Here is a 57,671-nt window from a genome sequence, read left to right on the forward strand (position 1 = left end):
TCGCTGTCGACTTCGACATCGACCGGCCTCTCGTCGGCAACCAGCTCGATCAGCTCGCTGTCGACCTCGACCTCGACGGGCCTGTCGTCCGCAACCAGCTCGATCGGCTCGCTGTCCACCAGCCTCAGCTCGACCAACAGCTCGCTGACGTCGTTGTCCACGTCGACCGCAAGCAGTGTCACGTCGCTGTCCACGGGCCTGAGCTCGACCGACAGCTCGGTGGCGTCGCTGTCCACCTCGACGTCGACCGGCCTCTCGTCGGCGACCAGCTCGATCAGCTCGCTGTCCACGTCGACCTCGACCGGCCTGTCGTCGGCAACCAGCTCGATCAACTCGTTGTCCACGTCGACCTCGACCGGTCTCTCGACGGCCACCAGCACGATCCTGTCGCTGTCCACTTCGACCTCGACGGGTCTCTCGACGGCAACCAGCTCGATCACGTCGCTGTCCACCTCGACCTCGACCGCGATCGAAGCCGCGAAGACGCACTACTACAGCGTCAACGACAACGGCACGCAGCAAGGCAACTACGCCAACGACGGCGCGACGGGCGTCAACTCGCTGGCAGCCGGCGTGAACGCCAGCGCGGCAGGCGCCAGCAGCGTGGCAGTCGGCGACGGCTCGAACGCGCAGACGGCGGGCGCGGTCGCCATCGGCCAGAACGCATCGGCCACCGGCGGCAAGGCGGTGTCGATCGGCTCCGGCAACACCGCGAGCGGCGACGGCGCGGTCGCGATCGGCGACCCGAGCATCGCGACGGGCACCGGCGCAGTCGCGCTGGGCGCGAACGACACGGCGACCGGCACCGGCGCAGTGGCACTCGGCAACGCGAACACGGCAACCGGCAACAGCGCGCTCGCCCTCGGCAGCGCAAACCAGGCCACCGCGGACAACACGATCGCGCTCGGCAATCAGGCGACGGCCAGCGCGATCGGCGCCCAGGCCTACGGCTCGAATGCGAAGGCCACGGCAACCGACGCCCTCGCCTTCGGCACGAACGCGCAGGCCAATGTCGCCAACTCGATCGCCATGGGCGCGAACTCGACCACGGGCAACGCCGTCGGCGTGTCGAGCGTCACGGTCGGCGGCATCACGTACCCGGTCTACGGCACCTCGCCAGTGGGCGTCTTCAGCGTCGGCGCACCGGGTGCGGAACGCCAGATCACGAACGTCGCGGCAGGCCGGGTATCGGCCACCAGCACGGACGCGATCAACGGCAGCCAGCTCAACGCGACGAACCAGGCGGTCAACAGCCTGTCCACGTCGACCGCGTCGAATATCGCGTCGCTGTCGACCGGCATCGGTTCGCTGTCCACGGGCCTCAGCTCGACCAACAGCAACCTCACGTCGTTGTCCACGTCGACCTCGACGGCGATCAACTCGCTGTCGACGGGCCTCAGCTCGACGAACAGCAACCTCACGTCGTTGTCGACGTCGACCTCGACCGGCATCGGCTCGCTGTCGACCGGCCTGAGCACGACGAACAGCACGGTGGCTTCGCTGTCGACCGGCGTGACGAACCTTGGCGATCAGGTGAACCAGTTGTCGACCACGATCAACAACAACACGACACGTGCGGCGAACAACACCGGCATCGCGGCCGACATGAACGGCACCGGCAACGACCGGCCGACCGTCACCGCCGGCTCGAACTCGGTGGCGATCGGCGCGAATTCGAACGACGGCGGTCGCTCGAACGTGGTGTCGGTCGGCAGCGACACGCAGCAGCGCCAGATCACGAACGTCGCGCCGGGTACGCAAGGCACCGACGCGGTGAACGTGAACCAGCTGACGGCGGTGCAGACGACGCTGTCGACCGCCTTGTCCGGCCAGCAAGGGCAGATCAACGCGCTGGGTTCGCAACTGCAGCAGACCGACCAGATGGCGAAGCAGGGTATCGCGGCCGTCGGCGCGATGGCGTCGATCCCGCAGCTCGATCGCGACGCCAACTTCGGGATGGGTATCGGCACGTCGACCTTCCTCGGCCAGAAGGCGATGGCGGTCAACATGCAGGCGCGCATCACGGAGAACCTGAAGGCGTCGATCAACGGCGGCTTCAGCGGCGGTCAGAAGGTGATCGGCGCCGGCATGCTGTACCAGTGGAAGTAACCCGTCGCGCCGCCACGCCGCCGGCTCGCGAGCCGGCGGCGCCAGGGGGCCCCGACGGCAGGACGAGCCCGCCGCGCAACGCGCGGCGGGCTTCAGTCAACCCAAGTATTGAGGACGTAACCGTGAACAAACTCGCTCTTGCGCTCGCGCTTTCCGCGCTGGCCCTCGCCGCGTGCTCGACCGCATCCGGCCCGACCTTCAGTGCCTCCGAACTGCAGCCGCGCGACGGCGTGCGCACCTTCCAGGTGGACTGCCACGGCCTGCTGTCGGGCCCGCAGACCTGCATGAAGGCCGCCCGCAAGATCTGCGGCGACCAGCCGGTGCGCACCGTCGATTCCGCCCGCGCGCTGCGCGACAATTCCGATCCCGCGACGCTGGTGTTCCAGTGCGGCGCCGCGCCGGCCCAAGCTGCGTCGGCGGCCGAGCCGGCCCCCGCGCCGGCCGCGGTCGAACACGTCAACCTCGCGGGCGACGCGCTGTTCGCGACGGGCCTGGCCACGCTCACGCCGGCCGCGCGCGCGTCGCTCGACAAGCTGCTGAACGAACGCGAAGACCGCACGTACACGCAGGTGACGGTCACCGGCCATACGGATTCGGTCGGCAACGACGCCGCCAATCTCGCGCTGTCGAAGCGCCGCGCGGAAACCGTCGCAAGCTACCTGAAGGCACACGGACTGAAAGCGCAGGCCGTGTCGGTCACGGGCCGCGGCAGTGCCGATCCGGTCGCGTCCAACGCGACGGCCGAAGGCCGCGCGAGCAACCGCCGCGTCGAGATCTCGCTGCAGCGCTGAGCAGCCGGCCGTCGCGGCCCCGGCGCACCCCGCGCCCGCACGCGACGGCCTCGACCGGCAACGCGCAGCCGCCCCGCCGGCCACCCCGCCCGACCGCACCGTCCCCGCTTCGCCGGGGCCCCGGCTCCCGCGCGGGCGGCTATGTCAAAGTTCGTCAGGCCCCCTCCACAAGACGGCGCCTTCCGTGCCACAATCGCCGCAGACAGCTGCCGAGGCGTTCCGCCCGCGTCGCGCGCCGTGACCCGCCCGACGACACACCGGAATCCGGCGGCCGCCCCGCGATCCGCGCCGCTCGACTCATATTCCGGCGCGCGCCGGCGCGAACACAACCACGACAATCCACGGCGCGCCGTTTCGCGGCCACGGCCGAACGCACGACGCCGCAGAGGAAACCAACCGGTGACGGACATCAATCAAGCCGCCTCGGGCGGCACCCGCAAGCAACGGCCGGCCGTCGGCATCTCGCTGTTTGCGCGGGACGGCCAGGCGATCTGGGAAAACGGCATTCACCAGAACATCGCGTTCCTCGCGATGATGCTCAAGCGCTCCGATCGCGTCGGCCCCGTCTATTTCCTGAACGGCGGCGACGCCAATGCGTTTCCGGCCGGGCTCGATCTCGACGGCCTCGACGTGCCGCTCGTGAAGCCTTCCGACGTCACGCACGACCTCGACGTCGTGATCGAGATGGGCGCGCAATTGCCGCTCGAATGGCGCAGGCACATGAAGGCGCTCGGCAAGAAACTCGTCGCCTTCTTCTGCGGACACGTCTACGCCGGCCTGGGTGAAACACCGATCTTCGGCAAGCCGTCGGGACACATCTTCAACGACACGCCGTTCGACGAAGTATGGCTGCTGCCGCAGTACGAGAAGACCGGCGCACCGATGCTGCAAACCCTGTTGCGCGCGCCGGTGCACCTGATGCCGCATATCTGGTCGCCGTACTTCCTCGATCGCCGCATCGCCGCGCTGGCGAGCGAAGGCCTGACGTTCGGCTATCGGCCCGGCCGTCGCCCGTGGAATCTCGCCACGCTCGAGCCGAACATCTCGGTCGTGAAGTCCTGCCACTACCCGATGCTCGCGTGCGACGAACTCTACCGCGCGCATCCGGACGCCGTGCAGCATCTGTTCGTCGTCAACTCGATGCACATGAAGGCCCATCCGACCTTCGTGCACTTCGCGAACAGCCTCGACCTCGTGCGCCATCACAAGGCGACGTTCGAGCCGCGCATCGACCTGCCGGGCTTCATGGCGCGCCACGCGGACGCCGTCGTGTCCCATCACTGGGAAAACGCGCAGAACTATCTGTACTACGACGTGCTGTATGGCGGTTATCCGCTGATCCACAACTCGACGCTGATCGGCGACGCCGGCTACTACTACCCGGACTTCGATTCCGCCGCGGGCGGCCGCGTGCTGCTCGATGCCTGGCTGCATCACGACGAGCAGCTCGACGACTACCGCGCGAAAGCCGACCGGCTGCTGCGGTCGGTCTCGATCGACAACCCCGCGAACCTCGACGCGTTCGTCTCGCGTCTGGTCGCCTGAACCGGAGAATACGCATGTCGGACTCCAATGCCCGTCAAGCGCCCGGCGAGGGCAAGCGTCTCGTCGTCGGCGTGTCGCTGTTCGTGCGCGGCGCCGGCCAGTCGCTGTGGGAAAACGGCATCTTCCAGAACTGCCTGCTGCTGATTCTGTTGCTGCGCCAGTCGCCGCTCGTCGCTGAAGCCGTGATGGTGAACGGCGGCGAACAGCTCGCCGATCCGCAGATGATGCTCGGCGAATGGGACGTGCCGCTGCTGTCGATGGACGAAGCGCTCGAGCGCTGCGACGTGCTGATCGAAATGAGCGCGCAGTTCGGCGCCGACTACCTGCGCGCGTTCCGCGACCGCGGCGGCAAGGTCGTCACGATGCGGGTCGGCAACGACTACGTGATCGACATCGAGCGGGCGATGTTCGACAAGCCGTCGGGCTTCCTGTTCTCGGGCGCGCCGTACGACGCGGTCTGGACGATTCCGGAATTCGAGCGCTCGTGCCTGCACTATTACCAGACGGGCCTGCGCGCGCCGGTGACGATCGTCCCGCACATCTGGCATCCGATGCTGTTCGACAAGGCACGCGCGACGCTCGGCGCCGGTTTGTCGTTCGGCTATCAGCCCGGCAAGCCGCGCTGGCGCGTGACGATGTTCGAGCCGAACATCTGCATGGTGAAGACGAGCATCATCCCGATGCTGGTGACCGAGGAAGCGTATCGCGCGAAGCCCGATTTCGTCGAATTCGTGCGCGTGTGCAATACGTTGCACCTGAAGGAACATACGACGTTCGTTCATTTCGCGAAGAGTCTCGACATCGTGAACCACGGGATCACGACGTTCGAAAGCCGCTACGCGGTGTACGAGTTCATGGCCGCCTACGGCGACGCGGTGGTGTCGCACACGTGGGAAAACGCGCAGAACTACCTGTACTACGAACTGCTGTACGGCGACTATCCGCTGATCCACAACTCGCCGTTCCTCGGCAAGGCCGGGTATTTCTATCCGGACTTCGACTGCCAGGCCGGCGGCCGCGCGCTGCTGCAGGCATTTGCCGAACACGACGCGAATCTGGATGCATACCGCGAGCAATCGAAGCACGTGCTCGACTCGGTCAGCATCTACAACCCCGACAACGTCGCCGCGTATTCCGACGCGATCGCGTCGCTCTATCGCGACGCTTGACGCGCACCGTCCGCCCGGAGCCGCCGATGAAAATCAATGTCGCGATTACGATGAACGTGCAGCGCGACGCGACGCAGTCGATCTGGTACAACGGCGCGAACCAGCATTGCGTGTACCTGTACATGCTGCTGAAACGCTCGCCGCTGATCGGCGAAGTGTGGCTCGCGCACGACGACGGCATCACCGACTACCCGCAGGCGCTGATGATGGACGCGTTCGGCGACGCGCTGCGGCCGTTGTCGGCGATCGTCCACCAGACCGACCTGCTGATCGAGATGAACGCGTTCGTCGACCCGTCGCACACGGACGCGGTGCGCCGGCGCGGCGGCAAGTGCGTGTCGTACCGCTTCGGCAACGACTACGTGATCGCGGTCGAGACGATCAATTTCGAGAAGAACAACTGGCGGCCGAACCCGAACCGCGTGCAGTTCGACGAGATCTGGACCAACCCGCAGCACATGCACACGTGCGCGGCCTACTTCCAGGCCGTATATCGCGCGCCGGTGATCGAACTGCCGCACATCTGGTCGCCGTACTTCATCGAACGCAGCCTCGACGCCGACCCCGAGCTGAAGGCGCGCTTCGGCTACCGCAACCACGGTCCGGCCAAGCGCATCGCGTTCTTCGAGCCGAACCTGAACGTCGTGAAGAGTTCGATCGTGCCGATGCTGGCCGCGAACGCGTGCTACGTCGAGCATCCTGAGCTCGTCGAACACGTGTACATGACCAACACGTTCGACAAGAAGGAAAACGTCGCCTTCAAGCATCTCGCGCTCGGGCTCGAGATGGTGCGCGACGGCAGGGCGACGGCCGACGTGCGCGCGCCGTTCGTCGCGTGGGCCGCGCATCACACCGACATCGTCGTGTCGCACCATTGGGAAAACGGCCTGAACTACCTGCTGTACGACGCGCTGTACGGCAACTATCCGCTCGTGCACAACTCGCCGTTCCTGCGCGACGTCGGCTATTACTACCCGGACTTCGAGATCTTCGACGCGGCACGCGCGATCGCGACCGCCGCGCAGACGCACGACGCGCGGCTCGACGACTACGCGGCAGCGGCCCGCCGCTGCCTGCAGCAGGTCGACACGCTCGCCGAACACAACGTCCGCGCGTATTCCGGGCAGATCCAGCGCCTGTTCGCCGGGCGCGCGCTCGGCTGACCTCCTTCGCACGCGCTCCCGCCCATGAATCAGACCGTCCGCAATTTCGTCGTGATCGATTCGATCCACGGCCCGTTCGTTATCAACCGGCACTGCGCGCTGCAGGCCGAGGCGCTGATCAAGACAGGCCGGCCGCATATCCAGGCCGAGCTCGACACGATCCTGCAGGTGATCGACCAGTTGCCCGACGGCGCGATCGCGGTGGACGGCGGCGCGAATGCAGGGCTCGTGTGCGTGCCGATCGCGCACCGGCTGCGCGCGCGCGGCGGCCGCGTGTATGCGTTCGAGCCGCAGCGCACGCTGTTCCATGCGCTCGGCGGCACCGTCGCGCTCAACGAGCTCGACAACCTCCATCTGCTGAACATGGGACTCGCCAGCGCCAACGGCACGATGAAGGTGCCCGACATCGACTATGGGCAGGATGCCGATTTCGGCACGGTGTCGCTCGTCGACGAGCAAGCGGCGGGCGGCACGCCGACGCCGGTCGTCAGGCTCGATTCGCTCGGCCTGCCGCGGCTGGATTTCCTGAAGCTCGACATCGAAGGGATGGAGATCGACGCGCTGCGCGGCGCACGCCGGCTGATCGAAACGCATCTGCCGTGGTGCTGGATCGAATACTGGAAAGTCGGCGAGGCGCCGATCATCGATACGTTCGCCAGCCTCGACTACACGTTCTACCGGATCGACGGGCTGAACATGCTCTGCGTGCCGAACCCGCACTGGGACCGGCAACGCCTGTTCATCTCGGGCGAGCCCGTCGGCCGCGTATCCGCCCGCGCAAACGATGACGCGAATGCCGCCGTGTCAGCCGAGGCCGACGACGCGCCCGAAACGCACTGGAACCGCGCGCTCGACCACGAATCCCGCTGCGAATGGGGCCACGCGATCGCCCGCTGGCTGCGCGCGCGCGGCCGGGGCCTCGACGACGATGCGATCGCGTTCCAGCTCGCGTCGTGCTACGGCTTCGCCGGCGCGCCCGACGCCGGGCTCGCGGCACTCGAACGCATCGGCGAACCGGCCGCGCTGCCCGACGCGCTGCGCGGGCGCGTCGAACTCGCGCGCTCGGCGCTGCTGCTGCGTGCCGGCCGACGCGACGAAGCCGCGCGCGCGACCATCGCCAGCGAGAACGTGCTGACGGCCGCACGGTTCGGGCTGCCGACGGAACGGCTCTACGACGGCCAGCCGCTGCACGGCAAGCGGCTGCTCGTGATCAGCTACGGCGGGGTCGGCGACCAGCTCCAGTACGCGCGCTACCTGCATGCGCTCGACGCGCTCGACGGCGTGGCGGTGACGGTCATCGTCCCCGCCGCGCTGGCCGACCTGATGCGCCATACGTTCCCGCGCATCGAAGTCGTCGCCGCACACGGCGCGTGGGTCGACACGTCGCAGATCGCTCACGACTACTGGTGTTCGTTCCTGGTGCTGGCCGCGCAGTTCGGCTACGCGCCGGCACCGGCCGGCGCGCCGGCCGCCTACCTGTCGTGCCCGCCCGAACGGGCGGCGGCATGGCGCGAACGCGTCGCGCGCGACGGCAACGCGCCGGGCACGCGCCGCATCGGCCTCAACTGGCGCGGCCGCGACGAAAGCGATGCGCGCTTCCTGCGCGCGGCCAGCCTGCGCGACCTCGCGCCGCTCGCGCGGCTGCGCGGCCATGCCGCGTACTGCATCAACCGCGACATCGCCGCGCAGTCCGAGCCGTCGGATCTGCCGGTCACGTTCCCGCATCACGCGATCGGCGATTTCAGCGATCTGGCCGCACTGATGCTCGCGATGGACGCCGTGGTCACCACCTGCACCGCGCACATCCACCTGGCCGGCGCGCTGGGCGTGCCGGCCGTCCTGCTGCTGAGCCCGAAAGCCGATGCGCGCTGGGAAACCGGCTCGCGTACCGCGCTGTACCCGGGCATCCGGATCGTGCGCGCCGCGCATCCGGGCCGCTGGGACGATGCGGTCGACCGTGCGCTGGCGCTCGTGCTGGGTGGACTCGGGAAGGATTGACGAGTGACCTTGCCGCGCGACGCAAGCGGCAGTACTCCTGAAGAGTGTGACGAGAACCTGACGAGGACTTGATGCGCGAACCGGCGTCAAGCCGGAACACGCTGGCCCCGTCGCTCGGCGAACGCACGGCCATGCCGCCGGCCGATGCGCGCAAGCCTCGCGAAACAACGTGCCGCCGCGGGGCCGACAGCGCCGGCCTGTTGCGCCAGGCTGCCCGATACGCCGCATGCGATCGCCGAATCGTCGCCGCAAGCGCCCGCGAACACACCGGCGAAATAGTGTCGCGCCGCGCGTTCGCGACCGTCGGCATCGAGCGGTTTCAGCCGGTGAATGTGTTGCGAGACGTCCTTCAGGCCGTGGAGAAACGGCATGACGTCGACCGGTGAAGCGGTCGCGTCAATCGCGTCGGCGCCGAGTTGCTCCAGCATCTCGGCCAGTTCGGCGATCGCGACGAGCTCGCGCGCATCGGCCGCCTGCGTGCCCGTTCCGTGCCCGGCCTTCTTCGTCGCCGCCATGCCCACGCCCCTATTCAATTCTTCGTTGTCCGATGCCGGCGCGCCGCAGCGTCATGCGGCGGCCGGTGACCGCCATGTAAAGCGGATGCCCTGCGCCCATGAGACGCCGGAATCCAGGATGATCTGCCGGTCGATCTCGTTCTCCACGCCTTCGACGACGACGTGCCGCGCGCTTTCGTGCGCGAACGCGATCAGCCGGCGAAACTGGTAACGCCCGATCGCGTTGCGCTTGATCAGCGACAGGACCGACCTGTCGAGCTTCACGATGTCGGGATTGCCGACCACCAGGTTGTTCAGCGCGCTGAAGCCGACGCCGAAATCGTCGATCGCGACGCGGCACCCGGCCTGGCGGAACCGGTTCACGAACGACCGGCCCGCGACGGGGTTCAGTGGCCCCGTCTCGGTGATTTCGACGACCAGCCGCGCCGCGACCGACGGCTCGCGCTCGAGCCGCCTGAACAGCGCGAGCCATGCGTCGTCCACGACCGCGCTCGTCGCCGTGACGTTGCAGCCGTACACGGCCTTCGGATCGGCGCGCAGCGCGTCGATCGTCCGGCCCACCACGAGCCGGTCGAACCAGCGCATCAGCCCGAGCGATTCGAGGCGCGGCAGGAACGCGAGCGGCGGCAAGACATCGCGCGCGCCCCAGCGCAGCCGCGCGAGGCATTCGTGATACAGCACGCCGCCCGACAAATCGGCGCGGCAAACCGGCTCTCGCGCGAATCCGAGCCGGCTTTCGACGAAACTGCGTACCGACGCAAGGTCGGGGTGATCGTCAGGCGCGCCGAATACGAGATCGATCTCGTCCCGATTCGCTACGCTGTTCGCCTCCAGGCGAGGTTCGACCGCATTCATCCGGCGCTCCGGCAATTGTCGGACCGCCGATGACGGCCCGCGCTCTCGATACATGTGGCGCGAGCCGACCACGACGCGCACCACCGCCTACCCGGCCCAACCTCTTTTTCGATCTTTTTCGGGAGCGTACTTTTTATTCCGGCGTGCCGTCAAATCAGATATTGTCAATGATATTCAAACACCGAAAATACACCACACGCGCACGTCGACAACAGTGCGACAGGTTACACAAAAACGTCGACGATACTCCGATCGATACTGGTTATTTGCCCCATCCGAACATCTTCGGGTGAATCGATTTATCGCAAGACCCGTTTCAAAAATCGGATGTTTGAAATATCATATGACAAATGCGCGCCAGCGAAACGCGACCCGGACCCGACGGCCGGATTCCCCGCAACTGCTGGCAAACCGTGCAGCCATTGCATTGCGACGACGCATTCGGTCTCCACAGAATTCAATTTTGCCGTTTCAAACGATATTGAAAATATTTGAATGATAATCCGACTGATTTGAACGACAATAATTAAATCGAATTATACGACAACCATCCGTCGAAAGATATTTAACAATCTTTCCGACTAGTTAACCTATAAAATTATTTTTGACGGACTTCCCTCGGAGCCGTCAAATTCGTGCCTTCAAAAACCGTCGAATCTCCCCGGTTCGGCGGTTTCTTTTTTAACGGCTCATTTCTTCAGACATTAACCCGGGTCAATCCGGTTGACGGCAGGCGGCGAAATCGAGCCGACCGCCTCGATCGCGCAAATCGCGATCGAATGCGCCCGCAGGCGGCGGCGCGTGCCGCGTCGTGCTGCCTTATGCCGCCGTCGCGCCGATCAGGTTCGCGAGCAGCGCATCGTAGTCGGCGACGAGCGCGGGGTTCGCCGACGTATAGCGGCGCAGGATCTCGCGCTGCCGCCGCGCATACCCTTGCCAGTCGTCGTCGTGCGTATGCAGCACGTGCAGCAGCGCCTCGGTGCCCTTCTGCACGTCGTTGCCAGGATAGTAGTAGCCGAGGTCCGGCACGAGGCTCGCGTTGTGCACGAGCGGATAACCCTGCCAGCACACGTCGAAATAGAAATAGTTGAGCGGGTTCGCCCATTGATGCGACACGACGATGTCGGTCATGTCGGCCAGGAACAACGGCGTGTCGAAACGCCCGACGAAGCTCGCCTTGCCCGCGCGCACGATGTCCAGGTAGTTCATCAGCGTCACGAACTCGGGGCTGTTGTGCGCGAGGCGATCGGCGTTCGTCACGTGCGTGAAGCAGATCGCGTCGGGGTCGCGGCGATACGCCTCGTCGATGATCAGCATCGGATACATGCAGAACTTCACGACGTTGTGGTTCGGCTCCATCACCGTCAGCCGCTTGCCCGGTTCGCTGCGCGGCCGGTATTCGCCACGCTCCGGCAGCGATTGCGCACGCGCCTCCAGACACATCGGGTCCCACACGAACGGCACGACGCGCCCCAGGCAACGGCGCAGCGACTGCAGGAACGGCAGCGACGACTCCGCGATCTGCGGAATGGCCCACAATTCGTCGTAGCCGCGGTTGATGAACAGCGAATCCCACATGCGGCGGCCGAACAGTATCGATTCCATCGAGGTGATGTACTCGAAGCCGCAGCAGTAGCTGACGATCTTCGCGCCGCGCGCCTTCAGGTAGGCCGTCTGCTCGCCGTCGATCTGACCGCCCAGCTCGATCACCACGTCGAGCGCATCCTTCATGTCAGCGAACGCGCGCGTGTCGTATACGCGGCGATCCCAAGGCAGCGCGTCGGTAAGCGCCACGTCGGTCGTGTTGACCAGCGTCACGCGATACCCATGCGGCGACGCCATCAACAACTTCGCGAGAAACAACGCGTTCTGCTTGATGCCGTTGATCCACAGGCTTTCGTCGGGGGCGCGCAGGCCGATCGTGATACCGATGCGCAGGCCGTTCAGGGCAGGAGACTTCATCTCGTCGGCGGGGGGCGTGATTGAATGGATGCAGTGTAGCTCACGGCAATGGCCACGTGAGCAATCCGCCAGTCTAGCGGAGCGCCGGCCGCCAGACTGTCAGGCATGGTCATACGCGATGCGGCCGAGGGTCGTCGTCCGCACCGTGCGGGCCTGGCCATGCGCGCCATCGCCGACGGCCGGTTGCGAAATGCGAATGCGACACGGCCGGCGCCGCGCCGCGAGGCGCCACGCCGGCCCGTGCGCTGCACACGCCGCGATCAGCCTTCCGCCATCATCAGCAACTGCGCGCCATCCGCGACCTGGTCGCCGACGCCGTACAGCACTTCCGCGACGACACCCGCGCCGGGCGCGCCGATCGTGTGCTCCATCTTCATCGCCTCCATCACGATCAGCGGCGTGCCGGCCTCGACCTTCTGGCCCGGCTCGACCAGCACCGCGATCACCTTGCCGGGCATCGGCGCAGTGAGGCGGCCGCCGCCATGCTCGGCATCGCCCGCGTGCGCGAGCACGTTGCGCCATTCGAAGGTCTCGGCGACACCCTGCGTGAACACGTGGAAACTGTCGTCGTCCGCATACACCCGGCCGCTGCTGCGCACGCCGTCGAGCGTCACGTCGAAGTCGAGCGGCGTCGCGCCGCGCGTCCACGCGAACGGCTGCGCGGCCGCGTCGCCGGTGGCGAGGCGCGTGCTGCCGCCGTCGTCCTCGTAGGTGACCGTCACGTCCGCTTCGCGATCGGGCGCATGCCATTCGAGCGTGCGGCGATAGCCGCCGTTCAGCCGCCAGTCCGGCAGCGCGCCCCACGGCGACGCGCCTTCCCGTGCGGCCGCGCCGCGTTCGCGCGCGAGCAGTGCCGCGCAGGCCAGCGCGAGCGTCGCGCGCGGCGGCTGTTGCGGTGCGAACAGCGCATCGTGGTTACGCTCGATCAGGCCCGTGTCGAGATCGGCGCTCGCAAACGGCCCGCAGGTGACGATCCGCTGCAGGAACGCGGCATTCGTGTGCAGGCCCACCACCTCGCAGGCCCGCAGCGCACGCAGCATCCGGCCGAGCGCTTCCGCGCGGTCCGCGCCGTGCACGATCAGCTTCGCGATCATCGGATCGTAGAACGGCGTGATCGCGTCGCCCTCGCGCACGCCGCTGTCGACGCGCACCGGCGCGCCGATCGCGAACTCGACGCCTTCCGGCAGCCGCAGGTGCTTCAGCGTGCCGGTGGACGGCAGGAAGCCGCGCGCCGGATTCTCCGCGTAAAGACGCGCCTCGATCGCATGACCCTGCACGCGCAGTTCGTCCTGCTTCAGCGGCAGCGGCTCGCCCGCTGCAACGCGCAGCTGCCACTCGACGAGATCGAGCCCCGTGACCATCTCGGTGACCGGATGCTCGACCTGCAGGCGCGTGTTCATTTCCATGAAGTAGAACGCTTCGCCCGTCATGATGAACTCGACGGTGCCCGCACCGACGTAATTCACCGCGCGCGCGGCCGCGACGGCCGCCTCGCCCATCGCCTGGCGCACGTCTTCATGCAGCCCCGGCGCCGGCGCTTCCTCGAGCACCTTCTGGTGACGGCGCTGCACCGAGCAGTCGCGATCGAACAGGTAGACGGTGTTGCCGTGCGTGTCGCCGAACACCTGCACTTCGACGTGACGCGGGCGCGTCAGGTATTTCTCGATCAGCACGCGGTCGTTGCCGAAGCTGCTCGCGGCCTCGCGCTGGCACGACGCGAGCGCCGCCGGGAAGTCCTCGGAGCGCTCGACCACGCGCATGCCCTTGCCGCCGCCGCCCGCGCTCGCCTTCAGCAGCACCGGGTAGCCGATCTCGTCGGCTTCGAGATGCAGGTTCGCCGCGTCCTGGTCGTCGCCGTGATAGCCGGGCACGAGCGGTACGGCGGCCGCGTGCATCAGCGCCTTGGCGGCAGCCTTCGAGCCCATCGCCGCGATCGCGTCGACCGGCGGCCCGATGAACGCGATGCCGGCCGCCTCGCAGGCATGCGCGAAATCCTCGTTCTCCGACAGGAAGCCGTAGCCCGGATGGATGGCCTGCGCACCGGTCGCGCGCGCGGCCTCGATGATGCGCTCGATGCGCAGGTAGCTGTCCGCGGCCGCCGCGCCGCCGATGTGCACGGCTTCGTCGCATGCGGCGACGTGCTTCGCGTTCGCGTCCGCGTCGGAATAGACGGCGACGCTCGCGATCCCGAGACGTTTGCACGTCGCGGCGACGCGGCAGGCGATTTCACCGCGGTTGGCGATCAGAATCTTGTCGAACATGGCTTCGATGTCGTCCGGAAAGTTAGGGGCACGCCGTCATTCACGCCACGAAGGCGTGCGTTTCTCGAGGAAGGACGCGATCCCTTCGCGCGCTTCCGCGCCGGCGCGGGTGCGCGCGATCCAGTCGGCCGTCTGCTCGATCAGCGTCGCGTCGAGCGGCCGGCCGGCCACGTCGGCGACGAGCCGCTTGCACGCCTGCACGGCGTCGGGGCCGTTCGCGACGAGCGTCGCGGCCAGCTTCGCGACCGTTTCGTCGAGCGCATCGGCCGGCACCGCGTCGTGAATGAAGCCGAGCGACGCGGCGCGCGCGCTGTCGAACACCTCGGCCGTCGTGAAGTAGCGGCGCGCCGCGCGCTCGCCCATCGCCCGCACGACGTACGGCGCGATCGTCGCGGGTATCAGCCCGAGCCGCGCTTCGGACAGGCAGAACTTCACGCCGTCGGCGGCGATCGCGATGTCGGCCGCCGCGACGAGACCCACGCCGCCCGCATAAGCATCGCCGTGCACGCGCGCGATCACCGGCTTGCCGCAGCGATGGATCGCCTCGAGCATGCGCGCGAGCTTGCGCGCGTCGGCGCGGTTCTCGTCGTCCGAGTAACCGGCCATCTTCTTCATCCAGTTCAGGTCCGCGCCCGCGCAGAACGCCGCGCCTTCCGCGGCGAGCACGATCGCACGCACGCCGGCGTGCGCGTCGAGCCATTCGAACGCGGTGGTCAGCTCGGCGATCGTCGTCTCGTTGAACGCGTTGCGCACGTCGGGCCGCGCGAGCGTGACGGTCGCCACGCGGCCGGCTTCGCTTACCTTGATCGTTTCGTATCGCATCGGTCAGCCCTCCCGGCCGTTACATGCGGAACACGCCGAAGCGCGTGTCGTCGATCGGCGCGTTCATCGACGCGGCGAGGCCGAGGCCCAGCACGTCGCGCGTCTGCGCGGGGTCGATCACGCCGTCGTCCCACAAGCGCGCACTCGCGTAGTACGGATGCCCCTGGCGCTCGTACTGGTCGCGGATCGGCTGCTTGAATGCCTCTTCGTCCTCGGCCGACCACGCGCCGCCCTTTGCCTCGATGCCGTCGCGGCGCACGGTCGCGAGCACCGACGCCGCCTGCTCGCCGCCCATCACCGAGATCCGCGCGTTCGGCCACATCCACAGGAAACGCGGGCCGAACGCACGGCCGCACATCCCGTAGTTGCCGGCGCCGAACGAGCCGCCGATGATCACGGTGAACTTCGGCACCTTCGCGTTCGACACGGCCGTCACCATCTTCGCGCCATGGCGCGCGATGCCTTCGTTCTCGTACTTGCGGCCGACCATGAAGCCCGTGATGTTCTGCAGGAACACGAGCGGAATCTTGCGCTGGCAGCACAGCTCGATGAAATGCGCGCCCTTCACGGCCGATTCGGAGAACAGGATGCCGTTGTTCGCGACGATCCCGACCGGATGGCCCCAGATGTGCGCGAAGCCCGTGACGAGCGTCGTGCCGAAGCGCGCCTTGAATTCATCGAACTCCGAATCATCGACGATGCGCGCGATCACCTCGCGCACGTCGAACGGCTTGCGCGTGTCGACCGGAATCACGCCGTACAGGCTCTTCGCGTCGTAGCGCGGCGGCTTCGGTTCGCGCAGCGCCACCGGCGACGCGATCTTCGGCGCGAGGTGACCGACGATGTTGCGCGCGATCGACAGCGCATGCGCGTCGTTCTGCGCGAGGTGGTCGGCCACGCCCGACAGGCGCGTGTGCACGTCGCCGCCGCCGAGGTCCTCGGCGCTCACTTCCTCGCCGGTCGCGGCCTTCACGAGCGGCGGGCCGCCGAGGAAAATCGTGCCCTGGTTCTTCACGATGATCGACTCGTCGCTCATCGCCGGCACATACGCGCCGCCCGCCGTGCACGAGCCCATCACGACCGCGATCTGCGCGATCCCCGCGGCGGACATCGTCGCCTGGTTGAAGAAGATGCGGCCGAAGTGGTCGCGATCGGGAAACACGTCGTCCTGGTTCGGCAGGTTCGCGCCGCCCGAATCGACGAGATACACGCACGGCAGCCGGTTTTCCGCGGCGATTTCCTGCGCGCGCACGTGCTTCTTCACGGTCATCGGGTAGTAGGTGCCGCCCTTGACCGTCGCGTCGTTGCACACGATCACGCACTCGCGGCCCGCGATCCGGCCGATGCCGGTGATCACGCCCGCGCCCGGCGCGTCGTCGTTGTACATGCCGTTCGCCGCGAGCTGCGACAGCTCGAGGAACGGCGCACCCGGATCGAGCAGTTGCGCGATGCGGTCGCGCGGCAGCAGCTTGCCGCGCGACAGGTGCTTGTCGCGCGCGGCCGGGCCGCCGCCTTGCGCGAGCTGTTCGATCTTCGCGCGCAGGTCGGCGACGACCGCCTCCAGCGCCGCGGCGTTCGCGCGGAATTCTTCCGAACGCGGGTTCAGTTTCGATTCGATGATCGGCATCGACGGGGCTCCGTTCGCGTGACGTGGGGCGTTACATCGTTTCCGCGAACAGCTCGCGGCCGATCAGCATCCGGCGGATCTCGCTCGTGCCGGCGCCGATCTCGTAGAGCTTCGCGTCGCGCCACAGGCGCCCGACCGGGTATTCGTTGATGTAGCCGTTGCCGCCGAGGATCTGGATCGCCTCGCCGGCCATCCACGTGGCCTTCTCGGCCGTGTAAAGGATCACGCCCGCGCAGTCCTTGCGCACCTGGCGGATGTGGTCGCTGCCCGCCGAGTCGAGATGGCGGCCGACCGCGTACAGGTACGCGCGGCACGCCTGGAACGTGGTGTACATGTCGGCGACCTTGCCCTGGATCAGCTGGAATTCGCCGATCGACTGGCCGAACTGCTTGCGGTCGTGGATATACGGCACCACCGCGTCGAGACACGCGGCCATGATGCCCGTCGGGCCGCCCGACAGCACCGCGCGTTCGTAGTCGAGGCCGCTCATCAGCACCTTCACGCCGCCGTTGAGCTGGCCGAGGATGTTCTCCTCCGGCACCTCGACGTCCTGGAACACGAGTTCGCCCGTGTGCGACCCGCGCATGCCGAGCTTGTCGAGCTTCTGCGCGACCGAGAAGCCCTTCATCCCCTTCTCGACGATGAATGCGGTGATGCCGCGCGGGCCGGCGTCGATGTCCGTCTTCGCGTAGACGACGAGCGTGTCGCAGTCGGGGCCGTTGGTGATCCACATCTTCGTGCCGTTGAGCACGTAACGGTCGCCGCGCTTGTCCGCGCGCAGCTTCATGCTGACGACGTCGGAGCCCGCGTTCGGCTCGCTCATCGCGAGCGCGCCGATGTGTTCGCCCGACACGAGCTTCGGCAGGTACTTCTGCTTTTGCGCGTCGGTGCCGTTGCGGTGGATCTGGTTCACGCACAGGTTCGAGTGCGCGCCGTACGACAGGCCGATCGATGCCGATGCGCGCGAGATCTCCTCCATCGCGACCATGTGCGCGGTGTAGCCCATGTTCGCGCCGCCGTATTCCTCGGCGACCGTCATGCCGAGCACGCCGAGATCGCCGAACTTCTTCCACAGATCCATCGGAAACTGGTCGGTGCGGTCGACCTCCGCCGCGCGCGGCGTGATTTCCTTCGCCGCGAACGTCGCGACGGCGTCGCGCAGCATCTCGATGTCCTCACCGAGCATGAATTGCACACCGGGCAGGTTGATCATGTCTCCTCCGTCTCCAGAAAGTGGGTCGCACGCGCCGATTTCTGAGTTTCGCTCAAATCGGATCAATGCGTCGATTCATTAAGCCAATACAGCGGAAATTTTGCACAGTTTCGCGCCTCGCCTGGCTTGCCGTCAATAGTTTTTTGAGTGACACTCAGATATCATTGCGAGATGACAGCCGCTACCGCCAACACCATGACCGCCACCGCCAAAGCCGATCGCGCCGAGCCGTCGCGCGCACCCGCCGGGCGCAAGTCCCAGCAGCGCGTGCAGGACATCCTGCGCGCCGGCCGCGAAGTGTTCGCCGAAAAAGGCTACGAGCATGCGACGGCCGCCGAGATCGCGCAGCGCGTCGGCGTGTCGGAGGCGACGGTGTTCAGCTACTTCCGCGGCAAGCGCGAGCTGTGCGCGCGCGTGATCGCCGACTGGTATGACGAAATCATTGCCGCGTTCGAACTCGGGATGCCGCAGGACGCGCCGGTGCAACAGCAGTTCGCGTTCATCGTGCGCACGCACCTGCGGCTGATGCTCGTGAATGGGACGGGGTTGTGCGCGCTGGTGCTCTCGGAGGGGCGTGCGAAGCAGCATGCGCTGAGCGACGAGCTCACCGCGCTGCAACGCCGCTACACGGCGCCGCTGATGGACGTGCTCGCGCGCGGCCAGGCGGCCGGGCAGGTGCGCCGCGACATGCCGCTGAGCCTGCTGCGCTCGATGGTGTTCGGGCCGATCGAGCACGTGCTGTGGGATGCGATCCTCGGGCACCGCAAGCTCGATACGGAAACGACGGCCACGCAGCTGATCGACATGCTGTGGGCGGCCGTGCAGCCGCCCGCGCCGGAGCAGGCGGCGCTGGTGCGCTTCAGGAACGAAGTCGCGGAAGCGGTGCGGCGGCTGGAAGGCGAAGCGTCACGCGCGTGACGCCGGCAGGCGGTGCGGCGCGCCTGGCGCCTTGCCGCATCACCTGCTCCATCGAGCCGAGTCCAACCGCTACGACTCCTCGCTCACCCGCAGCGGCGCGCGGCTCTGCTCGTTGTTCAGATGGACGAACTTGCGCAACAGGCGCATCAGTTCCTGCGAATCGTCCTCGCCCATGCCGTCGAACAGGCCGGCACGCAGTTCCTTCACCGACGGAATCAGGTGCGTGAGCAGCTCGACGCCCGCAGGCGTCAGCAGCAGGCGCCGCTGACGCCGCGGCAGCACTTCGCGGACGATCAATCCTTTCGCCTCGAGCCGGACCGCGAGATCGGCAGTGGTCGACGTGTCGAGCGCCACCCGCTGCGCGAGCGTCACCTGATCGAGCCCCGGGCACTCGTAGAGCATCCGCAGGACCGCGTACTGCACCGGCGTCACGTCCCGGCCCAGCTTCTCGTAGAACATCGCGACCGCGATCTGGTGCGCGCGCCGGATCAGGTGCCCGGGCTCGTCGTACAGGTCGAGCGGGAAAACCGGCGTGTCGGCGGGATTCGTTTTTTCCATGAATGAGTCGATGACATAGGCGGCGCACGCCGTTGCGTGCGCCGACGGCATGGCGCTGCCTCGCGCCATTTCCCGGGAAAACCAGTATACCGCTCGCCTTGCTCCAGCCAACCTCAATGAGTACACTGAATCACATTCAGTACACGGAATGACGAGTTGCCGCGTACCGGCGGCACCGCCCTGAAGGAGACGAACAACGTGTTTCTCAAGAACGCTTGGTATGTGGCCTGCACGCCCGACGAGATCGACGGCAAGCCGCTGGGACGCAAGATTTGCAACGAATCGATGGTGTTCTACCGCGCGGCGGACGGCCGGGTCGCCGCGCTCGAGGATTTCTGCCCGCACCGCGGTGCGCCGCTGTCGCTGGGCTTCGTGCGTGACGGCGTGCTCGTGTGCGGCTATCACGGGCTGGAAATGGGCTGCAACGGCAAGACGGCCGGCATGCCGGGCCAGCGCGTCGGCGGCTTCCCGCCGATCCGCAGCTTTCCGGTGGTCGAACGGTACGGATTCGTGTGGGTCTGGCCGGGCGACGCGTCCGAAGCCGATCCCGCGAGTCTGCCCGCGCTGCAATGGGCCGAAGATCCGGCCTGGGCGCACGGCGGCGGCCTGTATCACATTCGTTGCGACTACCGGCTGATGATCGACAACCTGATGGACCTCACGCACGAGACCTACGTGCATGCGACGAGCATCGGCCAGAAGGAGATCGACGAAGCCGCGCCGAAGACCACCAGCAATGGCGACGAAGTCGTCACCAGCCGCTTCATGGAGAACGTGATGCCGCCGCCGTTCTGGCGGATGGCGCTGCGCGGCAACGGCCTCGCCGACGACGTGCCGGTCGACCGCTGGCAGATCTGCCGCTTCACGCCGCCGAGCCACGTGATGATCGAAGTGGGCGTCGCGCATGCGGGCCACGGCGGCTACGACGCGCCGGCGGAGCTGAAGGCGTCGTCGATCGTGGTCGACTTCATCACACCGGAGACGGACACCTCGATCTGGTACTTCTGGGGGATGGCGCGCAACTTCCGGCCCGACGATCACGCGCTGACCGCCGAGATCCGCGAAGGCCAGGGCAAGATCTTCGCCGAGGACCTCGAGATGCTCGAGCGCCAGCAGCTCAATCTCGAGCAGTGGCCGGAGCGCAAGCTGCTCAAGCTCAACATCGACGCCGGCGGCGTGCTGTCGCGCAAGGTGATCGAGCGGCTGCTCGCCGAGGAAAATGCGGCGAGCCCGCAGCGGCCCGTGATTCCGGTCGCGCAGATCAAGGAGGCGTCATGAGCGCCGCGACGCTGACGGTCCGCGTGGCCCGCAAGTGGCAGGAAGCGCGCGACATCTGCGGCTTCGAATTCGTCAGCGACGACGGTTCGCCCCTGCCGCGCTTCGACGCCGGCGCCCATATCGACGTGCATCTGCCGGGCGGGCTCGTGCGCCAGTACTCGCTGTGCAACCACCCGGAGCACGGCGATCGCTACCAGATCGCGGTGCTGCGCGATGCCGAGGGCCGCGGCGGGTCGCGCGCGATTCACGACGAAGTCCGGCAAGGCGATACCGTGCGGATCGGCATGCCGCGCAATCAGTTCCCGCTCGCGCCCGACGCCCCGCACCACCTGTTGCTCGCCGGCGGAATCGGCGTCACGCCGATCCTCAGCATGGCGGAACGGCTGTTCTCGTCCGGCCTGCCGTTCGACATGCACTACTGCGCGCGTTCGACCGATCGCATGGCCTTCGTCGAGCGGATCAACGCCGCCGGGTTCCATGACCGCGTCCGCTTCCACGTCGACGACGGCGACCCCGCGCAACGCTTCGACCTCGCCGCGGTGCTCGCCGCCGCGCCGGAAGGCACGCACCTGTACGTATGCGGCCCGCGCGGCTTCATGGATGCGGTGCTGAACGCCGCGCGCGAGCGCAACTGGGCCGAAGCGCGGCTGCACTACGAGTTCTTCGGCGGCGCGGTCGAGTCGTCCGGCGCGGATCGCGCGTTCCAGGTCCGGATCGCGAGCAGCGGCAAGGTGATCGACGTGCCGGCCGAATGCACGGTCATCGCGGCGCTGGCGGCCAACGGCATCGACGTGCTGACGTCGTGCGAACAAGGCGTATGCGGCACCTGCATGACGCGCGTGCTCGAAGGCGAGCCCGATCATCGCGATTCGTATCTGACGGAAGCGGAACAAGCGGCCGGCGACCAGTTCATGCCGTGCTGCTCCCGATCGCGAAGCGACCTGCTGGTCCTCGATCTGTAGACGGACCGCCCGATACGCGGCGGCCAACCACAATACTGGAGACGATCAATGGAACGACCTGCCCAGGCCCCCATCAGTACTGCTCAATTCCCGGTCGATCGATGGTGGGTCGCCGCGCTGTCATCCGAACTGACGGACCGCCCCGTCGCCCGCACGTTGCTCGGCCGTCCGGTCGTGCTGTTCCGGTTGCCGTCCGGGGAAGTCGGCGCGCTGGAGGATCGCTGCTGCCACAAGTCGCTACCGCTGTCGTGCGGCTCGCTCGAGGCGCGCGGCCTGCGCTGCGGCTATCACGGGCTGCTGTTCGACCGCGGCGGCACCTGCGTGGAGATTCCCGGCCAGGAACGCATTCCGGCGAAGGCATGCGTGGCGTCGTATCCGGTGCGGGAGCAGGACGCGATCGTATGGATCTGGATCGGCGCCGACGCGCACGCCCAACCGACCTGCGCGCCGCCGCGCTATGCGTTCCACACGGATCCGCAATACCGGTTCGGCGGCGGCCACTACCATTACGACGCGCCGTATCAGCTGATTCACGACAACCTGATGGACCTGAGCCACCTCGGCTACGTTCATCTGAAAACGATCGGCGGTAACGCGCCGCTGCATATGGGCGCGGAAACCCGCGTCAGCAGCGACGGCGACACGGTGACGCTGGTCCGCCGGATGCCGGCGTCCGACCCGCCGCCGACCTACACGGCCGCGTGGCCGTTCGCGGGCCGCGTCGACCGCTGGCAGGAAATCGAATTCCACGTGTCGCATATCCGGATCTGGACCGGCGCGATGGACGCAGGCACCGGCGACCTTCACGACCCGGCGCGCGGCGGTTTTCACATGCGCGGCTTCCACGGCATCACGCCCGAGACGGAAACGACGACGCACTACTTCTGGACCGTCGCGACCAATCCGCAACACGACGTCGAACGCATCGCGCAAACCGTCATCGAGCAATCCGCGGCGACGTTCGACGAAGACAAGACCGTGATCGAAGCGCAATACCGGAATCAGTTGCGGTTTCCGGACGGCCGCCAGATCGACATTCATGTCGACGCGGGCCCCAATCGCGCGCGGCGCGTGATCGAGCGGCTGCTGCTGCAGCCCGACCCCGCGTAACCCTCGCCCCGGCGCGCGAACGACGCGAGCCGGCCGCGACGGGCGTTCCCCGGATTGCCCGTCAATCCACGCATTCGCTTTCGTCCCATTCGCCGCTGCCGGCTTCGATTTCATCCCATTCGATTAGTCATACTATTTTTATCAAGGATCTTTGACGTGAGCGAAAATATCCGCAATACGATCGACGCGTCCCCGATGAGCGCGTTCCAGACGATGGCGGTCACGGCCTGCGTCGTGCTGAACATGCTCGACGGCTTCGACGTGCTGGCCATCGCGTTTGCCGCGCCGCACCTGGCGGCCGAGTGGAAACTGAGCGGCAAGGAAATCGGCCTGCTGCTGAGCGCCGGGCTGGCCGGCATGGGGATCGGCTCGGTGCTGATCGCCCCGCTGGCCGACCGCGTCGGCCGCCGCCGCATCATCCTGCTCTGCCTCGCGGTGATCTCGACCGGCATGCTGGCCTGTGCGGCCACGCACAGCACGTTGCAACTCGCCGTCGCGCGTGCCTATACGGGGCTCGGCATCGGCGGGATGCTCGCAAGCCTGACCGTCATCAGCGGCGAATACGCATCGAACAAATGGCGCAGCGCCGCGATCGGCATGCAGTCGACCGGCTACGCGATCGGCGCCACCGCCGGCGGCGTTCTCGCCGGTTACCTGCTGTCGGTATGGGGATGGCGCAGCGTGTTCGCGTTCGGCGGCATCCTGACCTTGATGGCGATCCCGATGGTGCTCGCACTGCTGCCGGAATCGCTCGACTTCCTGCTGGCGCGACGTCCGGACGACGCGCTGCAGAAGATCAACCGCATCCTCGCCAGAATGAAGCGCGCGCCGATCGATGCGCTGCCGGCCGCGAGCGCATCCATCGACACGGCGAGCCCCGCGTCAAGTTGGACAGCCGTGCTGCGCGCGCCGCTCACGCGTCGCACGATCGCGCTTTGGATCGCATTCTTCCTCGTGATGGGCAGCTTCTATTTCGTCGTCAGCTGGACGCCGAAGCTGCTGGTCCAGGCCGGACTGTCGGCCTCGCAGGGCGTGACCGGCGGCGTGCTGCTCAACCTCGGCGGCATCGCGGGCGCGTCGCTGTTCAGCCTGCTGTCGACCCGGTTCGGCCTGCGCAGCCTGCTGGGCGCGACGCTGTTGCTGGGCGGCGCACTGATGGTCGCGTTCGGCGCGAACACCGGCTCGCTCGGCACCGGGATGATCGTCGCGGTGTTCCTCGGCGCCGTGATCAACGCGTGCGTGGCCGGCATGTACGCGCTGTCGCCAACGCCCTATCCCGCCGAGATCCGCACGACCGGCATCGGTCTCGCGGTCGGCATCGGCCGCCTCGGCGCGATCCTGTCGCCAATGACGGTCGGCGCGCTGCTGGACGACGGCTGGTCCGTGCCCCATCTCTATTTCGCGTTCCTCGTGCCGATGGCCGGCGCGGCGATCGCCGTCGCCGTGGCGGGCGCGCGTGTCGCGGCGCCGCACCGGCAACGCGATCCGGCGATCTCGTAACACGCGACACCCGCAGTCCTGCCGATACCCGTCGGCATCCCGGGCAGGTCCGGGGCAATAAAAAAATCGATAAGTACATCTACATACTGTTTGGAGACACCATGAAAACGAAACTGGGCGTCGCACTCGCGACGGCGATGGCGCTGGCCGGACCGGCCTGTGCGCAAAGCAGCGTCACGCTGTACGGGATCATCGATACCGGCGTGTCCTACTACAACAACGCCGCGCGCGGCGGGTCGTTCACCGGGATGCCGACACTGACCGGCGAAGTGCCGTCACGCTGGGGCCTGAGAGGCACGGAGGATCTCGGCGGCGGCTACCAGACCTTCTTCGTGCTCGAAAACGGCTTCCAGCCGGGCACCGGCGCGCTGAACTACGGCGGGCGCCTGTTCGGGCGGCAGGCCAACGTGGGCGTAAACAGCCCGTTCGGCGCGCTGACCCTCGGCCGTCAGATGAACATGTCGATGATCGTGCTGACCAATGCCGACGTGATCGGCCCGTCGATTCATTCGATGGCGGATTTCGACTCGTATCTGCCGAACGCGCGCAGCGACAATGCGATCGGCTACAAGGGCACGTTCCACGGCGTGACGCTCGGCGCGACCTACAGCTTCGGCCGCGACGCGGCCGGGCCGGCGGGGCCGTCGGCGACGGGCTGCGCCGGACAGGTGCCCGGCGACATCGTCGCGTGCCGCCAATACACGGCGATGCTCGCGTATGACGCGAGCAATTTCGGGCTGGCCGCGTCGCACGACGTGATGCGCGGCGGCGGCGGCGCGCTCGCGCCGCTGAACAATCCGGCCTACACCGACACGCGCGACATCGTCGCCGGCTACGTGAAGATCGGCCCCGCGAAACTCGGCGCCGGGTGGATCCGCCGCAACCTCGCGGCGGCCGAGCACCTGCAGGCCGACATCGTGTTCGCGGGCGGCACGTACTACGCGACGCCCTACCTCGCGCTCGACCTGCAGGGCGTGCGCTACCTGCAACGCCGCGAAAACAAGGAAGGCACGAACGCCACGCTGGTCGTCGGGCGCGCAAACTATTTCCTGTCGAAGCGGACGACCGTGTATACGTCGGTGGGCTACATGTTCAACAGCGCGCTGGCCGCGAACGCGGTCGCGGCCGGCGGGACGGTCGGCACCGGGATGAATCAGCTCGGCGTGATGGCCGGCATCCAGCAGAAGTTCTGAACGCCGGACACCGCACCTCGATCAATCGGCGAGCCGGCAATGTGACAGCTTCAGCCCGGGCAGCACCGGCGCGTCGATATAACCTTCGTTCACGCAGCTGAAGCGGAAATTCGCGGACGCCGTGAACGGCTTGATCTCGCCGCCCGGGAATTTCGGTTTCAACGCGGCCTGGTCGGCCGCGTCGAAATGCGTGTCGAACTGCTCGCCGTCGGCCGTCAACGCACCGAAGTACGTACCGCCCGGGTCGCTGCCAATCCGCATCACCGCGCCGACGAACGCGAGGCGCCTGCCGTCGTATTTCGTCTTCGCGGCGGCCATGTCCTGCGTGTAGGCCTCGATCACGGTGGCGTAGTGCGCGTCGATCGCGGGCTCGGCGGCCGGCGCGGCGTAGCCGCTCTGGTGAACGCCCGCCAGCATCGCGCAGGCAGCCAGCGCGGCCGTCATGAACGGCGCGGAACTCTTTTTCATTGGGTGGTCTCCCGTCAAGCGTGGTGGTTGAAGTAATCGATCGCGGCGCTTCGCCGGCTGCCCGGCGAAACACCAGGGAATGACGTGCGGCCGTTGCGTCAATCGTTCGAATCGTGGAACACGGCTGCGATCACTTCAGCACCCGCATGGTCGGCTGCGGTGCGCGACGTCGCGCGGCACGCGACGTGACAGGAAGATGACATGGTGCGGCCCCCGGCTCTCATTGAATTTCACTGCGTCTATTTTTGGGCGCTACGGTAGCAGACGGCCGGCGGCCCGGCAATCGCGATGCCCGGTCCGAATCGGCCTCTTTACAATTGCAAACGATTCTCATTACGTATATCATGCACATCCTCCGCGCGACGCAGTAAAGGCGCTGCGGCCCGCGTCATCGTCCTTAGCACTCCGTCCATTCATCGATTCATGCCATCCCGCCGAACGCCCCACCGCGCCCGGACGCTTCGTCCGTGGCGCGCGAGCCTGCCTGCCCTGATCACGCTTTGCGTCGCAAGCGGCGCGCATGCGGATGCCGAACCGGCCGCCACGGCTTCGGCGGCCACGTCCTCGCCCTCGTCGACACCCGCGCGCCCCGAACGCGAACTGCCGACGATCAGCGTCAGCGCATCGTCAGCAGTCGATCCGACCGTCGGCTACCAGCCGCGCACGAGCAGCGTCGCCGGCGGCGACGATCGCCCGCTCAGGGAGATTCCGCAATCGGTCGCCGTGGTCAGCAGCAGCGTGATGCAGGACCAGCAGGCGCGCTCGCTCGACGACGTGCTCGGCAACATCAGCGGCGTCACGCAGACCAACACGCTCGGCGGCACGCGCGACGCGTTCATCAAGCGCGGCTTCGGCTCGAACAACGACGGCTCCGTGCTCGTCGACGGCGTGCGCACGCCGGTGCTGCACAGCTACCTCGCGACGATCGACCGCGTCGAAGTGCTGAAGGGCCCGGCTTCGCTGCTGTACGGGATGCAGGACCCGGGCGGCGTGATCAACCTCGTCACGCGCAAGCCGGAGGACACGTTCGGCGGCTCGATCTCGGCCTCGCGCACGAGCCACGGCGGCAGCAGCGCGCAGTTCGACCTGACCGGCCCGCTCGGCAAGCCGGGCCAGGTCGCGGGCGGCACGCTCGCATTCCGGCTCACCGGCGAATACGACACGAGCCGCTACTGGCGCAGCTTCGGCCGCGAGCGCAATGCGCTGATCGCGCCCGCGCTGTCGTGGCACGACGCGAACACGTCGATCGACGTCAGCTACCAGTACGTCGACTACACGATGCCGTTCGATCGCGGCACGGTGCTCGTGAACGGCCGCCCCGACGATGCGCTGCGCTATCGCCGCTACGAGGAAGCGTGGGCGCAAAGCAGCGGCATCCAGGAAACGCTGCGCGCGCGCGTCGAGCACCGCTTCTCCGACGCATGGCGCATGCGCGCGACCTACGGCTGGGGCCGCGACCGCTACGATCAATACATCGCCCGCGCGACCGCCTTCAACAGCACGACCGGCGCGCTGTCGCGCTCGTCCGACGCGAACCTCGGGCGCAACGACTCCGACCAGATCGCGACGCTCGGCCTGCTCGGCAACCTGACGCTCGCGGGGATGAGCCACGCGCTCTATGTCGGCGGCGAATACGAGCGGCAGCGCAGCTTCCGCGGCGACACGATCCGCGGCACCGCGACGAAGGGCTTCGATCTCTACGATCCCGTCTACGGCCTGCTCGCGCCCGGCGGCACGGTGAGCGCGAAGCAGAGCGATTCGCTCTCGAAGGTCCACACGTACTCGATGATCGTGCAGGACTCGGTGAAGATCACCGACCGGCTCACCGCGGTCGGCGGGCTGCGCTGGGAGGACTGGCAGCAGGAATCGGGAATGGGGCGGCCGTTCGTGTTCGCCGACCGCTCGCACGGCAACGTGTGGCTGCCGCAGTTCGGGCTCGCGTATGCGCTCACGCCGTCGCTGACCGCGTATGCGAACGTGAGCCGTTCGTTCAAGCCGAACGTCGCGTCGAACGTGGCCGCGCCGCTCGCGCCGGAATTCGGCCGCGTGCTGGAAGCCGGCCTGAAGTTCAGCCTGAAGCCGGGCATCACCGGCACGCTCGCGGCCTATCAGATCGACAAGCGCAACGTCGCGGTCACGGTCAACGACATCACGTCGACGATCGGCACCGCGCGCTCGCGCGGCATCGAACTCGACGTCGCGGGGCAGCTCACGCGGCACCTGAGCCTGATCGGCAGCTATGCGTACACGAACGCGAACGACCGCGACAGCAACACGCCGCTCGTCAACGTCGCGCGCCACACCGGCAGCCTGTTCGCGGTGTACGACACCGCGATCGCGAACCTCCCGGGGCGCTGGCGCTTCGGCGGCGGCGCGCGGCTCGTCGGCGCACGGTCCGGCGACACCGCGAACAGCTTCACGCTGCCCGGCTACGTGACCGTCGATGCGTTCGCGGCCTATGAAACGACGATCGGCAAGTTCCCGACGCGCATCCAGCTCAACGTGAAGAACCTGCTCGACAAGACCTACTATCCGTCGAGCAACAGCAACCTGATCGTCGCGGTCGGCGAGCCGCGGCTCGTCACGCTGACGACGACGGTGTCGTTCTGACGCATCTTCGCGCTGGGTGGCCGGGGCCGCGCAACGCGCTCCGGCCGTCGACACGAACCGGTATCAGCCGCCCCGCAAAATCGAGCAGGATCCTGCTGCTTTGCTCGGGATTGTGCTCGGCCATCTCGAGGTGAACGGCCGCGTGCTCGGCGCGCCATGAGACCGGGCCGGCCCGGGCGGCGCCGCTTGCACCATCACGGACGCCAGCGATACACGACGAGGCTCGACCCGTTGTAGTTGTCCTTCGTGATCACGTATTCGCCGGTCGAGCGCAGGTACGCACGGATGCCGTACATCGAGTCGACGTCGTTGCCGACGTCCATCGCCGACGTGTTCGAGTTCGTCAGCGTGGTGACGAGGCTGCCGGTGTTCAGGTCGAACACGTCGACGTTCGGCACCGTGTGCACGTAGCCGACGAACAGATAGTGGCCGGCCGCCGCCATCGATTTCGGATTCGCGCTCGTCAGGTTGATCGCCACGTTCGGCGTGCTCGTGTTGCCGACCATCCAGCCGCGATAGACCTCGATGTGCCCGTTCATCGCGGTCCAGTCCCAGCTGCCCGAGATGCCCTGCGCGAGGATCATCGTGTCGCTGTCGGCCTGGTAGATGATCCGCGTGAGCGGCAGCACGGTGCGCGGAATCGGAATCTGCACCGGCTTGCCCCATGTCGGCTTCCCGGCCGCGTCGAAACCCGTCATCGGATAGTGCGAGATGTTGTTGGTGCGATCGAGCCCGGCCCACACGTCGCCGTTGTCGTCGAGCGAGAAACCTGCCGTTACCTGCAGCGTCGTGTTGAACGGCTTGCCGGGAATCGAGCCGTCCGGAATCGCGATGTAGCCGCTCGCGCCGTTGAAGTGATAGAGGTTGTAGTTGCCCGGGTTCTGCCCGGTCGCGACGAGCATCCGGGTGCCCTTTACCAGCGCCAGCTGGCCGAAATGCTGGCCGCGCTGGTAGTCGTTCATGTCGAGGCGCGGGTCCTTCGGATAGCTGAACGGATCGATCGTGTTCGCGACGAACGTGCCGCCCGCGGTGCCGGTGTACACGTTGTTGCCGCTGTAGAAGAACGCGCCGTCGGTCGCCGGATCGGGCGCGGCGGCACCCTCGAAGTTCAGCGCCTGCAGCTTCCATTGCAGCGCGCCCGTCGGGTTGTACGAATGCAGGTCGGTGCTGCCGTTGCGCCCGAGATCCCAGCCGCCGCCCCACGCGTTGTTCAGCACGTACAGGTTGCCGGCCGCGTCCTTGCCGATGCCTGCGACGCGCGTGAAGCGCTTGTCGCCGACCTGCCCCTTGATGCCCGACGTCGTGTCGAGATAGCCGCCCTGCACGCCGAACGTGCCGAGCTGCACGGGCTGGCCCACGAGCGCGTAGATCTTGATGTTCATGTCGGGGCCTTCGTCGCCCACCAGCAACTGCCCGCGCGGCGCATCGAAATACAGCGATGCCGGCCGCGCGCGGGCCGCCATCTGGATCGTGCTCATCGCCGTGCCCGTCGGGCTGAACTGCGCGACGACGCCCGCGCTCTTGCGTGCGACCCACAGGTTGCCGGCCGCGTCGAGCGCCAGCGCGCCGGGCCCCGATACGCCGATGTCGCGCTGCCACACGCCGTCCGTCGTGTAGACGCGCACGCGGTTGCCGTAGAAGTCGCTCACGTACAGCAGGTTGCCGGTCGTCGCGAGGCCCGTGATCACGTCCGCGTACTGGATGCCCGTCCACGTGCTGACCGGAATGCGCAGGTCGCGCTGGTTCGTGCTGCGGTTGTAACGGCCGACCGAGCCGCTGCCGAACGTGCGGTTGTAGCCGAGCGCGACGAACAGCGCGTTCGCGTTGCCGGTGATCGCGCCGCCCTGGAATTCGTCATGAATGCCGATCGTGCCGAGCGTCTGCCCGTTCTGGTAGATCGCGACGCCGCCCGCGTTCTCGTCCCAGCGCGAAGCCGTATAAATCACGCCCTCGGGGGCGACCCACAGCGAGCGCGCGCCGTTGCCGACGTGCGCGGCGAGCGTGCCGAACGTGTTCGCGAGCCAGTCCGTCGTGTATTGCGCTTGTGCGTGACTGACCGGCGCCAGCATTGCCATGCACAATCCAAGCAATGCCGCGCGAATTTGTTTCGATAACATGAATGATGCTCCCGGACGATCGTTGTTCGACACTCTAATTCGCCGCGTATGAAATATCGGTGATTTTTTCAAGAACCGGTTCAATTACCGTGCAAACGATTCATTACGTTCCCTTACCGCACGACGCGAATTGACCAGCGATGGGGCATGCCGGGGTCACCACCGTGAAACCCGTCAACCAACGCCGTTGCGATCCGTCATTACCGGCACTTTGTTCCGAATTTCCTAATGCTCGCACGTCATTTTTTCTGACATGCGCGCATTGATTTTCATTTCCATGAAATCGATTCGATTATTACAAATCGAAATAGAAATGAAAGAGAAAAAATATTATCCGGCGCACGCAGCATTGCCGGGTAAATCGTGAATATATGAAATAAGGCAGTGTGCGGCGGAATGTCGTTGCCGATGAAGATGCGGACGAGGTCCGGGATGTACCGCGCGTGCGGCGAAGGGAAGTGGGCAGCGGTGAATGAGCAAGGCCGCACGCCGGCGGGGGCGGCCGGTTACGGTCAGCTCGCGCTGTCGAGCGTCGGGCCGTCCCGGCCGTCGAGGTACTTGGGCAGCGCATCGACGACGTCGATCACGCGCTACCGATGGAACAGAGGCATCCACGCAACCGGCGGCCCGCATCGAACGCGAGCCCCCGGTCATGCACATGACATTAGAACTTCTGACGCAGCCCGAGGCTGACGATCGCCTGCGATCGCGAGTCGGACGAGTGGCCGTTCGCCTTGTCCGACACCGATGCAGTCGCCGCCACCGGCCGGCCGAGCGCGTCGAGCGTCGTGCCCGACGCATGCTGGTACGCGCCGAGCAGGTACACGCTGGTGCGCTTCGACAGGTCGTAGACCGCACCGAGCGTGACGTTGTGATACTGCGCGCGGTTGTCTATGCCGTCGACATCGCTGCCGCGCGTGTAGCTGTAGCCCGCGAACAGTTGCGTCTGCGGCTGCACGTTCCAGCGCGTGAACACGCCCGCGACGTTGAACGTCGCATGACCGTTGAACAGCGACTGGGCCCCGCTGCGGTACTGCACGTTGCTGTAGTTCACCCCGACCACGGCCGGGCCGAAGTCGTACGTCGCGCCGGTCGCGATGATCTGCTGCGACTGCGCGCTCGCATAGCCTTCGTTGATCGACGAGTTGAACAGGCCGTCGTCGGTGCTTCGCCACTTGCCGGCGGTCGGGTCGGTCGCGCCCGTCTTGCTGTTGTCCGAACGCTCGTAGCCGACGCCCACGCGCAGCGGCCCTGCCGCGTACGCCGCGCCGACGCTCCACGTGTTGCGCTGCTTCATGCTGCCCGGCTGGCTGCCGAAGCCGTACAGCGCGCCGAACGTGAAGCCCGCGTAGTTCGCGCTCGTGTACTTGATCGAGTTGTCGACGCGCGCGGTCTGGTCGAGGTCGTCGATGTCGCCCGGGTGCGCGCCGAAGCCGCCGATGAACGACGACGGGCCGACCGGGCTCACGAAGTCGTCGAGCGACGTGTACTGGCGGCCGAGCGTGACCGTGCCGTAGCGATCGCTGCCGACGCCGACGAACGCCTGCCGGCCGAACTGGCGACCGCCCTGGCCCGACGTGCCGTTGGTGATGTCGAAGCCGTTCTCGAGCACGAACAGCGCGCGCATCCCGCCGCCGAGATCCTCGGCGCCCTTGATGCCCCAGCGGCTGCCGGACAGGTTGCCGGTAGTCAGGGCGACGTCCGAGTGCCCCGTATAGGCGCCCGGCGAGCCGACCCGTTCGTTGCTGCGATAGGTCACGCCCGCATCGACGATGCCGTACAGCGTGACGGAGCTTTGCGCGGAGGCGATGCCCGCGAGCGAGAGCAGCAGCGGTGCTGCGATCAGTTGCTTGTTCATGATTTTTTAGCGTCTCCGGGCGGTGAGCCCGTTGTTCTATGCGAGTAGCGCGTGCGGTCGGCGAGATCCGCCGGCATGGCGAGGCCGGCAGCGTCCGCACACGGGAACGCGCGCATGCGAAACGCGCGCGCGACGTCGCGGCCAGCATGCCCGCCGCGGCCGCCATGGTAGTTGGAACCGGTTCCGGTCGATAGCGCAATAATGAAAACAGCTTCTTGCCAAAATCGAGATAATCAGCCGCGCGGCGGACGTCCCTGTACAGCGCGAGGCCGCGCGCCCGATAATCGGGCACCCGCCTTCCACCGGGAGTCTTCGGCATGCATCAATCGACCCTGTTGATCTTCGCCGCCGTCGCGTTCGTCGGGATCGCGACGCCCGGCCCGACCGTGCTGCTCGCACTGACCAACGGCTCGCGCTACGGCGTGCGCCGCGCGGCCTACGGCTTCGCCGGCGCGATGCTGTCCGACTTCGTGCTGATCGTCGCGGTCGCGCTCGGCCTCGGCGCGCTGCTGATGGCCTCGGCGCTCTGGTTCTCGGTGGTGAAATGGCTCGGCGCCGCCTATCTCGCGTACGTCGGCATCCGGCTGCTCACGTCGAAGGGCTCGCTCGACGTCGCCGTCGCGCATGGCGGCGCGGCGTACGAACGCAACGCGTCGATCTTCGCGAAGAGCTTCCTGACCGCGGTGACGAATCCGAAGGGCTATCTGTTCTTCTCCGCGTTCTTGCCGCAGTTCCTCGATCCGGCCGCCCCGCTAGCACCGCAATACGTCGCGCTCGCGGTCACGTTCGCGCTGCTCGACGGCGCCGTGATGTTCGGCTACGCGCTGCTCGGCGCGCGCGCTATGCGGCTGCTGAAGCGCTCGGGCGCGCTGTGGCTCGAACGCACGTGCGGCGCGATGCTGCTCGCGCTGGCGGGATCGCTCGCGCTGTATCGGCGGCATGCTGCGTAGGAGCATCGGCATGCGCGGTGCTTCGGGCGCTTCGAGCGCTTCAGGCGCGCCGATCGCGCGGGTCGCATTACCCGCAACGTTCTCAACGGGCTCGCGATGAGAATCGACGTCCCGCCCCGCTCCGGTTTCCCCGGCCTGTCGCTGCGCCAGCTCGACCGCGCGGATCTCGACACGTGGTACGCATACCTGTCGAATCCCGACGTCGTCCGCCACACGAGCTGGAACCTGCATGCGCGCGACGATCTGCTGCCGCTGTTCGACGGCATCGAATCGGCTCATCCGGATTCGATCCGCCGCCTCGCGATCGTCGACGACGCGTCGGGCGCGCTCGCCGGGACCATCGGGCTGCATACGGTATCCACCGCGAACCGCTCGGCCGAGATCGCGTACGACCTCGCGCCGTCGCACTGGGGGCGCGGCATCGCGAGCGCGCTGTGCGCGAGCGTCACCGCATGGGCGTTCGCCGGAGGCGGCTTCATGCGGATCCAGGGCGTCGTGCTGACCAGCAATGCCGGCTCCGCGCGCGTGCTGCAGAAATGCGGCTACCGGTACGAAGGATTGCTGCGCGCATACCGGATGGTGCGCGGCGCGCCGGGCGATTTCGCGCTGTACGCGCGCCTCGCGACCGACTGACGGGCCGACGCGACGCGCCGATCCGCACGCCGTCGACGCGAATGGACGACCCGCGGCGAATTCGCGACAATCGCCGTTCCCCGCCTCGACTCCTTCGCCATGAAAATCGCCGCGCTGTCCGACATCCACGGCAACCTCGCCGCGCTCGACGCGGTGCTCGACGACGTGCGCCGCCGCGGCGCCGACGTGATCGTCAACCTCGGCGACATCGTGTCGGGCGCGCTCCATCCTGCCGCAACGGCCGACCGCCTGATCGCGCTCGACCTGCCGACCATCAAGGGCAATCACGAACGGCAACTGCTGACCGGCGATCGCGACACGATGCGGCTGTCCGACCGCTGGGCGCACGACACGCTGCGCGACGACCATCGCGCATGGATCGCCGCGCTGCCCGAGCGCCTGACGCTCGGCGACGATGTACTGATGGTGCACGGCACGCCCGCCAGCGACCTCGTCTACTTCCTCGAAACGGTCACGCCCGACGGCTGCCGTGCGGCGACGCCCGATGAAATCGCGCAGCGCGCGGGCGACGAGACGGCATCGCTGATTCTGTGCGGCCATACGCATGTGCCGCGCCTCGCGAAACTCGACGACGGCCGGCTGATCGTCAACCCCGGCAGTGTCGGGCTGCAAGCGTACGCGGACGATCTACCGCACCCGCACCGGATCGAAACGGGTTCGCCGCATGCGCGCTACGCGATGGTGTCGCGCACGCCGGCCGGCTGGCACGCCGAATTTCATGCGGTCGAATACGACTGGCATACGGCCGCCGCCACCGCGGCATCGCGCGGCCGCGACGACTGGACCGTCGCGCTGCGCACCGGCCGGTGCTGACGCATCGCCGCCTTCCATTCACCCGCTTCGTTCACCAGAAAGCCGATCCGTCATGCCCGTTCCGTCACAACTGCTGTTCCTGCCCGGCGCATCGGGCAGCACCGCCTTCTGGCAACCGCTCGCGAGCCGCCTCGCGCATCCGGCCGAGCGTCGGATCGTCGGCTATCCGGGCTTCGGCGACACGCCGCGCGATCCGGCCGTCGACGACTTCGACGGTCTCGTGCGCCATGTGCTGAGCGCGATCGACCGGCCGACCGCCGTGATCGCGCAATCGATGGGCGGCGTGATCGCGATGCGCGCGGCACTCGAACGTGCACCGCTCGTCACGCACCTGGTGCTGACGGTCACGTCGGGCGGCCTCGACATGCAGGGGCTCGGCGCGCAGGACTGGCGCGCCGGCTTCGCGCAAGCGAACCCGCAATTGCCCGACTGGTTCCTGACGTTGCGCGCCGACCTGTCGCGGGACATCGGCCGCATCGCGCAGCCGACGCTGCTGCTGTGGGGCGACGACGATCCGATCAGCCCGGTCGCGGCCGGCAAACGCCTGCTCGAACGGCTGCCCGATGCACGGCTGCACGTGGTGCCGGGCGGCCGGCACGATCTCGCGGCCGTGCATGCCGAAACGCTCGCGCCGCTCGTCGACGCGCATCTGCAGCGCGTGTGACGCAGCCCGCTTCGACCCAGAAGCCCGCGACGCGCTCGACGCCGCATTACACGGCGTAGCGTCAGGTCGCGTTCACCAGCGTCAACCGCGCTTCGAGCCCGCCGCCGTCCGGCCGGTTGCGCAACGTGAGCGTGCCGCCCATCGCGAGCGCAAGCTGCCGCGCGATCGCGAGGCCGAGCCCCGTGCCGCCCGTCTCGCGATTGCGCGACGTCTCCACGCGCCGGAACGGTTCGAACACCGCGTCGAGCTGATCGTCCGGAATGCCCGGCCCGCGATCGAGCACCGCGATGACCGCGCCGCCGCCCGGCGCCGCCTGTACGTCGATCTCGGCCGCGCCCGCGAACTTCAGCGCGTTGTCGACGAGGTTGCCGACGATCCGGCGCAGCGCCTTCGGCCGCGTGACGAGCGCGAGCGGGCCGCCGCCATGCAGCGCGACGTCCTGCCCCGCATCCATGTAGTCGCACACGATGCTGTCGAGCAGCGCATCGAGATCGATGCGGCGCGCGGCCTCTTCCGTGCCGTGCAGCGTGCGCGCATACGCGACGCCTTCCTTCACCAGATGCTCCATCTCGAGCAGGTCCTGGCGCAGCTTCGCGCCCTGCGCGTCGTCGTCCATCACGTCGACGCGCAGCCGCATCCGCGTGATCGGCGTCTGCAGGTCGTGCGAGATCGACGCGAGGATCTGCATGCGCTCGGCCATGTACTGCGCGATGCGGTCCTGCATCGCGTTGAACGCCCGCGCGGCACGCGCGACTTCGGACGGCCCGTCCTCGTTCAGGCGTTCGCCCTTCAGATCGGGACCGAGCGCGTCGGCCGCCTGCGCGAGCTGCTTCAGCGGCCGCGTCGCGAGCCGCACCGCGAGCCAGCAGCACCCGGCCAGCACCGCGAGCTGCAGCGCGAGCACGACGGGCAGCCAGCCCGACAGCGGCACCGTGGACATCGGGTGGATGTCGATCGTCAGCGGCGAGCCGTCGGTCAGGCGCAGATGCACCTGCAGATGTTCGCGATCGCCGGGGATCGCGTTCGCCGTCAGCGGATAGTCGCCGCCGATGCCGTCCGAGATCGAGCGCTCGACGCGCGCCGAGAGCCGCGCCTCCGGCGGCGTGCCCGTCTCGCCGGGCCCGAGGATGAACGCGTAGCTGCGCCGTGCGAGACGCGGCAGCCACGCGGCACGCTGGTCGGGCGGCAGGTGATCGAGCAGCGCGACCGAACTCGCGACCTCGCGTTCGATGTAGCCCATCATCAGGTTGGTGGTCGCCTGGTCGCGCTCGGTGACGGTGAGCCAGAACGACAGCGTCTGCGCGAGCGCGAGGCCCACGCACAGGATCAGCGCGAGCCGCGCGAACAGCGAGCGCGGCCAGTGCCACGGGGTGCGCGCGCTCATGCGTCGCCTTCGACCGCGGTCACCGCCGACGAGAACACGTAGCCCTCGTTGCGCAGCGTCTTGATGTAGCGCGGCTCGCGCGCGCCGTCGCGCAGGCGCTGGCGCAGCCGGCTCACGAGCAGGTCGATCGACCGGTCGAACGGATCGGACTGCCGGCCCTGCGTGAGGTTGAGCAACTGGTCGCGCGTCAGCACGCGCTGCGGATTGTCGAGGAACACGCGCAACAGCCGGTATTCGGCGCCGCTCAACGCGACCAGCGTGCCTTCGGCGTCGAGCAGGTGACGCCCCGTCGTGTCGAGCCGCCATTCGCCGAACGCGAGCATCGCGGCCGACTCCGTCACCTGCATGCCGGGCGGCAGCATGCGCGCGCGGCGCAGCACCGAGCGGATCCGCGCGAGTAGCTCGCGCACCGCGAACGGCTTTGCGAGATAGTCGTCGGCGCCCATCTCCAGACCGATGATGCGGTCGGTTTCCTCGCCACGCGCGGTCAGCATCAGCACCGGCACCGTCCGGAACTTGCCCGCGCGCAGATCGCGGCACAGCGTGAGGCCGTCCTCGCCGGGCATCATCAGGTCGAGCACGATCAGGTCGGGCGCGCCGTCGTCGAGCGCGTTGCGCATCTCGCGGCCGTTCGCGGCGAGCGACACGCGCATGCCGTTCTTCTCCAGGTAGTCCGCGATCAGTTCGCGGATCGCGCGATCGTCGTCGACGATCAGTACGTGGTCGATCTTGTCCATGGGCGGTGTCGTTGGCGTGATGTTCCGGCTGGCGATGTCCGCTTTTATACCCCACTGCGGGCACGCGTTTGTATCCCAATGTATCGCGCCGCCGTGGCGACACACAACATTGCACACGCGCGGCCTGCCGGACACATCGCAGATACGTCGGCGCGGCCCAATGAGGGCTGTCGAAACCTGTCCGGCCGCCGCCCCCGCGCGGCGGCCGGCCGAACCGGAGAACCGCCATGCCGACCAGACTCAAGACCGCCGCCCTCGTGATCGCCCTCGCCGCCACGGCCGGGCTCGCCGCGTTCGCCGGCACCCGCGACGAGGCGGGCATGCCCGCCTCGCTGGCCGGCACGCCGGCGCCCGACTTCACCGGCATCGAGCAATGGCACAACAGCGCGCCGCTCAAGCTCGACCAGCTGCGCGGCAAGGTCGTGCTGGTCGATTTCTGGACGTACTCGTGCATCAACTGCATTCATACGATTCCGTACGTGAACGACTGGTACCGGAAGTATCGCGACCAGGGGTTCGTCGTGGTCGGCGTCCATACGCCCGAGTATCCGTTCGAACGCGATGCGAAGAACGTCGCCGATGCGGTCAAGCGCTTCGGCATCCAGTATCCGGTCGCGCAGGACAACCGTTACGACACGTGGCGCGCGTACGGCAACCAGTACTGGCCCGCGCTGTACCTGATCGACGCGAACGGGAAGGTCGTCTATACGCGGTATGGCGAGGGCGGGTATGACAAGACGGAAGCGGCGATTCGGGGGGCGCTGGCGCAGGCGGGGGAAGTGGCGAAGGGCGCGACGCGTACGCAGTAGCGTGCGCCGGCGGGGGCGCGACATGCGCCCCCGTGCGATTCACCGTGACTCACCCGCGCTTCGCGTCGGCTTCCGCCAGCATCGCCTCCCCGATCGCGAGATTCCCGTCCGCGATCAGCGCGTCGCCCGCGCCGCGAATGTCGTCGACCGCCTTGTTCTGCCCGAGCTTGCGCTTGCCGACGAGCCGCGTGATCTCGATCTGCAGCCCGACGATCGACTGCAGCATCGTGTCGAGATAGTCCTTCGGCGCGTCGGCCATCTTCCACGGCGCCGGCTGCGACGCCTCGTGCGTGCGCGTCAGCCGCGCGACCACGCCGCGCACGAACTTCTCGTCGTCGCGCACGGTGATCCGGCCGTGCGCATGCACGACCACGTAGTTCCACGTCGGCACCTGCCGATGCGCGACGTGCTTGCTCGGGTACCAGTTCGGCGAGATGTACGCGTCGCCGGCGCGGAAGATCACGAGCACCTCGTCGCCGTCCGCGACGTCCTGCCAGACCGGATTCGCGCGCGCGACGTGCGCATGCAGTTCGCCGAGGCCGCCGTCGCCCGGCAGCAGTTCGAACGGAAGGTGGTTCGCGTCGAGCCCGCTGTTCCCGCGCGTGACCAGGGTGCCGAACGGATGCTGGACGATCAGTTCGCGCAGCACGTCGGGACGGGATTCGGCGAAATCGGCGGGGACATACATGGCGGCTCCACGGTCGGACAGGGTTGGGAGGGAACGGGTCGGAACCGGCCCGTCATGCCCCGATTGTGATCGCTAACTGGTTTATGCTGTAGAGCCGGTTTAGAACATTTTCAGCAGACCAGAATCATGGCCAGGACCGCCCGGATCGTCGAAATCCCGTCGCTCGGCGCGCTCGACCGCGCGGCCGGCGACCTGAGCCGCCAGCTCGCGCAGGCGTTGCGGGACGCGGTGCGCCGCGGCGACGTGCGGCCCGGCGACACGCTGCCGTCCACGCGGCTGCTCGCGGCATCGCTGCAGGTCGCGCGCGGCACCGTCGTCGACGCGTATGCGCAACTCGTCGCCGAAGGCTTCCTGGAGTCGCGCGGCGGCGCCGGCACGCGGGTCGCGAACGCGCTGGCCGAGCCGTCGCCGCCGGCTGGCGCACCGCCCGCCGCCCGCCAGCGCGCCGCCCATGCCGGCCTGCCCGAACCGGCCGCGACGTTTGCACGGATCGCCCGCGAATTCCGTCCGCTGCCGGCCGCGCCGTTCGCGATCTCGGTGCCGGTCGGGCTCACCGCGCCCGACGACATCTGGCGCCGGCTCGGCAACCGCCTGCGCGCCCGCGGCGCCGGCGCGCCGTCCGGTTATGCGGATCCGCAAGGCGCGCTGCCGCTGCGCGAAGCGATCGCCGATTACGTGCGCCGCTCGCGCTCGGTGCGCTGCAGCGCCGAGCAGGTCGTCATCACGAGCGGCACGCAACAGGGCCTGCACCTCGCGAGCCAGGTCCTGCTCGGCCCGAACGATCGCGCGTGGGTCGAGAATCCCGCCTATCGCGGCATCACCGCGCTGCTCGAGAGCACCGGGCGGCGCGACGCGATGGTCCGCGTGCCGGTCGACGCGGACGGCATCGACGTCGAGGCCGGCATCCGTCTCGCGCCGGACGCGCGCGCGGCGTTCGTCACGCCGTCGCACCAGTATCCGCTCGGGATGCCGATGAGCATGGCACGCCGCAACGCGCTGCTCGGCTGGGCGCGCGCGCATCGCGCATGGGTGGTCGAGGACGACTACGACAGCGAGCTGCGCTACGAAGGCTATCCGTTCCCGTCGCTGCAAGGCCTGGATCCGGAACACGTGATCTATCTCGGCACGTTCAGCAAGATCCTGTTCCCGTCGCTGCGGCTCGGCTACGTGATCGCGCCCGCCGAGCTCGTGCCCGCGTTCTGCGGCGCGCGCGTGCTGATGGATCGCCACGCGCCGACCGCCGATCAGCACGTGCTCGCCGCCTTCATCGCGGAAGGCCATCTCGACCGCCACATCCGCCGCGTGCGCGGCGTCTACGCGGAACAGCGCGCGCTGCTGATCGACACGCTCGGCGCGCGGCTGCCGCGCGAGCGCGCCTGGGTGCAGCCGGGCGATCAGGGGATGCACGTCGTGCTGTGGCTCGCGGAAGGGATCGACGATCTCGACGTGGTGGCGCGCGCCGTCCGGGCGGGCGTGGCCGTGCGCGCGGTGTCGCCGATGTTCGCGCCGGGCACCGCGCGTCCGGGCCTCGTGCTCGGCTTCGGCGGGTTCGATCGCGCACGGATGGAAGCGGCCGCGCAGCGGCTCGCGGATGTGGTCGGCGAAGCCGCCGGCGTCGATTCGTCGGAGGAATTGCGGCGGCGCACGCGACGAAAGGTTGTCCGCGGGCAACAAACGTAATCGTCTGTAACGCCTGCAGGAAAAACCGGCGTTTTGGCCACAGGTGACGCTGCGCGGTTTGCTAGGATCGCGCCTTTTCCGTTCGCGCTCCTGCCGCCGTGAATCGCTTCGTGCCGTATCTTCGAGATCTGTGGCTTCGCTGCCGTACCGGCGCCCGCGCGCTCGGCGTCGGGGCGTGGCACCGCCTGCGCCATCCGACGCGCCGCGGCGTCGCGCTGACGCTCGCCGCGATCCCCGTGCTCGGCCTGCTGGTCCTGCTCGCGTTCGTGCCGTTCACGCCGAGCATCGGCGACATCCGCAAGGCGCGCATCGACCGTCCCGCGCGCGTGCTGTCGGCCGACGGCCAGCTGATCGCCGAGTTCCGGCCCGTGAACCGCGAATGGGTGCCGCTCAAGCAGATCTCGCCGCACATGGTCGACGCGCTGATCGCGACCGAGGACCACCGCTTCTACGCGCATCACGGCATCGACTGGCGCCGCACGCTCGCGGCCGGGCTGCATACGTTCTCGGGCAGCCGCCAGGGCGGCTCGACGATCACGCAGCAGCTCGCCCGCAACCTGTATCCGGACGAAGTCGGCCGCGCGCCGACGCTCACGCGCAAGGTGAAGGAGCTGATCACCGCGTTCAAGATCGAGGCCGTCTACAGCAAGGACGAGATTCTCGAGACTTACCTGAACACCGTGCCGTTCCTGTACAACGCGTACGGCGTCGAAATGGCCGCGCGCACCTATTTCGGCAAATCGGCGGACCAGCTCGACATCGTCGAAAGCGCGACGCTCGTCGGGATGCTGAAGGGCAACAGCTACTACAACCCGGTGCTGAATCCGGAGCGCGCGGTCCAGCGCCGCAACATCGTGCTCGCGCGGATGGCCGCGATGGGCATGCTGTCGCCGCGGCAGCTCGCGCAGTTGCAGCGCCGGCCGCTGCGCGTCGACTTCGAGCCGCAAACCGCGCAACCCGGCCCCGCCCCGCACTTCGCGGTGCAGTTGCGCAAGTGGCTGATCGCCTGGGCCGACCGCAACAACTACGACCTCTACTCGGACGGCCTCGTCGTGCGCACGACGCTCGATGCGCAATTGCAGGAGATGGCGACGCGAGCGCTGACGCAGCAAACCGATCGCCTGCAGGCGATCGCCGATGACGCGTGGCACAACCCGTCCGGCTGCGGGCTGCGCAACGACCTGTTCCGCGGCTTCATCCGGCAGACGCCCGACTATCGCGACGCGCGCGCCGCCGGGCTCGCCGACGCGGCCGCGCTGAAGCAGCTCGGCGCGAATCGCGCGTTCGTGCGCGCGTTGTGCGAGCGCAAGACACAGGTACAGGCCGGCTTCGTCGCGCTCGATCCGCGCAACGGCGCGATTCGCGCGTGGGTCGGCAGCCCCGATTTCGGCAACGAGCCGTTCGATCACGTCGTGCAGGCGCGGCGCCAGCCGGGCTCGACGTTCAAGCCGTTCGTCTATGGCGCCGCGTTCGCGGACGGCATGCGGCCGGACGATACGTTCGTCGATCGCCCGGTGGCGATTCCGATCGGCGCGCGCGCGGTGTGGCGCCCGACCGATGCCGAACCGCCGACGGACGCACCGATGACGCTGCGCGACGCACTCGCCCTGTCGCGCAATCGCATCACCGCGCAGGTGATGCAGCGCGAAGGCGCGGCCAGGGTCGCACAGCTCGCCCGTGCGATGGGCGTGCGCGAAAGTCCGCTCGACGCGGTGCCGTCGCTCGCGCTCGGTACGAGCCCCGTCACGCTGAAGGAAATGGTGTCCGCGTACGGGACGATCGCGAACCGCGGCGTGTACGTCGCGCCGCAGATGATCACGCGCATCGAGGATCGCGACGGCAAGGTGCTCGCCGCGTTCGGCAGCGCGCCGCCCGAACGCGCGATGCCGGTGGCCGCGGCACAGACGCTGGTCGACGTGATGCGCGGCGTCGTCGATTACGGGACCGGTGCCGACATCCGCTCGCGCTACGGGATTCGCATCGACGTCGCGGGCAAGACCGGCACGACGCAGGACAACACGGACGGCTGGTTCATCCTGATGCATCCGCAACTGGTGGCCGGCGCGTGGGTCGGCTTCGACGACGGCAACGTGACGCTGCGCAGCGACTACTGGGGCGCGGGCGCGCACAGCGCGCTGCCGATCGTCGGCTCGTTCTACGATGCGGCGCTGCGTGCGCGTGCGATCGACCCGCATGTGCAGTTCTCGCCCGACTTCCGGCCGCGCAGCGCGCCGGCGCCGGCACCGAGGCGGCGTCCGCATCCGGGCCTGTTCGACTGGCTGAAGATTTTCCGCTGAGCGCGGCACGACTAAGACGCTTCGTCCACCCGGACGAAGCGATCCCGGCCCGCACCGCGCATCATCGACGCAACCCGTCCATCGATGCCGGAGGCCGCATGACCCACAGCGCTGTCCAAATCGCGAACCTGCTGTACCGCTACGCGGAGCTGCTCGACGCCGGTGACCTGCCGGGGATGGCGACGCTGTTCCGGCATGCGCGGATCAAGGTCGAGGAAGCGGCGCCGACGATCGGCGCCGATGAATTGCTCGCGCTGTTCGACGCGCGCGTGAAGCGCTACGCGTGCGGCACGCCGCGCACGAAGCATGTAATCACGAATCCGCTCATCGAGATCGACGAAGCCGCACATCGCGCGACGGCTCGCTCGTACTACACGGTGCTGCAGGCCGTCGACGGCCTCGCGCTGCAGCCGATCGCAGCGGGCCGCTATCACGACGCGTTCGAGCGCGTCGACGGCGCATGGCGTTTCGCGTTCCGCGACTACACGCTGTTCGATTTCGCGGGCGACCTGCGTCGCCACCTGAACGACGCGCCGGCGGGTTGACGCGCCGGCCGGCGAACGCGGCCGGCAACGCGCTCAGGCCGCCGCGAGCATCGCGGCCAGTGCGTCGAACTCCGGCGCCCACGCCGCGCGGCCTTCGTCGCGCCGGCGGACCGGCTGTCGTCAGTCCGCCGTGTCGCCGCTCTTCGGCAGCTTCGACCATGCGTTGCGTCCCGGCGCCGGCGACCATGCCGGACGCGTCTTGCGCGCGCTGTCGATCACGACCAGGTAGCGCCCGGCGATCGGCGTGACGTCGCGATCGCGGCGCAGCACCCACAACGACTTGCCGTCCTCGACGCGCGCCTCGTAGTCGTCGTCGAGGATGCCGTGCTGGTCGATGAACGCGTTCAGCGAAGCAGGAATCCGCACGCAGCCTTTCGAGTGCCGGATGCCGAGCAGCGGCTCGAGGCGATCGGGATCGGTCGCGTGCATCTGGAAGCGCATCGGCGACTTGCCGCCCTTGCCCCAGCCGCGCTCGCCGTCCACCCAGCCGAAGTCGTAGATGCGCATGTCGCGCTTGCCGTAGCCGCGAATACCGTTGTCGTTCGTCGTGCCTTCCGCGCGGAAATCCATGTTGTCGGGCGAGTGGTGGAACACGCCGAGCGGCGTCAGGAAGTGATCGTATTTGCCGGGCCAGCCGGTGCCGACCGGCGACGCGCCGATCATCAGCCACGCATTGGTCGGCGTCGCGCGGAAGTAGATGAACAGCGCCTGCACGTTCGGCGCGCGGTCGACGATCGCGACGTATTCGCCGGCCAGGTCGCCGAGGTCGGCATCGGCGAGCGCCTGCTGAAGGCGGACGCCATACGCGCGCTGCTCGCTCGCGGGCACGTTCAGGCGTCGCGTGACTTCCTGCGTGAAGCGCTTGCGCATGTCTATCGCACGCGCGGTTGCGCTCTTCGCTTCGTCGGCCGACAGCGGCGGGTGCCGGCGCGGCGGCGTCGGTGCGGGTGCTTCGGCTTCGCTTGCCGGCGTGCCGGATGCTGCCGATGCAGGCGACGCTGCCGATGCCGCGGATGCTGCCGATGCGGCGGAAGCCGGGGATGCCCCACTAGCGGGCGACGCATGATGCGCGGCGGATGCCGCGGATGACGGAGCGACTCCGGACGACACATGCGCCGACGAAGCCGAATGCGCGGCCGAAGCCGCGGATGACGACGCGACTCCCGACGACACATGCGCCGGCGAAGCCGAACGCGCGGCCGAAGCCGTTGATGAGGATGACGTAGTAGTTGCCGACGGCACGTCGGACGCGGCAAAGGCGGGCCGCGCGGCAAGCACGGAGATCGGGAGAACGGCCGCGAGCCACACATGGGTGGCGACCGCGAGAGTACGGCAACGCGGCTTGTACAACCGCCGCGTCAGGTCGGAGAGCATCATGCGATCGAAACCATCGGCCGAACCGGCCGCCGCACGTTGCGAACGGCGCATCTCCCGCGCGAGCCATCGACACGCCGGCCGCACGCATGTGGCCGGCGCCGACGCCTCTTCGCGGTGGAGTCGTTCGCAGTACAACGCGTTCGGTCCAATGGCGGCTAATGAGTCGTCAGGTCTTTCATTCTACCCGCGCGGACACGAATCGGCAGGGCCGCTTCCCCGGTTTCGCCGCGGTTTTGCGCTTCGTCACACTTTGTTTCAACTCATTGCCGCTTGATGCGCCGCTGCATGGCAGGTTGCTTCGCCGGGCGTGTCCGGCAATACAAAACCGAAACGCCCGGAAATTCACTCGCATGCTGCATACGACACGCGAGCGCGCGCTCCCCGTCTACTTCGAAATGGTTTCGAGCGCGATGCCCCTGGTACGCGGCCCCATGAACCCGATCGCGGCCATCACGATCACCATCGCGCCGGCGATGAACGCGAACACGCCGAACGTGCCGAAACCCTTCAGCACGGCCGCGATCACGAACGACGAGAAGATCGCCGAGAAGCGGCTCCACGAGTAGACGAAGCCCACCGCGCGCGCGCGGATCGACGTCGGGAACAGCTCGGCCTGATACGCGTGGAAGCTGTACGACATGATGTTGCTCGCGAGCGTGAGGCCGATGCCGAGCACGATCAGGAACGCGCCCACCGTCGTCTGGCTGAACAGCAGCCCGCAGACGACGATCGCCGCCGCCATCGCGACGATCACCGACTTGCGCTCGAAGCGGTCGGCGATCACGAGGCCGATCAGTGGGCCGAGCGGCGCCGCGAGCGCGATCACGCTCGAATACATGAGACTCGACGTGATCGTGATGCCCTGCTTGATCAGCAGCGTCGGCACCCAGTTCGCGAAGCCGTAGAAGCCGACCGTCTGGAACACGTTGAAGATCGTCATCATGATCGTGCGGCTGCGATACGGCGGCACCCACATGTCGCGGAAGCTGCCGCGCGGCGGCACCGGCTCGGAGGGCGCGGGCGGCGGCAGCGGCCGGCCGTATTCGGCTTCGACCTTCGCCTCGAGCGCGCGCATGATGCGGTCGGCTTCGTCGACGCGGCCCTGCTGCGCGAGCCAGCGCGGGCTCTCCGGCAGCGCGCGGCGAATCCACCACACGAACAGCGCGCCGTGCGCGCCGATCAGCACGACCCAGCGCCAGCCGTCGAGGCCGAACGGTGCGTGCGGCACGAGCAGGTACGCGAGGAACGCGACCACCGGCACCGCGACGAACCCGACCGCCTGCTCGCACGCGAACGCGCGGCCGCGGATCTGCTTCGGCACGAGTTCGGAGATGTACGTGCCGATCGTCACCATCTCGACGCCGAGCCCTAGGCCGACGACGAAACGCCAGAAGTTCAGCCCGCCTGCCGTGTCCTGGAACGCCATCACGACGTTGGCGGCCGTGTACCACAGCAGCGACCACGTGAAGATCGCGCGGCGGCCGAAGCGGTCCGCGAGGAAGCCGCATGCGATCGTGCCGATGAAGAGGCCGGAGAACAGCGCGGCGATGAAGCTCGCAACGCCCGTGGTGCCGAACAGGCCGTGCGTCGTCGCGGACAGGATCCCGCTTTTCACGAGGCCCGGCGCGACGTAGCCGCTGTACAGCAGATCGTAGAGTTCGAAGAAGAAGCCGAGGCTCAGCAGCACGACGAGCTTCCAGACGCTGCGGGTCGGCGGCAGGCGGTCGAGGCGGGCTGAAATCGAGCCGGCGTCGATGGAAGAGGACGAGGTGGCTGCCTGGGGAAAGCTGTCCGTTGAGACCATCTGGGTCGTGTCTCCTGATCGTGTCGTGTGTTGTTGTCCGGCGGCCGATCGGCCCGGCCGCCGTCGGGCGATTCGTCGCATTGTACCGGCACGCCGCGCGCGCCGCGTCGCGTGGCGAACCGGTTCCGACACCCCACTTTCGCGCCGGACCATGTGTAACTTGCGTAACCGTCTGTCGAATCCGTAAGGTTCGAAGGCATCGCGATCGTCTGCCACTCGCGCGCATCCGAAACCGGCACGGCCCCGTCTGCAAGAGGCTGCCGGGCCGTCGCGCGCCCGCGCCGGCACCGCGAGACACGACAGGCAACGTGCGCAATCGGCAGCGCCGCCGCCGCCACGCCCCGGTAACATGCTACCGGGCCAACTCCCGGCTTCCGGGCGCCTTTCGGCACCCGACATTGTCGGCAAAACGTAAGCATTCCATGTTCATACAACGACTCTCCACGTACGCACGCCGGATCGCGCTGTTCGCACTGCTGCAGTTCGCGGCGATCGCGACCGCGTCGGCGTTTCCGACGGCTGCGTCCGCACCGGGCGCGAGCGGCGTCGGCGTCCCCGTGCCGACCATTTCGCTGAACGACGCGGTTGCGCGGCTCAAGCAGATGCAGGTGCAACAGGACCGCATCAAGCAGCAGACATCGAACGCGACCAACAGCAAGGAGCTCGACGAGCTCGGCGACGCGACCCAGGAACTGAGCGCCGACGTCGACAAGCTGCAGAGCCAGCTCGCGCCGCAGCGCACGCAAGTCCAGGCGCAGCTCGACGTGCTCGGCCCGCCACCGGCGCCGGGCGCATCGCCCGAAACGCCTGCCGTCGAACAGCAGCGGGAGACGCTGAACGCGCGCAAGGCGCAGATCGACGCGGCGCTGAAACAGGCCGCCGACCAGAAGACCAACCTCGCGAACCTGAACGACCAGTTCGCGAAGCTGCACCGCAGCCTGCTGAAGAACCAGCTCGCGTTCCGTTCGGGCAGCATCTTCGGCGCGCAGTTCTGGCTGCCGCTGTTCCACCTGTCGCCGGACGACGTCCAGCGGCTCGAGGACTTCAACGACGAACTGCGCGACATGCTGCGCTCGTCCTGGACACCCGGCCAGCGCGCCATCACCACGCTGCTGCTGATCGCCGCGCTCGCTGCCTGGCTCGGCGGCCGCCGCGTCGTCGAACGCGGGCTGGCGTGGTTCTGCCTGAACCGCCTGCCGCCCACCCGGCTGCGCCGCAGCGCGCTGGCGCTGGCGACGGCGTTCTCGACACTGCTCGCGACCGCGGTCGCCGTACAGATCCTCTATCTCGCGCTCGCCCGCCACTCCGAACTCACGTCTTCGATGACCGATCTGTGGGACCAGTTCGCGAAGCTCGCCGTGACCTGCGCGCTGATCGCCGGCCTCGGCCGCGCGCTGCTCTGCACGAAGCATCCGTCATGGCGGCTGCCGGCGCTCGCCGATCCCGTCGCGCTCGCGATGAAGCCGTTCCCCGGCGTGCTGGCCGCGCTGCTGCTGATGTCCGGCACGCTCGAGTCGATCAACCGGATCGTCGATACCAGCCTGTCCGTCACGCTGTTCGGCCGCGGCATCGTCTCGCTCGTCGTCGCGCTGACCGTCGGCGCGTCGATCCTGCGCGCGAATCGCGTCCGCACCGCGCTGGCAGCATCCGGCGAGGCGCCCGAGCAACGCTCGACGCTCGCCGGGCTGATTCACGCCGGCGTCACGCTGGCGATCGTCGTGTCGCTTGTCGCGCTGCTGATCGGCTACATCACGGTCGCGCGCTTCATCACGTACGAGCTCGTCTGGTTCGAGATCGTGGTGTGCAGCGTCTACATCCTGACGCAGCTGACGCGCGACGCGAGCGAAAGCCTGTTCTCCGCGAACCTGTCGACCGGCAAGCAGATCAAGCACCTGTTCGCGCTCGACGACCGGCATCTCGACCAGGCCCACACCGTCGTGTCCGGCCTCGGCACGAGCCTGCTGATGCTGATCGCGGCGATCGCGCTGCTGACGGGCGGCTTCGGCACGACGCCGAGCGACCTGCTCGACAGCGCGGTCGCGATGATCGGCGGCCAGCGGCTGCAGAGCCTGAACATCATGCCCGACCGGATCCTCAACGCGGTGATCGGGTTCGCGATCGGCTTCTACCTGCTGCGCTCGGTGCGCCGCTGGCTCGACGGCGAGTTCATGCCGGCGCTCGGCATGGACGCGGGGATGCGCGTGTCGCTGATCACGCTGTTCACCAACGTCGGCTACGTGCTGCTCGTGCTGATGACGCTGGGGCTGCTCGGCGTCAGGTGGAGCAACCTCGCGTGGATCGTCAGCGCGCTGTCGGTCGGTATCGGTTTCGGCCTGCAGGAGATCGTGAAGAACTTCGTGTCGGGGCTGATCCTGCTGACCGAGCGGCCGGTGAAGGTGGGCGACATGGTCAGCATCGCGGGCGTCGAAGGCGACATCCGCCGCATCAACGTGCGCGCGACCGAGATCCAGCTCAGCGACCGCTCGACCGTCATCGTGCCGAACTCGCAGCTGATCTCGCAGAACGTGCGCAACGTGACGATGGGCAACAGCACGCAGGGCGTCGCGACGCTGATGCTCACGTTCCCGCTGAACACCGACCCCGAGCAGGTGCGCGACCTGCTGCTCGACGCGTATCGCGAGCACCCGGCGATTCTCGACAAGCCGGCGCCGTCGGTCACGTTCAGCCAGCTCGCGCCGGACGGGATCACGCTGAGCGTCACGGGCTACGTGGCGAGCCCGCGGATCGCCAGCTCGACGAAGAGCGACCTGCTGTTCGAGATCCTCAAGCAGTTGCGGGCGGCGCAGATCACGCTGTCGACGCCGCAGATGCTGGTCGTGCAGAACATGCCGGCAAGCGACGCTTCCGCCCCGCACGAGTAAGCGATCGAGCTGGCATGCGCCGATCGGGCATCGGCGCGCACGCATCGCCGCAAGCGACAAGGGCCGGTTACCGCTTTCGCGGCAACCGGCCCTTGTCATTCGATCGATTCGACCGTCGCGGCGCCCTCCCGGACGCGCTCCGTCAGACGTCGAACTTCACGCCCTGCGCCAGCGGCAACTGACGGCTGTAGTTGATCGTGTTCGTCGCCCGGCGCATATACGCCTTCCACGCATCCGAACCCGACTCGCGGCCGCCGCCCGTTTCCTTCTCGCCGCCGAACGCGCCGCCGATCTCCGCGCCGCTCGTGCCGATGTTCACGTTGACGATCCCGCAATCGCTGCCCGCTGCCGACATGAACTGCTCGGCCTCGCGCATGTCGTTCGTGAAGATCGCCGACGACAGGCCTTGCGGCACCGCGTTGTGCAGTTCGATCGCATCGTCGAAGTTGTCGTAGACCATCACGTACAGGATCGGCGCGAACGTCTCGCGCTCGACCACGGCCGATTGCTTCGGCATCCGTACGATGGCCGGGCGCACGTAGTACGCATCCGCGTGACCGACGTCGACGCGCTCGCCGCCCTTCACCTCGCCGCCCTGCTCGCGTGCGTCGCCCAGCGCCTTCTGCATCGCATCGAACGACGCGCGATCGACCAGCGGGCCGACCAGCGTGCCTTCTTCAAGCGGGTTGCCGACCTTCACCGACGCGTAGGCCTTCTCGATGCGCGGCAGCAATTGCTCGACCAGGCTGCGATGCACGATCAGGCGGCGCAGCGTCGTGCAGCGCTGGCCGGCCGTGCCGACCGCCGCGAACGTGACGGCGCGCACGACGAGATCCAGATCCGCGCTCGGCGCGACGATCATCCCGTTGTTGCCGCCGAGTTCGAGGATGCCGCGCGCGAGACGCTGGCTCAGCACCTTCGCGACTTCCTGGCCCATCCGCACGCTGCCCGTCGCGCTGACGACCGGCACCTTCTTCGACGCCGTCAGCACCTCGCCGACATCGCGCATGCCGAGCACCAGCTGGCTCAGCTCCGCCGGCGCGACACCCGGATGCGTCTTGTCGAATTCGCGGATCGCCTTCTGGAGCAGCACGTGGCACGCGATTGCCGTGAGCGGCGTCTTCTCGGACGGCTTCCACACGACCGAATCGCCGCACACGAATGCGAGCGCCGCATTCCACGCCCACACCGCGACCGGGAAGTTGAACGCCGAGATCACGCCGCACACACCGATCGGGTGCCACGTTTCCATCATCCGGTGGCCCGGGCGCTCGGACGCGATCGTCAGGCCGTAAAGCTGGCGCGACAGGCCGACCGCGAAATCGCAGATGTCGATCATTTCCTGCACTTCGCCAAGGCCTTCCGACGTGATCTTGCCGGCCTCGAGCGTGACGAGGCGGCCGAGCTCGGCCTTGTGCTCGCGCAGCACGTTGCCGAACACGCGCACGAGCTCGCCGCGCACCGGCGCCGGCACCGTGCGCCACTTGAGGAATGCGTCGTGCGCGGCGTCGATCTTGCGCTCGGCGTCGGCGGGCGAGTCGACCGCCAGCGTCGCGAGCGTCGCGCCGTCGAGCGGCGAACGCGCGGTCAGCGCATTGCCTTTCCACTGGGCGAGATCGATGTCGAGCGCAGCAAGAATGTCGTTGAATTGCATCACTTCCTCTTCAGGGACAGATTGATCGGTGCGGCGGCGACGCCGCCCGCGTGATTCGATTGGAGCGCGTTCGTGCGCCCTGTGCAAGCGGATGCGCAGCTCGGCAGGCCCGGTGCGCCGCACGGCGCATCGCGCGGCGCCGCCGCCGGAAACCCGGCCGGGCGGCGCGCCCCCGCCTCGCGAGGCACGATCCATGAGACACATTGTCGATGGCCACAAGTCCGGCCGCTATTGATATTAACTCACGACTTCATTCCCAAAACGCAACAACCCAGCGGGACGAATCCGCCCGTTTCGGCACCGGCATGGGACGTATCCAAGGCCGATGGCCGGGCCGCCGGGGCGGTTTCGATGCGCGGCAAGTTGATGACAAAGTTGCATCACCCTGTGCGGAAATATCGTTTGCCGCGCTTGCGGCCGGCACCCACAATCGGGGCGGCGTCGAGGTGCACCGCACCCGGCGCGCCGACGGCCGCCCAACGGGCGGCCGACGACAGACGAAGGCAACACGCGTCGCGGCCCGGCGGTCCCGGTCGATCCGGACCAGCCCCGCGAAGCAGTGCCGCCGCCCGGCCGGCGGCCGGCAACGCGCCGCCCTTCGTAACCAAAAAACAATCCCGGAGACAGCGCCCAGCACCCGCCATGCATTCAGATGCCCGCCCCGACTCGCCCCGTCCGTCCGGCTCGCCGCCCGCGCAGCCGTCCCTCCACCGCAGCCTGCAGGCGCGCCATCTGCGGATGATCGCGATCGGCGGCTCGATCGGCACCGGCCTGTTCGTCGCGTCCGGCGCGTCGATTTCGCAGGCCGGCCCCGGCGGCGCGCTGGTCGCGTACATGCTGATCGGCCTGATGGTCTATTTCCTGATGACGAGCCTCGGCGAAATGGCCGCGTTCATGCCGGTGTCGGGCTCGTTCGCGACCTACGGCGCGAAATTCGTCGACGAAGGCTTCGGCTTCGCACTCGGCTGGAACTACTGGTACAGCTGGGCCGTGACGCTCGCGGTGGAACTCGTCGCCGCGCAGCTCGTGATGCACTACTGGTTCCCGCACGTGCCGGGCGTCTGGTGGAGCGCGATCTTCCTCACCTTGATCTTCGCGCTCAACGCGCTGTCGGTGCGCGGCTTCGGCGAAGCCGAATACTGGTTCGCGCTGATCAAGGTGCTGACGGTGCTCGCGTTCGTCGGCGTCGGCCTGCTGATGATCTTCGGGATCATGCAGGGCGGCCCGAGCGCGGGCTGGGGCAACTTCACGATCGGCGACGCGCCGTTCGCGGGCGGCTGGGCCACGATGCTCGGCGTCGCGATGATCGCGGGCTTCTCGTTCCAGGGCACCGAAATGATCGGCGTCGCGGCCGGCGAATCGGAGAACCCGCGCACGACGATCCCGCGCGCGGTCAGCCAGATCTTCTGGCGCATCCTGCTGTTCTACGTGTTCGCGATCTTCGTGATCGGCGTGCTGATTCCGTACACCGACCCGAGCCTGCTGAAGAGCGACGTGACCGACGTCGGCGTGAGCCCGTTTACGCTCGTGTTCCGCCACGCGGGCCTCGCGTTCGCGGCCGGCGTGATGAACGCGGTGATCCTGACGGCCGTGCTGTCGGCCGGCAACTCGGGCATGTACGCGTCGACGCGGATGCTCTACAACCTCGCGGTCGAGGGCCGCGCGCCGAAGCTGTTCGCGAAGCTGTCGCCGGGCGGCGTGCCGCGCAACGCGCTGTACGCGACGACCGCCGTCGGCGCGCTGTGCTTCCTCACGTCGCTGTATGGCGATAAGACCGTCTACCTGTGGCTGCTGAACACGTCGGGCATGGCCGGCTTCATCACCTGGCTCGGCATCGCGGTCAGCCACTACCGGTTCCGCAAGGGCTTCCTGAAGCAGGGCTACCGGCTCGACCAGCTGCCGTACCGGTCGAAGTGGTTCCCGTTCGGGCCGCTGTTCGCGTTCGCGCTGTGCGCGATCGTCGCGCTCGGCCAGGACTACCAGGCGTTCCTCGCCGACAGGATCGACTGGGCCGGCATCGCCGCGACCTACATCGGCCTGCCGTTCTTCCTCGCGATCTGGCTCGGCTACGCGCTGGTGCGCAAATGCCGCCTCGTCCGCTACGAGGACATGGAGATCGCGCCGTGGATCGAGCGCAACGCGGCGCCCGACGCCACGGTCAAGACCGACGCCGGCTATCCGGCCTACATCGCCGCTCCGGCCAACCCGACGCCGGGCGCGTGATGCCCGGTCGCGCACCGGCCGCCGCCCGACCGCGGCGGCCGGTGCGCTGAACACCCCATTCGACGCGGCGCGCGCGTTCAGGCAAGATCGACGCGCGCCGCCCGTTTTTCCGTCGTCACGAGTCATCGAAAACGCATGCAGAACTTCTACGAAGCCACCGTTACCCGCCAGCCCTACCCGCAACTGACCGGCACGATCGACACGCAGGTCTGTATCGTCGGCGGCGGCCTCGCCGGCCTGTGCACGGCGCTCGGCCTCGTCGAGCGCGGCGTGCGGGATGTCGTCGTGCTCGACGGCGAACGGGTCGGCTTCGGCGCGTCCGGCCGCAACGGCGGCTTCGTGTTCGGCGGCTACAGCCTCGACAACGCGGACCTGCTGCGCACACTCGGCCGCGACGAAGGCCGCCGCCTGTACCGGCTCACCGTCGATGCGGTCGACCTGATCCGCGCGCGGATTGCCCGCTACGGCATCGACTGCGACATCGTCGACGAGGGCGTGATGCTCGCCAACTGGTTCGACGATCCGTCGCGGCTCGACGGCGTGCGCACGCTGATGAAGCAGGAATTCGACGTCGACTGGGAACCGGTCGAGACCGACGCGCTGCGCGCGCGGCTGAAGACGCAGCGCTATTACGGCGGCCTGTTCGAGCCGAACGCGTTCCACTTCCATCCGCTCAAGTACGTGCTCGGCGTCGCGGCGGCCGCCTCGCGCGGCGGCGCACGCGTGTACGAACGCTCGGCCGCGCTCGGCATCGCGCGCGAGGGCGCCGGCTACGTCGTGCGCACGGCGCAGGGCACGGTGCGCGCGAAGGACGTCGTGTTCGCCGGCGGCGGCTACGCGCGCGGCGTGTCGCCGCGCATCGAGCGCGCGGTGCTGCCGATCGCGACCTACGTGATCGCGACCGAGCCGCTCGGCACGCGGCTGCCGGACGCGATCGACGCGCCGTACGCGATCTACGACACGCGTTTCGCGTTCGACTACTACCGGCCGCTGAAGGACACGCGGATTCTGTGGGGCGGCCGGATCTCGGTGCTCGACCGCGGCCCCGACGCGATCGCGCGGCTGCTGCGGCGCGACCTGCTGCGCGTGTATCCGCAACTCGACGGCGTGAAGGTCGAGTACGCATGGGGCGGGCTGATGAGCTACGCGCGGCACAAGATGCCGCAGATCGGCCGCGATGCGGACGGCGTGTGGCACGCGATCGCATTCGGCGGTCACGGGATGGCGCCCACCACCGTCGCCGGCGAAGCGCTCGCCGCCGCGCTGGCCGGGGAGCAGCCGGTGCCTGAAGGCTTCGCCGCGTTCGGGCTCACGCGCACGTTCGGTCTCGCCGGCCTCGCGGCCGCGCAGCTCACGTACACCGCGTACCAGGCCCGCGACGCGCTCGCGTCGTGCCGGCGCTGAGCGGCGACGGCCGCCGAAACCGCGCGGCCGATTAGAGCAGAAGGTCGGCCGGGCGGCGATTTCCCGCATGCTAGAATGATTTCTTCATGCCGCCGCGAACCCACAACAAAGTCACATGAAAGCTGGAAGCAAGGCCGCCACGTCCGAAAGCCGCGCGCTTGCGACCGATGCGCGGCGCAAATACGATCCCGAGCAAACCAAGCGCAACATCCTCGACGTCGCCACGCAGGAGTTTTCCGCGATGGGCCTCGCCGGCGCGCGCGTCGACGCGATCGCCGAGCGTACCAACACGACGAAGCGGATGCTCTACTACTACTTCGAAAGCAAGGAAGGCCTGTACGAGGCCGTGCTGGAGAAGGTGTACGGCGACATCCGCGCGCTCGAGCAGGAACTGCACGTCGGCGACATGGAGCCGCGCGAAGGCATGCGCCGGCTCGTCGAATTCACGTTCGACTATCACGACAAGCATCGCGACTTCGTCCGCCTCGTGTCGATCGAGAACATCCACGGCGCGAAGTATCTCGAACAGCTGAAGTCGTTCAAGAACCGCAACGTCAGCATCATCAAGACGCTCGAGGAACTGCTCGAGCGCGGCGCGGCGAGCGGCGCGTTCCGCAAGGACATCGACGCGTTCGACCTGCACCTGCTGATCAGCTCGTTCTGCTTCCACCGCGTGTCGAACCGCTATACGTTCGGCGCCGCGTTCGGCCGCGATCCGTCGGCACCGCGGCTGCGCGCGCGGCATCGCGAGACGATCGCCGATTCCGTGCTGCGCTACGTCGCCGCGTAAGCGCATCGCGCGGTTTCATCCGAAGGCCGGCGACGAGCGCTGAACCCGCCGCCCGGCCCTCTCCCGACTGGCACTACGACGCTTGCAACCGGCATGAGCCGGATTCACGCGGTGCGTTCCTTCAAGCCGCTCAGGCCGCTCAGGCCGCCTCAGGCCGAACTTCCGCCTCACGCCAGTCCGTCGGCGCCGACGCCAATGCGATCCGCGCCTTCTCTTCCGGGCTGCCCGCCACGTAATACTTCTTCGCCCAGCTCGAATCCGGTGCGAGCGCGAGGTGCCGATGCGCACCGGCGCCCTGCCGTTGCGACTCGATCGACAGCGCCCGCGCGCGGTAGTGCTCGTAGAGCCGCAGGAATTCCGCGAGATAGATCGCCGCGATCCGCGCGTCGCGAATCTCCAGCAGGTTCTCGTCGTTGTACTGCTCGGAATTGCGGCTCATGTTCGCCGAACCCGTATAGACGATCGGGTTCGCGCCTTCCGCATCGATCACGATGAACTTGTGGTGGATCACGACCGGCGGATAGGCCGGCGCCGGCTCGCCCGGAAAGAGGCGCAGTTCCGGCTCGAAACCCTGCGGCACCGTCGCCGGTGAAAAATACGCGGCGTCGATCACGTCGCGATGATCGCGCCGGCGATGGTAAAGCTCGAGATTCGCGAGCGTCGCCGCATCGAGCGGCCGGCCGTCATGCTGCGCGGCATCGGCCTGCGTCGCGCTGCCGGCGTTGATGCGGTTCACCAGGCCGAACATCATCAGGCCGCGGTCGCCGGCGGCAAAGCATGCGTCGCGCAGCGCCGCGTCGGTCGGCATGAACAGGCAGAACGACACTGAATGCTGCGCGGCCGCGATCGCGGCGACGATCGTATCGATCTCGGTGCGCTGCCCCGCCGGCTCCGGCGAAAACGCGACGCGCACCTGCGCGCTGCCGATCGTCAGCGGCTCGGACCAGCCCGGCGACAACTTCGCCGTCTCCGCGATCGTCGGATTCGCGGCCAGCGCCTGCGCACGCGCGTTGTACAGCGCCGCGAGCGCAGGCGAATCGAATGCGTGCAGCACGTTCGCCTGCTCCGTCAGCCCTTCGGTCGTGAAGTTCGCGGAACCGGTCAGCACGCGCGCCGGCGTCGGCGCAGTCGTCCCGTTCGCCGGTGCGTCGGTCACGATGAACTTGTCGTGCATGATGTGCGTCCTGTCGCGCGGCGCGCGCGTCGCGAGGCCCTGAAGCGCGTCGACGGCCGGCTGGTTCGGCGACGGCAGCGGCGGCTTGCCCTTACGGGCGGTCACGTGCGCGTCGTAGACGATCGCGAGCGACGCTTCGCCGTGCTGCCGTCCGAACGCCTCGAATGCGGGCAACGCCCACAGCGTGTCCGTCAGGTGATAGACGGCCGAGACCGCGCGCGACGCGGGGTCGAGCATCTCCGCGAACACCTGTTCCATGTCGTTCGCGAGCCACGTGCGCAGCTTCAACGCCTGGTCCGCGCTCGGCGCCGCATTCGGCGCAAGACCCAGCGCCGCGACCTGCTTCGCGAACGCCTGCGAACTGACCACCGCGCGATTGAACCACGTGCCGACGCCGTCCACGATGTGCGCGGGCAGCACGACATCGCACACGCCGACCTCCGCATCGAGCACCTTCAGGTTCTCCGGCGTGCCGACGACCGGATAGACGTCATAGCGGAACGACGCATCGCGATCCTGCGGATCGATGCGCGCGTCCCA

The 57,671-nt window shown here is 68.0% G+C and carries 43 protein-coding genes (1 of these 43 running past the window's edge); 25 read left to right on the forward strand and 18 right to left on the reverse strand.

Features of this window, described 5'->3' with window-relative positions; genetic code table 11:
• From DID99_RS27250 to DID99_RS27275, 6 genes are all read left to right on the forward strand, one after another.
• Nucleotides 1-2,109: YadA family autotransporter adhesin (locus DID99_RS27250; protein ID WP_185733825.1), on the forward strand; the 2,109-nt coding region annotated here is incomplete at its 5' end.
• Between the two features lie 122 nt (nucleotides 2,110-2,231).
• Nucleotides 2,232-2,900, forward strand: a complete 669-nt coding sequence (locus DID99_RS27255; RefSeq protein WP_124667863.1) for an OmpA family protein — start codon at nucleotides 2,232-2,234, stop codon at nucleotides 2,898-2,900.
• 399 nt (nucleotides 2,901-3,299) lie between these two features.
• Nucleotides 3,300-4,445: a DUF2827 domain-containing protein gene (locus DID99_RS27260; protein ID WP_124667864.1), complete on the forward strand. Its 1,146-nt coding sequence runs from the start codon at nucleotides 3,300-3,302 to the stop codon at nucleotides 4,443-4,445.
• A 14-nt stretch (nucleotides 4,446-4,459) separates the two neighbouring features.
• Nucleotides 4,460-5,614 carry a DUF2827 domain-containing protein gene (locus DID99_RS27265; protein ID WP_124667865.1) on the forward strand — a complete coding sequence of 385 codons (1,155 nt, stop codon included), beginning with the start codon at nucleotides 4,460-4,462 and terminating at the stop codon, nucleotides 5,612-5,614.
• A 26-nt stretch (nucleotides 5,615-5,640) separates the two neighbouring features.
• On the forward strand, nucleotides 5,641-6,777 hold the full coding sequence (locus tag DID99_RS27270) for a DUF2827 family protein (RefSeq protein ID WP_124667866.1): 1,137 nt from the start codon (nucleotides 5,641-5,643) through the stop codon (nucleotides 6,775-6,777).
• A 24-nt stretch (nucleotides 6,778-6,801) separates the two neighbouring features.
• On the forward strand, nucleotides 6,802-8,775 hold the full coding sequence (locus DID99_RS27275) for an FkbM family methyltransferase (RefSeq protein ID WP_124667867.1): 1,974 nt from the start codon (nucleotides 6,802-6,804) through the stop codon (nucleotides 8,773-8,775).
• An 86-nt stretch (nucleotides 8,776-8,861) separates the two neighbouring features.
• On the opposite strand, the gene DID99_RS27280 is transcribed toward DID99_RS27275, so the two are convergent.
• The 7 genes from DID99_RS27280 to DID99_RS27310 form a co-directional block, all read right to left on the reverse strand.
• Complete coding sequence (locus DID99_RS27280; RefSeq protein WP_124667868.1) at nucleotides 8,862-9,290, reverse strand: hypothetical protein; 429 nt, start codon at nucleotides 9,288-9,290, stop codon at nucleotides 8,862-8,864.
• Nucleotides 9,291-9,341: 51 nt separating this feature from the next.
• Nucleotides 9,342-10,145, reverse strand: a complete 804-nt coding sequence (locus DID99_RS27285; RefSeq protein ID WP_044847404.1) for an EAL domain-containing protein — start codon at nucleotides 10,143-10,145, stop codon at nucleotides 9,342-9,344.
• An 819-nt stretch (nucleotides 10,146-10,964) separates the two neighbouring features.
• The gene (locus DID99_RS27290) at nucleotides 10,965-12,107 is read right to left on the reverse strand and encodes a DUF2827 domain-containing protein (protein WP_124667869.1); all 1,143 of its coding nucleotides are present in this window, start codon (nucleotides 12,105-12,107) and stop codon (nucleotides 10,965-10,967) included.
• Between the two features lie 260 nt (nucleotides 12,108-12,367).
• Nucleotides 12,368-14,368 carry an acetyl/propionyl/methylcrotonyl-CoA carboxylase subunit alpha gene (locus DID99_RS27295; RefSeq protein ID WP_124667870.1) on the reverse strand — a complete coding sequence of 667 codons (2,001 nt, stop codon included), beginning with the start codon at nucleotides 14,366-14,368 and terminating at the stop codon, nucleotides 12,368-12,370.
• Nucleotides 14,369-14,404: 36 nt separating this feature from the next.
• The gene (locus DID99_RS27300) at nucleotides 14,405-15,190 is read right to left on the reverse strand and encodes an enoyl-CoA hydratase/isomerase family protein (RefSeq protein ID WP_014898432.1); all 786 of its coding nucleotides are present in this window, start codon (nucleotides 15,188-15,190) and stop codon (nucleotides 14,405-14,407) included.
• Between the two features lie 19 nt (nucleotides 15,191-15,209).
• Nucleotides 15,210-16,817, reverse strand: coding sequence for a carboxyl transferase domain-containing protein (locus tag DID99_RS27305; RefSeq protein ID WP_124488648.1), 1,608 nt, complete (start codon nucleotides 16,815-16,817; stop codon nucleotides 15,210-15,212).
• A 31-nt stretch (nucleotides 16,818-16,848) separates the two neighbouring features.
• Entirely contained in the window at nucleotides 16,849-18,030 is a 1,182-nt protein-coding gene (locus DID99_RS27310; protein ID WP_059532493.1) for an isovaleryl-CoA dehydrogenase, read from the reverse strand.
• A gap of 171 nt (nucleotides 18,031-18,201) precedes the next feature.
• Between DID99_RS27310 and DID99_RS27315 the strand changes: the two genes are divergently transcribed.
• Nucleotides 18,202-18,948: a TetR/AcrR family transcriptional regulator gene (locus DID99_RS27315; protein ID WP_124667871.1), complete on the forward strand. Its 747-nt coding sequence runs from the start codon at nucleotides 18,202-18,204 to the stop codon at nucleotides 18,946-18,948.
• Between the two features lie 69 nt (nucleotides 18,949-19,017).
• On the opposite strand, the gene DID99_RS27320 is transcribed toward DID99_RS27315, so the two are convergent.
• On the reverse strand, nucleotides 19,018-19,506 hold the full coding sequence (locus tag DID99_RS27320; RefSeq protein ID WP_044847436.1) for a MarR family winged helix-turn-helix transcriptional regulator: 489 nt from the start codon (nucleotides 19,504-19,506) through the stop codon (nucleotides 19,018-19,020).
• A 198-nt stretch (nucleotides 19,507-19,704) separates the two neighbouring features.
• Here DID99_RS27320 and DID99_RS27325 point away from each other — a divergent pair, with 198 nt between their 5' ends.
• The 5 genes from DID99_RS27325 (at nucleotide 19,705) to DID99_RS27345 (ending at nucleotide 25,549) form a co-directional block, all read left to right on the forward strand.
• Entirely contained in the window at nucleotides 19,705-20,784 is a 1,080-nt protein-coding gene (locus DID99_RS27325) for an aromatic ring-hydroxylating dioxygenase subunit alpha (RefSeq protein WP_124667872.1), read from the forward strand.
• Complete coding sequence (locus tag DID99_RS27330) at nucleotides 20,781-21,746, forward strand: PDR/VanB family oxidoreductase (RefSeq protein ID WP_124667873.1); 966 nt, start codon at nucleotides 20,781-20,783, stop codon at nucleotides 21,744-21,746. The genes DID99_RS27325 and DID99_RS27330 overlap by 4 nt, the downstream gene beginning before the upstream one ends.
• Before the next feature lie 48 nt (nucleotides 21,747-21,794).
• Nucleotides 21,795-22,856: an aromatic ring-hydroxylating dioxygenase subunit alpha gene (locus DID99_RS27335; RefSeq protein ID WP_124667874.1), complete on the forward strand. Its 1,062-nt coding sequence runs from the start codon at nucleotides 21,795-21,797 to the stop codon at nucleotides 22,854-22,856.
• A 156-nt stretch (nucleotides 22,857-23,012) separates the two neighbouring features.
• Nucleotides 23,013-24,356: an MFS transporter gene (locus tag DID99_RS27340; protein WP_124488653.1), complete on the forward strand. Its 1,344-nt coding sequence runs from the start codon at nucleotides 23,013-23,015 to the stop codon at nucleotides 24,354-24,356.
• A 101-nt stretch (nucleotides 24,357-24,457) separates the two neighbouring features.
• The gene (locus DID99_RS27345; RefSeq protein WP_124667875.1) at nucleotides 24,458-25,549 is read left to right on the forward strand and encodes a porin; all 1,092 of its coding nucleotides are present in this window, start codon (nucleotides 24,458-24,460) and stop codon (nucleotides 25,547-25,549) included.
• Between the two features lie 21 nt (nucleotides 25,550-25,570).
• Here DID99_RS27345 and DID99_RS27350 read toward each other — a convergent pair whose 3' ends face one another.
• Nucleotides 25,571-26,017, reverse strand: a complete 447-nt coding sequence (locus DID99_RS27350) for a hypothetical protein (RefSeq protein WP_124667876.1) — start codon at nucleotides 26,015-26,017, stop codon at nucleotides 25,571-25,573.
• A gap of 423 nt (nucleotides 26,018-26,440) precedes the next feature.
• On the opposite strand from DID99_RS27350, the gene DID99_RS27355 reads away from it, so the two are divergent.
• Nucleotides 26,441-28,627 carry a TonB-dependent siderophore receptor gene (locus DID99_RS27355; RefSeq protein ID WP_124667877.1) on the forward strand — a complete coding sequence of 729 codons (2,187 nt, stop codon included), beginning with the start codon at nucleotides 26,441-26,443 and terminating at the stop codon, nucleotides 28,625-28,627.
• Between the two features lie 194 nt (nucleotides 28,628-28,821).
• On the opposite strand, the gene DID99_RS27360 is transcribed toward DID99_RS27355, so the two are convergent.
• Complete coding sequence (locus DID99_RS27360) at nucleotides 28,822-30,744, reverse strand: SMP-30/gluconolactonase/LRE family protein (protein ID WP_124667878.1); 1,923 nt, start codon at nucleotides 30,742-30,744, stop codon at nucleotides 28,822-28,824.
• A gap of 664 nt (nucleotides 30,745-31,408) precedes the next feature.
• On the reverse strand, nucleotides 31,409-32,602 hold the full coding sequence (locus DID99_RS27370) for a porin (RefSeq protein WP_124667879.1): 1,194 nt from the start codon (nucleotides 32,600-32,602) through the stop codon (nucleotides 31,409-31,411).
• A gap of 317 nt (nucleotides 32,603-32,919) precedes the next feature.
• Here DID99_RS27370 and DID99_RS27375 point away from each other — a divergent pair, with 317 nt between their 5' ends.
• From DID99_RS27375 to DID99_RS27390, 4 genes are all read left to right on the forward strand, one after another.
• Nucleotides 32,920-33,552, forward strand: a complete 633-nt coding sequence (locus tag DID99_RS27375; RefSeq protein WP_124667880.1) for a LysE family translocator — start codon at nucleotides 32,920-32,922, stop codon at nucleotides 33,550-33,552.
• Nucleotides 33,553-33,648: 96 nt separating this feature from the next.
• Entirely contained in the window at nucleotides 33,649-34,185 is a 537-nt protein-coding gene (locus DID99_RS27380) for a GNAT family N-acetyltransferase (protein WP_124667881.1), read from the forward strand.
• 99 nt (nucleotides 34,186-34,284) lie between these two features.
• Nucleotides 34,285-35,019: a metallophosphoesterase gene (locus DID99_RS27385; protein ID WP_124488675.1), complete on the forward strand. Its 735-nt coding sequence runs from the start codon at nucleotides 34,285-34,287 to the stop codon at nucleotides 35,017-35,019.
• A gap of 52 nt (nucleotides 35,020-35,071) precedes the next feature.
• Nucleotides 35,072-35,683 carry an alpha/beta fold hydrolase gene (locus DID99_RS27390; RefSeq protein WP_124667882.1) on the forward strand — a complete coding sequence of 204 codons (612 nt, stop codon included), beginning with the start codon at nucleotides 35,072-35,074 and terminating at the stop codon, nucleotides 35,681-35,683.
• Nucleotides 35,684-35,744: 61 nt separating this feature from the next.
• Here the strand turns inward: DID99_RS27390 and DID99_RS27395 are convergent, their stop codons facing one another.
• Nucleotides 35,745-37,067 (reverse strand): ATP-binding protein, encoded by a 1,323-nt coding sequence (locus DID99_RS27395; RefSeq protein ID WP_124667883.1) that lies wholly within the window; start codon nucleotides 37,065-37,067, stop codon nucleotides 35,745-35,747.
• Nucleotides 37,064-37,804 carry a response regulator gene (locus tag DID99_RS27400; protein ID WP_044847429.1) on the reverse strand — a complete coding sequence of 247 codons (741 nt, stop codon included), beginning with the start codon at nucleotides 37,802-37,804 and terminating at the stop codon, nucleotides 37,064-37,066. Before DID99_RS27400 ends, DID99_RS27395 begins: the two co-directional genes overlap by 4 nt.
• Nucleotides 37,805-38,031: 227 nt before the next feature.
• Between DID99_RS27400 and DID99_RS27410 the strand changes: the two genes are divergently transcribed.
• The gene (locus DID99_RS27410; RefSeq protein ID WP_124667885.1) at nucleotides 38,032-38,613 is read left to right on the forward strand and encodes a thioredoxin family protein; all 582 of its coding nucleotides are present in this window, start codon (nucleotides 38,032-38,034) and stop codon (nucleotides 38,611-38,613) included.
• Nucleotides 38,614-38,662: 49 nt separating this feature from the next.
• Here DID99_RS27410 and DID99_RS27415 read toward each other — a convergent pair whose 3' ends face one another.
• A complete protein-coding gene (locus DID99_RS27415; RefSeq protein WP_124523305.1) occupies nucleotides 38,663-39,301 on the reverse strand; it encodes an FMN-binding negative transcriptional regulator in 639 nt (212 codons plus the stop codon).
• Between the two features lie 126 nt (nucleotides 39,302-39,427).
• Here DID99_RS27415 and DID99_RS27420 point away from each other — a divergent pair, with 126 nt between their 5' ends.
• The 3 genes from DID99_RS27420 to DID99_RS27430 all read left to right on the forward strand — a co-directional run bounded on the left by DID99_RS27420 (nucleotide 39,428) and on the right by DID99_RS27430 (nucleotide 43,823).
• Nucleotides 39,428-40,981: a PLP-dependent aminotransferase family protein gene (locus DID99_RS27420; protein WP_124667886.1), complete on the forward strand. Its 1,554-nt coding sequence runs from the start codon at nucleotides 39,428-39,430 to the stop codon at nucleotides 40,979-40,981.
• A gap of 98 nt (nucleotides 40,982-41,079) precedes the next feature.
• Nucleotides 41,080-43,278: a penicillin-binding protein 1A gene (locus tag DID99_RS27425; RefSeq protein WP_124667887.1), complete on the forward strand. Its 2,199-nt coding sequence runs from the start codon at nucleotides 41,080-41,082 to the stop codon at nucleotides 43,276-43,278.
• Between the two features lie 98 nt (nucleotides 43,279-43,376).
• Nucleotides 43,377-43,823, forward strand: coding sequence for a nuclear transport factor 2 family protein (locus tag DID99_RS27430; RefSeq protein WP_124667888.1), 447 nt, complete (start codon nucleotides 43,377-43,379; stop codon nucleotides 43,821-43,823).
• A 120-nt stretch (nucleotides 43,824-43,943) separates the two neighbouring features.
• Here the strand turns inward: DID99_RS27430 and DID99_RS27435 are convergent, their stop codons facing one another.
• Together DID99_RS27435 and DID99_RS27440 are read right to left on the reverse strand one after the other, a co-directional pair.
• Nucleotides 43,944-45,251 carry a hypothetical protein gene (locus DID99_RS27435; RefSeq protein WP_185733826.1) on the reverse strand — a complete coding sequence of 436 codons (1,308 nt, stop codon included), beginning with the start codon at nucleotides 45,249-45,251 and terminating at the stop codon, nucleotides 43,944-43,946.
• Nucleotides 45,252-45,585: 334 nt separating this feature from the next.
• Nucleotides 45,586-47,004: an MFS transporter gene (locus DID99_RS27440; protein WP_124523313.1), complete on the reverse strand. Its 1,419-nt coding sequence runs from the start codon at nucleotides 47,002-47,004 to the stop codon at nucleotides 45,586-45,588.
• A gap of 422 nt (nucleotides 47,005-47,426) precedes the next feature.
• Between DID99_RS27440 and DID99_RS27445 the strand changes: the two genes are divergently transcribed.
• A complete protein-coding gene (locus DID99_RS27445; RefSeq protein WP_124488684.1) occupies nucleotides 47,427-49,886 on the forward strand; it encodes a DUF3772 domain-containing protein in 2,460 nt (819 codons plus the stop codon).
• 142 nt (nucleotides 49,887-50,028) lie between these two features.
• Here DID99_RS27445 and DID99_RS27450 read toward each other — a convergent pair whose 3' ends face one another.
• Nucleotides 50,029-51,540: an aldehyde dehydrogenase family protein gene (locus tag DID99_RS27450; protein ID WP_044848776.1), complete on the reverse strand. Its 1,512-nt coding sequence runs from the start codon at nucleotides 51,538-51,540 to the stop codon at nucleotides 50,029-50,031.
• 642 nt (nucleotides 51,541-52,182) lie between these two features.
• Between DID99_RS27450 and DID99_RS27455 the strand changes: the two genes are divergently transcribed.
• The 3 genes from DID99_RS27455 (at nucleotide 52,183) to DID99_RS27465 (ending at nucleotide 55,957) form a co-directional block, all read left to right on the forward strand.
• Nucleotides 52,183-53,763 (forward strand): amino acid permease, encoded by a 1,581-nt coding sequence (locus DID99_RS27455; RefSeq protein WP_124667889.1) that lies wholly within the window; start codon nucleotides 52,183-52,185, stop codon nucleotides 53,761-53,763.
• A 135-nt stretch (nucleotides 53,764-53,898) separates the two neighbouring features.
• Complete coding sequence (locus tag DID99_RS27460) at nucleotides 53,899-55,167, forward strand: FAD-binding oxidoreductase (RefSeq protein ID WP_124667890.1); 1,269 nt, start codon at nucleotides 53,899-53,901, stop codon at nucleotides 55,165-55,167.
• A 115-nt stretch (nucleotides 55,168-55,282) separates the two neighbouring features.
• Nucleotides 55,283-55,957, forward strand: coding sequence for a TetR family transcriptional regulator (locus DID99_RS27465; protein WP_044848780.1), 675 nt, complete (start codon nucleotides 55,283-55,285; stop codon nucleotides 55,955-55,957).
• Between the two features lie 139 nt (nucleotides 55,958-56,096).
• Here DID99_RS27465 and DID99_RS27470 read toward each other — a convergent pair whose 3' ends face one another.
• Nucleotides 56,097-57,671, reverse strand: partial view of a phospholipase D-like domain-containing protein gene (locus tag DID99_RS27470; protein ID WP_124667891.1) — the 3' portion only. It continues 249 nt past the right edge of the window; 1,575 of the gene's 1,824 nt are visible here — the last part of the coding sequence; its start codon lies off the right edge, out of view; it ends in the stop codon at nucleotides 56,097-56,099.

The organism is Burkholderia sp. Bp8986 (genome assembly GCF_003854225.1).
Lineage (GTDB): Bacteria > Pseudomonadota > Gammaproteobacteria > Burkholderiales > Burkholderiaceae > Burkholderia.

Bases quoted from the DNA above. Each gene is read 5' to 3' on its own strand.
- DID99_RS27385 (WP_124488675.1), top strand. From the start codon at position 34,285: ATGAAAATCGCCGCGCTGTCCGACATCCACGGCAACCTCGCCGCGCTC.
- DID99_RS27445 (WP_124488684.1), top strand. From the start codon at position 47,427: ATGTTCATACAACGACTCTCCACGTACGCACGCCGGATCGCGCTGTTC.
- DID99_RS27420 (WP_124667886.1), top strand. From the start codon at position 39,428: ATGGCCAGGACCGCCCGGATCGTCGAAATCCCGTCGCTCGGCGCGCTC.
- DID99_RS27265 (WP_124667865.1), top strand. From the start codon at position 4,460: ATGTCGGACTCCAATGCCCGTCAAGCGCCCGGCGAGGGCAAGCGTCTC.
- DID99_RS27380 (WP_124667881.1), top strand. From the start codon at position 33,649: ATGAGAATCGACGTCCCGCCCCGCTCCGGTTTCCCCGGCCTGTCGCTG.
- DID99_RS27435 (WP_185733826.1), bottom strand. From the start codon at position 45,251: ATGCGCCGTTCGCAACGTGCGGCGGCCGGTTCGGCCGATGGTTTCGAT.
- DID99_RS27305 (WP_124488648.1), bottom strand. From the start codon at position 16,817: ATGCCGATCATCGAATCGAAACTGAACCCGCGTTCGGAAGAATTCCGC.
- DID99_RS27455 (WP_124667889.1), top strand. From the start codon at position 52,183: ATGCATTCAGATGCCCGCCCCGACTCGCCCCGTCCGTCCGGCTCGCCG.
- DID99_RS27360 (WP_124667878.1), bottom strand. From the start codon at position 30,744: ATGTTATCGAAACAAATTCGCGCGGCATTGCTTGGATTGTGCATGGCA.
- DID99_RS27285 (WP_044847404.1), bottom strand. From the start codon at position 10,145: ATGAATGCGGTCGAACCTCGCCTGGAGGCGAACAGCGTAGCGAATCGG.
- DID99_RS27390 (WP_124667882.1), top strand. From the start codon at position 35,072: ATGCCCGTTCCGTCACAACTGCTGTTCCTGCCCGGCGCATCGGGCAGC.
- DID99_RS27370 (WP_124667879.1), bottom strand. From the start codon at position 32,602: ATGAACAAGCAACTGATCGCAGCACCGCTGCTGCTCTCGCTCGCGGGC.
- DID99_RS27310 (WP_059532493.1), bottom strand. From the start codon at position 18,030: ATGATCAACCTGCCCGGTGTGCAATTCATGCTCGGTGAGGACATCGAG.
- DID99_RS27460 (WP_124667890.1), top strand. From the start codon at position 53,899: ATGCAGAACTTCTACGAAGCCACCGTTACCCGCCAGCCCTACCCGCAA.
- DID99_RS27415 (WP_124523305.1), bottom strand. From the start codon at position 39,301: ATGTATGTCCCCGCCGATTTCGCCGAATCCCGTCCCGACGTGCTGCGC.
- DID99_RS27350 (WP_124667876.1), bottom strand. From the start codon at position 26,017: ATGAAAAAGAGTTCCGCGCCGTTCATGACGGCCGCGCTGGCTGCCTGC.
- DID99_RS27395 (WP_124667883.1), bottom strand. From the start codon at position 37,067: ATGAGCGCGCGCACCCCGTGGCACTGGCCGCGCTCGCTGTTCGCGCGG.
- DID99_RS27400 (WP_044847429.1), bottom strand. From the start codon at position 37,804: ATGGACAAGATCGACCACGTACTGATCGTCGACGACGATCGCGCGATC.
- DID99_RS27440 (WP_124523313.1), bottom strand. From the start codon at position 47,004: ATGGTCTCAACGGACAGCTTTCCCCAGGCAGCCACCTCGTCCTCTTCC.
- DID99_RS27295 (WP_124667870.1), bottom strand. From the start codon at position 14,368: ATGTTCGACAAGATTCTGATCGCCAACCGCGGTGAAATCGCCTGCCGC.
- DID99_RS27330 (WP_124667873.1), top strand. From the start codon at position 20,781: ATGAGCGCCGCGACGCTGACGGTCCGCGTGGCCCGCAAGTGGCAGGAA.
- DID99_RS27375 (WP_124667880.1), top strand. From the start codon at position 32,920: ATGCATCAATCGACCCTGTTGATCTTCGCCGCCGTCGCGTTCGTCGGG.
- DID99_RS27465 (WP_044848780.1), top strand. From the start codon at position 55,283: ATGAAAGCTGGAAGCAAGGCCGCCACGTCCGAAAGCCGCGCGCTTGCG.
- DID99_RS27450 (WP_044848776.1), bottom strand. From the start codon at position 51,540: ATGCAATTCAACGACATTCTTGCTGCGCTCGACATCGATCTCGCCCAG.
- DID99_RS27275 (WP_124667867.1), top strand. From the start codon at position 6,802: ATGAATCAGACCGTCCGCAATTTCGTCGTGATCGATTCGATCCACGGC.
- DID99_RS27320 (WP_044847436.1), bottom strand. From the start codon at position 19,506: ATGGAAAAAACGAATCCCGCCGACACGCCGGTTTTCCCGCTCGACCTG.
- DID99_RS27290 (WP_124667869.1), bottom strand. From the start codon at position 12,107: ATGAAGTCTCCTGCCCTGAACGGCCTGCGCATCGGTATCACGATCGGC.
- DID99_RS27355 (WP_124667877.1), top strand. From the start codon at position 26,441: ATGCCATCCCGCCGAACGCCCCACCGCGCCCGGACGCTTCGTCCGTGG.
- DID99_RS27335 (WP_124667874.1), top strand. From the start codon at position 21,795: ATGGAACGACCTGCCCAGGCCCCCATCAGTACTGCTCAATTCCCGGTC.
- DID99_RS27270 (WP_124667866.1), top strand. From the start codon at position 5,641: ATGAAAATCAATGTCGCGATTACGATGAACGTGCAGCGCGACGCGACG.
- DID99_RS27300 (WP_014898432.1), bottom strand. From the start codon at position 15,190: ATGCGATACGAAACGATCAAGGTAAGCGAAGCCGGCCGCGTGGCGACC.
- DID99_RS27410 (WP_124667885.1), top strand. From the start codon at position 38,032: ATGCCGACCAGACTCAAGACCGCCGCCCTCGTGATCGCCCTCGCCGCC.
- DID99_RS27345 (WP_124667875.1), top strand. From the start codon at position 24,458: ATGAAAACGAAACTGGGCGTCGCACTCGCGACGGCGATGGCGCTGGCC.
- DID99_RS27430 (WP_124667888.1), top strand. From the start codon at position 43,377: ATGACCCACAGCGCTGTCCAAATCGCGAACCTGCTGTACCGCTACGCG.
- DID99_RS27315 (WP_124667871.1), top strand. From the start codon at position 18,202: ATGACAGCCGCTACCGCCAACACCATGACCGCCACCGCCAAAGCCGAT.
- DID99_RS27280 (WP_124667868.1), bottom strand. From the start codon at position 9,290: ATGGCGGCGACGAAGAAGGCCGGGCACGGAACGGGCACGCAGGCGGCC.